The sequence below is a fragment of the Sinomonas susongensis genome, assembly GCF_005877005.1.
Classification (GTDB): Bacteria; Actinomycetota; Actinomycetes; order Actinomycetales; family Micrococcaceae; genus Sinomonas; species Sinomonas susongensis.
Map to the genome: position 1 here is coordinate 221,075 of NZ_SSNH01000004.1, position 54,119 is coordinate 275,193.

At 68.0% G+C, this 54,119-nt stretch carries 52 protein-coding genes and 1 pseudogene (1 of these 53 cut by a window edge); 25 read left to right on the forward strand and 28 right to left on the reverse strand.

Annotated elements, in window-relative coordinates; genetic code table 11:
• Window positions 1–269 carry the final stretch of a hypothetical protein gene (locus E6A21_RS07725; protein ID WP_138443561.1) on the forward strand. The gene continues 580 nt to the left of window position 1, outside the view, so 269 of the gene's 849 nt are visible here — the last part of the coding sequence; the start codon falls outside the window, past its left edge; the stop codon is at window positions 267–269.
• A gap of 1,151 nt (window positions 270–1,420) precedes the next feature.
• On the opposite strand, the gene E6A21_RS07735 is transcribed toward E6A21_RS07725, so the two are convergent.
• From E6A21_RS07735 to E6A21_RS18280, 3 genes are all read right to left on the reverse strand, one after another.
• Entirely contained in the window at window positions 1,421–1,711 is a 291-nt protein-coding gene (locus E6A21_RS07735; RefSeq protein ID WP_138443563.1) for a hypothetical protein, read from the reverse strand.
• Between the two features lie 248 nt (window positions 1,712–1,959).
• Window positions 1,960–3,168 (reverse strand): hypothetical protein, encoded by a 1,209-nt coding sequence (locus E6A21_RS07740; RefSeq protein ID WP_138443564.1) that lies wholly within the window; start codon window positions 3,166–3,168, stop codon window positions 1,960–1,962.
• Window positions 3,168–3,302, reverse strand: a complete 135-nt coding sequence (locus tag E6A21_RS18280; RefSeq protein ID WP_281281564.1) for a hypothetical protein — start codon at window positions 3,300–3,302, stop codon at window positions 3,168–3,170. Before E6A21_RS18280 ends, E6A21_RS07740 begins: the two co-directional genes overlap by 1 nt.
• On the opposite strand from E6A21_RS18280, the gene E6A21_RS07745 reads away from it, so the two are divergent.
• Entirely contained in the window at window positions 3,285–3,569 is a 285-nt protein-coding gene (locus E6A21_RS07745; RefSeq protein WP_425471532.1) for an ion channel, read from the forward strand. The genes E6A21_RS18280 and E6A21_RS07745 overlap by 18 nt on opposite strands.
• A 370-nt stretch (window positions 3,570–3,939) precedes the next feature.
• Here the strand turns inward: E6A21_RS07745 and E6A21_RS07750 are convergent, their stop codons facing one another.
• Both E6A21_RS07750 and E6A21_RS07755 read right to left on the reverse strand, forming a co-directional pair.
• Window positions 3,940–5,235 (reverse strand): hypothetical protein, encoded by a 1,296-nt coding sequence (locus tag E6A21_RS07750; RefSeq protein ID WP_138443566.1) that lies wholly within the window; start codon window positions 5,233–5,235, stop codon window positions 3,940–3,942.
• Between the two features lie 109 nt (window positions 5,236–5,344).
• The gene (locus E6A21_RS07755) at window positions 5,345–6,418 is read right to left on the reverse strand and encodes a DNA polymerase IV (RefSeq protein ID WP_484385946.1); all 1,074 of its coding nucleotides are present in this window, start codon (window positions 6,416–6,418) and stop codon (window positions 5,345–5,347) included.
• Between the two features lie 91 nt (window positions 6,419–6,509).
• On the opposite strand from E6A21_RS07755, the gene E6A21_RS07760 reads away from it, so the two are divergent.
• On the forward strand, window positions 6,510–7,100 hold the full coding sequence (locus E6A21_RS07760; protein WP_138443567.1) for a dihydrofolate reductase family protein: 591 nt from the start codon (window positions 6,510–6,512) through the stop codon (window positions 7,098–7,100).
• A gap of 30 nt (window positions 7,101–7,130) precedes the next feature.
• On the opposite strand, the gene E6A21_RS07765 is transcribed toward E6A21_RS07760, so the two are convergent.
• Window positions 7,131–7,538: a VOC family protein gene (locus E6A21_RS07765; protein ID WP_138443568.1), complete on the reverse strand. Its 408-nt coding sequence runs from the start codon at window positions 7,536–7,538 to the stop codon at window positions 7,131–7,133.
• Window positions 7,539–7,877: 339 nt separating this feature from the next.
• On the opposite strand from E6A21_RS07765, the gene E6A21_RS07770 reads away from it, so the two are divergent.
• Entirely contained in the window at window positions 7,878–8,651 is a 774-nt protein-coding gene (locus E6A21_RS07770) for a COG4705 family protein (protein WP_212745889.1), read from the forward strand.
• A 37-nt stretch (window positions 8,652–8,688) separates the two neighbouring features.
• On the opposite strand, the gene E6A21_RS07775 is transcribed toward E6A21_RS07770, so the two are convergent.
• Entirely contained in the window at window positions 8,689–9,759 is a 1,071-nt protein-coding gene (locus E6A21_RS07775) for a LysM peptidoglycan-binding domain-containing protein (protein WP_138443569.1), read from the reverse strand.
• 205 nt (window positions 9,760–9,964) lie between these two features.
• On the opposite strand from E6A21_RS07775, the gene E6A21_RS07780 reads away from it, so the two are divergent.
• Together E6A21_RS07780 and E6A21_RS07785 are read left to right on the forward strand one after the other, a co-directional pair.
• On the forward strand, window positions 9,965–10,195 hold the full coding sequence (locus tag E6A21_RS07780) for a PTS sugar transporter subunit IIB (RefSeq protein ID WP_138443570.1): 231 nt from the start codon (window positions 9,965–9,967) through the stop codon (window positions 10,193–10,195).
• The gene (locus E6A21_RS07785) at window positions 10,192–10,671 is read left to right on the forward strand and encodes a PTS sugar transporter subunit IIA (RefSeq protein ID WP_138443571.1); all 480 of its coding nucleotides are present in this window, start codon (window positions 10,192–10,194) and stop codon (window positions 10,669–10,671) included. The genes E6A21_RS07780 and E6A21_RS07785 overlap by 4 nt, the downstream gene beginning before the upstream one ends.
• On the opposite strand, the gene E6A21_RS07790 is transcribed toward E6A21_RS07785, so the two are convergent.
• From E6A21_RS07790 to E6A21_RS07800, 3 genes are all read right to left on the reverse strand, one after another.
• On the reverse strand, window positions 10,668–11,423 hold the full coding sequence (locus E6A21_RS07790) for a GntR family transcriptional regulator (RefSeq protein WP_246036253.1): 756 nt from the start codon (window positions 11,421–11,423) through the stop codon (window positions 10,668–10,670). The two genes, E6A21_RS07785 and E6A21_RS07790, sit on opposite strands and share 4 nt — an antisense overlap.
• 72 nt (window positions 11,424–11,495) lie before the next feature.
• Window positions 11,496–12,257 carry an IclR family transcriptional regulator gene (locus E6A21_RS07795; RefSeq protein WP_138443572.1) on the reverse strand — a complete coding sequence of 254 codons (762 nt, stop codon included), beginning with the start codon at window positions 12,255–12,257 and terminating at the stop codon, window positions 11,496–11,498.
• Window positions 12,254–13,276, reverse strand: a complete 1,023-nt coding sequence (locus tag E6A21_RS07800; protein ID WP_138443573.1) for a sugar kinase — start codon at window positions 13,274–13,276, stop codon at window positions 12,254–12,256. The genes E6A21_RS07795 and E6A21_RS07800 overlap by 4 nt, the downstream gene beginning before the upstream one ends.
• A gap of 164 nt (window positions 13,277–13,440) precedes the next feature.
• Here E6A21_RS07800 and E6A21_RS07805 point away from each other — a divergent pair, with 164 nt between their 5' ends.
• The 7 genes from E6A21_RS07805 to metE all read left to right on the forward strand — a co-directional run bounded on the left by E6A21_RS07805 (window position 13,441) and on the right by metE (window position 22,494).
• Complete coding sequence (locus E6A21_RS07805; protein ID WP_138443574.1) at window positions 13,441–14,109, forward strand: bifunctional 4-hydroxy-2-oxoglutarate aldolase/2-dehydro-3-deoxy-phosphogluconate aldolase; 669 nt, start codon at window positions 13,441–13,443, stop codon at window positions 14,107–14,109.
• 4 nt (window positions 14,110–14,113) lie between these two features.
• Window positions 14,114–14,779 carry an alpha/beta hydrolase family protein gene (locus tag E6A21_RS07810; protein ID WP_138443575.1) on the forward strand — a complete coding sequence of 222 codons (666 nt, stop codon included), beginning with the start codon at window positions 14,114–14,116 and terminating at the stop codon, window positions 14,777–14,779.
• 23 nt (window positions 14,780–14,802) lie between these two features.
• Window positions 14,803–16,230, forward strand: coding sequence for a phytoene desaturase family protein (locus E6A21_RS07815; RefSeq protein ID WP_138443576.1), 1,428 nt, complete (start codon window positions 14,803–14,805; stop codon window positions 16,228–16,230).
• A gap of 9 nt (window positions 16,231–16,239) precedes the next feature.
• On the forward strand, window positions 16,240–17,388 hold the full coding sequence (locus E6A21_RS07820) for a class I SAM-dependent methyltransferase (RefSeq protein WP_138443577.1): 1,149 nt from the start codon (window positions 16,240–16,242) through the stop codon (window positions 17,386–17,388).
• A 194-nt stretch (window positions 17,389–17,582) separates the two neighbouring features.
• Window positions 17,583–18,791 carry an ROK family transcriptional regulator gene (locus E6A21_RS07825; RefSeq protein ID WP_138443626.1) on the forward strand — a complete coding sequence of 403 codons (1,209 nt, stop codon included), beginning with the start codon at window positions 17,583–17,585 and terminating at the stop codon, window positions 18,789–18,791.
• Between the two features lie 352 nt (window positions 18,792–19,143).
• Window positions 19,144–20,094: a methylenetetrahydrofolate reductase gene (locus E6A21_RS07830; protein ID WP_138443578.1), complete on the forward strand. Its 951-nt coding sequence runs from the start codon at window positions 19,144–19,146 to the stop codon at window positions 20,092–20,094.
• 27 nt (window positions 20,095–20,121) lie between these two features.
• The gene (metE, locus tag E6A21_RS07835; protein WP_138443579.1) at window positions 20,122–22,494 is read left to right on the forward strand and encodes a 5-methyltetrahydropteroyltriglutamate--homocysteine S-methyltransferase; all 2,373 of its coding nucleotides are present in this window, start codon (window positions 20,122–20,124) and stop codon (window positions 22,492–22,494) included.
• Window positions 22,495–22,604: 110 nt separating this feature from the next.
• On the opposite strand, the gene E6A21_RS07840 is transcribed toward metE, so the two are convergent.
• Genes E6A21_RS07840 through E6A21_RS07850 form a run of 3 tightly spaced genes read right to left on the reverse strand, consistent with a single transcriptional unit; the run spans window position 22,605 to window position 24,928 of the window.
• Window positions 22,605–23,108, reverse strand: a complete 504-nt coding sequence (locus E6A21_RS07840; protein WP_138443580.1) for a DUF2004 domain-containing protein — start codon at window positions 23,106–23,108, stop codon at window positions 22,605–22,607.
• A gap of 18 nt (window positions 23,109–23,126) precedes the next feature.
• Window positions 23,127–23,942: a DUF72 domain-containing protein gene (locus E6A21_RS07845; protein ID WP_138443581.1), complete on the reverse strand. Its 816-nt coding sequence runs from the start codon at window positions 23,940–23,942 to the stop codon at window positions 23,127–23,129.
• Between the two features lie 53 nt (window positions 23,943–23,995).
• Window positions 23,996–24,928, reverse strand: a complete 933-nt coding sequence (locus E6A21_RS07850; protein WP_138443582.1) for a LysR family transcriptional regulator — start codon at window positions 24,926–24,928, stop codon at window positions 23,996–23,998.
• 395 nt (window positions 24,929–25,323) lie between these two features.
• Between E6A21_RS07850 and nrdH the strand changes: the two genes are divergently transcribed.
• The 4 genes from nrdH to nrdF all read left to right on the forward strand — a co-directional run bounded on the left by nrdH (window position 25,324) and on the right by nrdF (window position 29,275).
• A complete protein-coding gene (gene nrdH / locus E6A21_RS07855; RefSeq protein ID WP_138443583.1) occupies window positions 25,324–25,575 on the forward strand; it encodes a glutaredoxin-like protein NrdH in 252 nt (83 codons plus the stop codon).
• A 118-nt stretch (window positions 25,576–25,693) separates the two neighbouring features.
• On the forward strand, window positions 25,694–26,098 hold the full coding sequence (nrdI, locus tag E6A21_RS07860) for a class Ib ribonucleoside-diphosphate reductase assembly flavoprotein NrdI (protein ID WP_246036262.1): 405 nt from the start codon (window positions 25,694–25,696) through the stop codon (window positions 26,096–26,098).
• A gap of 35 nt (window positions 26,099–26,133) precedes the next feature.
• A complete protein-coding gene (nrdE, locus tag E6A21_RS07865) occupies window positions 26,134–28,260 on the forward strand; it encodes a class 1b ribonucleoside-diphosphate reductase subunit alpha (protein WP_138443627.1) in 2,127 nt (708 codons plus the stop codon).
• A 37-nt stretch (window positions 28,261–28,297) separates the two neighbouring features.
• Window positions 28,298–29,275 (forward strand): class 1b ribonucleoside-diphosphate reductase subunit beta, encoded by a 978-nt coding sequence (gene nrdF, locus E6A21_RS07870; protein WP_138443585.1) that lies wholly within the window; start codon window positions 28,298–28,300, stop codon window positions 29,273–29,275.
• Window positions 29,276–29,465: 190 nt separating this feature from the next.
• Here nrdF and E6A21_RS18285 read toward each other — a convergent pair whose 3' ends face one another.
• From E6A21_RS18285 to E6A21_RS07900, 7 genes are all read right to left on the reverse strand, one after another.
• Window positions 29,466–29,588: a hypothetical protein gene (locus tag E6A21_RS18285; protein ID WP_281281565.1), complete on the reverse strand. Its 123-nt coding sequence runs from the start codon at window positions 29,586–29,588 to the stop codon at window positions 29,466–29,468.
• A 104-nt stretch (window positions 29,589–29,692) separates the two neighbouring features.
• Window positions 29,693–30,565 carry a shikimate dehydrogenase gene (locus E6A21_RS07875; protein WP_138443586.1) on the reverse strand — a complete coding sequence of 291 codons (873 nt, stop codon included), beginning with the start codon at window positions 30,563–30,565 and terminating at the stop codon, window positions 29,693–29,695.
• A gap of 132 nt (window positions 30,566–30,697) precedes the next feature.
• Window positions 30,698–31,540, reverse strand: coding sequence for an ATP-binding cassette domain-containing protein (locus E6A21_RS07880; RefSeq protein ID WP_138443587.1), 843 nt, complete (start codon window positions 31,538–31,540; stop codon window positions 30,698–30,700).
• Window positions 31,537–33,396 (reverse strand): dipeptide/oligopeptide/nickel ABC transporter permease/ATP-binding protein, encoded by a 1,860-nt coding sequence (locus E6A21_RS07885; protein ID WP_138443588.1) that lies wholly within the window; start codon window positions 33,394–33,396, stop codon window positions 31,537–31,539. Before E6A21_RS07885 ends, E6A21_RS07880 begins: the two co-directional genes overlap by 4 nt.
• Window positions 33,393–34,334 (reverse strand): ABC transporter permease, encoded by a 942-nt coding sequence (locus E6A21_RS07890; protein WP_138443589.1) that lies wholly within the window; start codon window positions 34,332–34,334, stop codon window positions 33,393–33,395. Before E6A21_RS07890 ends, E6A21_RS07885 begins: the two co-directional genes overlap by 4 nt.
• A 22-nt stretch (window positions 34,335–34,356) precedes the next feature.
• Entirely contained in the window at window positions 34,357–35,931 is a 1,575-nt protein-coding gene (locus tag E6A21_RS07895) for an ABC transporter substrate-binding protein (protein ID WP_138443590.1), read from the reverse strand.
• Window positions 35,928–37,796, reverse strand: a complete 1,869-nt coding sequence (locus E6A21_RS07900) for an alpha/beta hydrolase fold domain-containing protein (RefSeq protein ID WP_171041317.1) — start codon at window positions 37,794–37,796, stop codon at window positions 35,928–35,930. Before E6A21_RS07900 ends, E6A21_RS07895 begins: the two co-directional genes overlap by 4 nt.
• 336 nt (window positions 37,797–38,132) lie before the next feature.
• Between E6A21_RS07900 and E6A21_RS07905 the strand changes: the two genes are divergently transcribed.
• Entirely contained in the window at window positions 38,133–38,936 is an 804-nt protein-coding gene (locus E6A21_RS07905; protein ID WP_138443592.1) for an alpha/beta fold hydrolase, read from the forward strand.
• Window positions 38,937–39,872: 936 nt separating this feature from the next.
• Here E6A21_RS07905 and E6A21_RS07910 read toward each other — a convergent pair.
• Both E6A21_RS07910 and E6A21_RS07915 read right to left on the reverse strand, forming a co-directional pair.
• Window positions 39,873–40,363 (reverse strand): annotated as a pseudogene (locus E6A21_RS07910) (type II 3-dehydroquinate dehydratase).
• Between the two features lie 140 nt (window positions 40,364–40,503).
• A complete protein-coding gene (locus E6A21_RS07915) occupies window positions 40,504–41,463 on the reverse strand; it encodes an alpha/beta hydrolase (protein WP_171041318.1) in 960 nt (319 codons plus the stop codon).
• Window positions 41,464–41,608: 145 nt separating this feature from the next.
• Between E6A21_RS07915 and E6A21_RS07920 the strand changes: the two genes are divergently transcribed.
• Window positions 41,609–42,508, forward strand: coding sequence for a LysR family transcriptional regulator (locus E6A21_RS07920; protein ID WP_138443594.1), 900 nt, complete (start codon window positions 41,609–41,611; stop codon window positions 42,506–42,508).
• 158 nt (window positions 42,509–42,666) lie between these two features.
• Entirely contained in the window at window positions 42,667–44,025 is a 1,359-nt protein-coding gene (locus tag E6A21_RS07925) for an MFS transporter (protein WP_138443595.1), read from the forward strand.
• A 214-nt stretch (window positions 44,026–44,239) separates the two neighbouring features.
• Here E6A21_RS07925 and E6A21_RS07930 read toward each other — a convergent pair whose 3' ends face one another.
• A complete protein-coding gene (locus E6A21_RS07930) occupies window positions 44,240–45,130 on the reverse strand; it encodes a LysR family transcriptional regulator (RefSeq protein ID WP_171041319.1) in 891 nt (296 codons plus the stop codon).
• A gap of 401 nt (window positions 45,131–45,531) precedes the next feature.
• On the opposite strand from E6A21_RS07930, the gene E6A21_RS17830 reads away from it, so the two are divergent.
• Window positions 45,532–45,816 carry a pyrroline-5-carboxylate reductase family protein gene (locus E6A21_RS17830; protein WP_171041320.1) on the forward strand — a complete coding sequence of 95 codons (285 nt, stop codon included), beginning with the start codon at window positions 45,532–45,534 and terminating at the stop codon, window positions 45,814–45,816.
• A gap of 181 nt (window positions 45,817–45,997) precedes the next feature.
• Here the strand turns inward: E6A21_RS17830 and E6A21_RS07940 are convergent, their stop codons facing one another.
• The 4 genes from E6A21_RS07940 to E6A21_RS07955 are packed head-to-tail and all read right to left on the reverse strand — an operon-like array spanning window position 45,998 to window position 48,331.
• A complete protein-coding gene (locus tag E6A21_RS07940) occupies window positions 45,998–46,504 on the reverse strand; it encodes a hypothetical protein (RefSeq protein WP_138443598.1) in 507 nt (168 codons plus the stop codon).
• Window positions 46,505–46,510: 6 nt separating this feature from the next.
• The gene (locus tag E6A21_RS07945) at window positions 46,511–47,107 is read right to left on the reverse strand and encodes a TetR/AcrR family transcriptional regulator (RefSeq protein ID WP_138443599.1); all 597 of its coding nucleotides are present in this window, start codon (window positions 47,105–47,107) and stop codon (window positions 46,511–46,513) included.
• A gap of 55 nt (window positions 47,108–47,162) precedes the next feature.
• Window positions 47,163–47,456 carry a hypothetical protein gene (locus tag E6A21_RS07950; RefSeq protein ID WP_138443600.1) on the reverse strand — a complete coding sequence of 98 codons (294 nt, stop codon included), beginning with the start codon at window positions 47,454–47,456 and terminating at the stop codon, window positions 47,163–47,165.
• Window positions 47,453–48,331, reverse strand: a complete 879-nt coding sequence (locus tag E6A21_RS07955; protein WP_138443601.1) for a pyridoxal phosphate-dependent aminotransferase — start codon at window positions 48,329–48,331, stop codon at window positions 47,453–47,455. Before E6A21_RS07955 ends, E6A21_RS07950 begins: the two co-directional genes overlap by 4 nt.
• 8 nt (window positions 48,332–48,339) lie before the next feature.
• Between E6A21_RS07955 and E6A21_RS17835 the strand changes: the two genes are divergently transcribed.
• The 3 genes from E6A21_RS17835 to E6A21_RS07965 all read left to right on the forward strand — a co-directional run bounded on the left by E6A21_RS17835 (window position 48,340) and on the right by E6A21_RS07965 (window position 52,393).
• Window positions 48,340–48,492 (forward strand): hypothetical protein, encoded by a 153-nt coding sequence (locus E6A21_RS17835; RefSeq protein ID WP_171041322.1) that lies wholly within the window; start codon window positions 48,340–48,342, stop codon window positions 48,490–48,492.
• 9 nt (window positions 48,493–48,501) lie between these two features.
• A complete protein-coding gene (locus E6A21_RS07960) occupies window positions 48,502–50,892 on the forward strand; it encodes a hypothetical protein (protein ID WP_138443602.1) in 2,391 nt (796 codons plus the stop codon).
• Window positions 50,893–52,102: 1,210 nt separating this feature from the next.
• Window positions 52,103–52,393: a hypothetical protein gene (locus tag E6A21_RS07965; protein WP_138443603.1), complete on the forward strand. Its 291-nt coding sequence runs from the start codon at window positions 52,103–52,105 to the stop codon at window positions 52,391–52,393.
• 91 nt (window positions 52,394–52,484) lie between these two features.
• On the opposite strand, the gene E6A21_RS07970 is transcribed toward E6A21_RS07965, so the two are convergent.
• Entirely contained in the window at window positions 52,485–52,790 is a 306-nt protein-coding gene (locus E6A21_RS07970) for a hypothetical protein (protein ID WP_138443604.1), read from the reverse strand.
• Window positions 52,791–52,998: 208 nt separating this feature from the next.
• Here E6A21_RS07970 and E6A21_RS17840 point away from each other — a divergent pair, with 208 nt between their 5' ends.
• A complete protein-coding gene (locus E6A21_RS17840) occupies window positions 52,999–53,148 on the forward strand; it encodes a hypothetical protein (RefSeq protein ID WP_171041323.1) in 150 nt (49 codons plus the stop codon).
• The last annotated feature ends 971 nt before the right edge of the window (window positions 53,149–54,119 follow it).

Here is a 54,119-nt window from a genome sequence, read left to right on the forward strand (position 1 = left end):
TCGCGAAGTCCATGCGCACGACCAAAGCTCGCATACTCGACCTGTTCCTGCCCAAGAGTCGGATGGACGAGGCTGCGGCCCGCGGGATAAGCGTGGAAGAGTACGTGGACTTCCTTTTCGCACAGGAACGCTTATTTGATGAGTTGGACGCGCGAAAATTGCGAGGGGAAGGTCCTGAAGTGCCATTGGACCCTCGGTTCGCAGCAGACCTCGAACTGTACAGAAATACTCCCGAGCCGCTGCCAAAGAAGCCTCGGAGCTCGAAATAGATGAGCCCCAGCGGGCATCAATTCAGGCTCTAGGTCTCCTCCCTAGGTCCTCGGTGTACCCACCTCGGGAGGGCGGGGCCATGGTTTTCGTCGGCCTCGGCTGGGGTCCCGCAGTGAGTGCTCCTATGGGCGTCCCGACGGCTTCCTGGGAGAGGATCTGGGAGTCCAAGCCTCGGGAGTAGTTGCTTGCTTCGTACCATCGGCCGTCGTGCTTCTGCCATGCAACCCCAGCGACCAGGATCACCGACAAATCGAGCAGTGCTTCCAGTTCGAGCTCCGTGCCTACATTCGTGGTCACTTGCGTCCCCCTTGCAGAGCCCTCTCGGAGAAGATAAGCATTGTCAGGGTAGGCCTCAGCCCGACCCACCTAGATTGCCTCGTAGGCGCGAGCTTTCGTACAGTGCACCTCGTGACTGGAACGGCAGAACGGCCCCCACCCTCGGATGAGGGTGGGGGCCGTAGCGTTCGCGACGCGCGCTCCCGTAGCCATGGCGTCCGGCCGCCGGGTTCGGGCACGCGAGACTGATGCTATCAGTTATGCCGGGGTGTTACGTGCGAGGACACGAAAGCGGCCCCCACCCTCGAGGCGTTGAGGGTGAGGGCCGTCTCGCCTCGTGCGTGGACTGAGTGGGGCAATCTCAGTGGTGGACGCTGGAAGCTACGCTCCGTTCATGAATCGCACTTTGGGGGAAGGTCTTGCGGGCCGCGACAACGCGCTCAACTTCGTCCGGCTCATGCTCGCAGTTCTCGTCATCGTCGCGCACTCGTGGCCGCTCGGCGGGTTTGGGGTCGAGCCGCAGGTCGGAGGCATCGGGCTCGGCGGCCTCGCGGTGGGTGGGTTCTTCGCTATCAGCGGGTACCTCATCACCGCCTCCCGGATCAGACAGCCGCTCGGAATGTTCCTTTGGGCGACGGATCACGCGGATCTATCCCGGCTACTGGGCCTCCCTGATCTTCGTCGCGTTCCTCCTATCCCCGATCATCGATTCCGCCGTTGGTCGACACTGGGATTCCTGGTCGGCATTCGGCTACGTGTGGAGGAATGCCCTACTGGTTATCGGCCAGTGGGACGTGGGCGGTGGACCGTCCGCCGTACCTTATCCCGGCGCCTGGAACGGCTCCTTGTGGAGCCTCTCGTACGAGTTCGGCGCCTACCTGTGCGCCGCGACCCTGTTCTCCCTGCCTATTGCGCGCCGGCACCCCGCCATCACATCGGTGCTCGCGCTCGCCGTGCTGACACTCGGCCAGATCATGGCACCGCTCCTAGGCGTCACCACGACCTCGTACCTCCACATCCTGTGGCTCGGGACGTTCTTTTCCGCCGGGGCGCTCCTGTGGGCGGTCGCTTCGAAGATCCGCCTGTCTCCAACGGCGGGGGCCCTTGCCGCCGCTGTGCTGGGTATCTCGATTGGGTTCGGGGCCGTGAAGACGCTGGGCGCCATTCCCCTGGCATTCCTCCTTCTAGCGCTCGGTGCGTGGTTGCCGGTCAGGCTCGGATCTAAGAACGACATCTCCTACGGCGTGTACATATACGCCTTTCCCCTTCAACAGGTCTTGGCCGTCACCGGAATCCATACCCTGGCCGGTTTTGCAGGGTTCGCGGTGCTGTCGTTGGCGCTGACGGTTCCGCTGGCGTGGCTGTCATGGCGGTTCGTCGAGCATCCTTCCATCGCCCTCACCCCGATCCGATTCACTGCCAGGGCGCGGACTGCCCCGGCCTCAAGAAGAAATCCGGGCTTGGTCTGCCCCAATCGACCGGCGCCCACTCCGTCAGGTGCCAGGGGAAGTCGCTGACGTCAATGCTCCGGTTCGTCGTCCCATACATCTGCACGAGGATCCCGTCGGACTTTCCGGTGGTGTCCGTTCCGTCTCGGTACCAAGGGTCCTTACCGTAGAGCTGCTTCCATGTCCGGCCGTTCTCCCCGTTGAAGGCATGGACCCAGAGGTTCTTATCGGAGGCGAACCCACCGTACCGCTGGACGGCGCGGATGATCACCTGCGTGAGCGGGTTGTAGGGCTTCCCTGTCGATGGATTCTTCGTTGGGTCCACGCTTGCCGGAAGCCGGAACCACTGACCCTCCTTTGGCGCGTTTGGATCGGTGGAGAGGCCGTCTGCACCGAGAGCGGGCCATGAGGGCCCGATGCCCATGTTGGAGCAGGTGAAGGCGACCGCGTGGTTCACTTGACCCGCGACGAGCTCCGCGATGCCGAGGAACCCGAGTGCGTTGTGCATACCGACGACGGCGTTCGAGCCCGTGCGGAGCTGGAGGCCCGGGTTGGTCTGCGCCAGGTCAACGAGGCCGGGCTTTGCGACAGAGTAGCCACCGGTTCGGGCCGTCCAATGGCCAGGCTTGCCAGCCACAGGTTGGAACATGAAGTATTCGCGCATCACCCCAGTCCCGAGATCGTAGAGCGCGAGACCCCTATCGCCCTGCGGCGGGGGCGTGACCCAGCCCGGGAGCGGGATCCTTCCCTTGCAGAAGAGGTCAACCTCCGCTTGGTTGTAGCCCGCGCCTGCGGAGACGGAGTCGACGTACTGCCAATCGACCCCCGGGGCGGTCGAGTCAACGACATAGACAGCAATGGGTTCTGTCCCATAGACAGACGTGTTCAGCGACGTCTTCGCACCCCACGCCCCGCCAGCCGTATACAGGGCATTGGTGTCCATCCATGACGCCATGTCTGCGCTATTGGCCGCGAGTGGCATTCGGGTTCCGCGGACGTCGCGAGTGAGCACGGTGCCCTCGGCTACGTACTTGGGCCAGAACAGTGATCCTCGGAACGCACTCGGGGAGGCAGGGAGCTCGCGGCTGGTCCAGAGGCCGGACTCGGCGTTGAACGTGTTCGGTTCCGTCCACCGCCATTTTCTGGTGGCGGGGTCTGGATGGAGGACGGGCATCAGACACCTCCGATGTCGTAGATCTTGAGGTTGTCGAGGGTGAACGGGTAGCTCGCAGCCGTGAGGGTGTTGCGAAGGGACAGGATGTTGCCGCGTTTGGCGGGCGGGATACCACCGTGGGCTACGGCGACCACTACCCGGTGACGGCCGTCGGACGGCTGGCAGCGGCTGGCCTGATGGTCGCGGGTGTCGCCGTGCTTGGCGTGGTGACCGCCACGATCGCCTCCTGGCTGGTGGAGAGCGTATCCACGGAGACGGGGGAGACGGCGGCCAAGATGGTTGAGAGTACCGCAGCCGTGCTGGAGGCGATCGACGAGCCCTTGGAGGATCAGATCCGGTCGCTCAGGGAGCAGGTCATTCGGCTCACGGCGGCCCTCGAGGCTCACCAGCCAGACTCGTGAGTGCAGACCCGGTCAAGGCCAGGCCGGGTCTCCGCTCGCCGTCGACGTAGATGCCGGCAATGCCATCGCACCGAAACGCGGCAATGGATGTCGACACATCGGCCCGAAGCTGAAACCTCGGACCGGACGGCGTCCGGTATCCGGCCAGAAACGGACCGAAACGCACCCAACTGCACCTGATGACTTCCGCGGAATTCCGCGGTTTTCGGCTTGTTTCCGGGGTTGGGCGAGGTGGTTCGAATCCCCTTACCTCCACCCTTGAGAGGCCCGGTTTTCCGGGCCTCTTTTCGTTGTGGGTGACGCGGGCCTGGATTTGGGTGACGCCTAACCCAGGAATGTCGCGTCCCGCGCAGCGTGGTTTCCGCCTTTTTCAGAGGTCCACGCGATAGATGTGGACCGAGTCGGTGTTCGCGAAGGTATCGGTGAACTGGCCGTTGACTACCGGAATCGTCCGGTTCTCGCCGAGGACGCTCACGCTCGTGCCGATACTGCCCGCCAAGGCGAAGGTCACGGAGGCGTTGGAGACAGAATCGGCGGCGTCATGCGCGAAAATGTAAGGGTGACCACTGTTCCACTTCGCCAGGTATTCCGGCCCTGCGGGGTCACCGTCGGGGGTCTTCCGGTCCGCTGACGAAGTGACGAGCCCGACCGCGTCCGGACCGTTCAAGACCGGTGCAAGAGACTGAGCTGTCGTGTAGAACGACTGTGCTGCCGCCTTTACGCCCGCGAACGCCGGATCTTCAAAGGAATCCGATGCCCCACCGGGGCGCACGAAGTTGTGCGTGAAGTAGTTGATGCCGCGAGCCCCCTCGATCACAGCTGACCAAAGGCCTGCTGTAAACGTAGCAGGATTGACTTCGTTGCCGTCCTGGCCGGTAAGTTCGTTGAACGAGTAGATCGGCTTGGTCCCACCCTGCATCTGCCGTTCATGGAAGACGAGCCGCCCGTAGTTGCGTGAGAGTCGGATGCGGGGGTCGAGGTTGGTGGGATCGGTGCATCGGAGGTCCTGGGAGTAAGACGAGTCACCGACGATGACGCGGTTGACACCCCACCATCCCTGGGCCAAGATGCATCCCTCCTGCTCGAAGTACACGTCCGAGGATGCGACGTCGGTGGACTGCGTGAATGAGAGCCAGTTGCGCGAGTCGCCCTGGGTCCCTGCGTACTTGCCGAAGTTCGCGTACTTGAACTTGCTGCCCGAGAGCTGTTGCGAGAGGGACTTCAGTGCTGTGTAGCCGCAGTCCAACGTCCCGTCGGTGCACATGTTCGCCGTGCCGAACCCGACCTGCCCGGACCAGCTGCCCCAGCCGTCGCCAGCCCATTGGTCGGCCTCGTCCGCGACGAGTTCTCCGCCGGCGCGGGTCGTGGTGTCACCAATCCCATAGAAGTGTGAATCGTCCTGCCAGCCGGGTGTCATGTACCCGTCTTCGAGATAGGTGTTGATGAGCGTGCTGTCGTCTGCTGCCCCTTTGGCGTCAGCTGCCCAGCGGGTGACCGGAAACATGGTCGTAGCGCCGGGGAAGCTGGAGGCCGGCCACTTGTCGTAATAGGTCTGGCCCCCGTCGATGGGTTTGAGGGTCACGCCTGCAGGCAGCGAGACGCCCGTGGTCGCTCTTGGCGTCGAGGCGACGTCCGATGAGAGGGCCCCGGCCATCAGCCCGACCACGCATGCGCCTCCTGCGAACACGGCCGCGGTACGCAATGGTCGACGGCAGTTGAGCATCCTCATCTGATCGAGTTCTCCCGCGAGTGCTGGTACAAGGGGAACAATGCCGTCACCAGCCGCTGCGCGTCGGTGTATGTCCCTTCCGGGCATCATCGGGCATCGGCATTTCGGCCCGCAGGCCGAGGAGGCGGATCGGACGGCCAGCTTCTATTCCGGCTGCGAGGTCCATGGCCCGGGCGAGGATTTCGCTCGCGTCGAATGTCTCGGGAATCTTCCTCGCGTGGGTCTTGGTCAAGAAGGGGGCGTACCGAACCTTGAGGGTCAGCCCGACCACGGGCCGTCCGTCGGCCACAACATCCTCGACGACATGCGCCGTCAGCTCCCTCACGGCGTCGTTCACCTGGTCCGGCTCGGTGAGGTCGCGCTGGAAGGTGGTCTCGCGGCTGTGCCCGCGGGGGACCCAAGGGGTGTCGTCGACAACACTGGCTCCCTCCCCGCGTCCGAGCTGCGCGTACCAGGGACCCATCTTGGGGCCGAACTCCGGGACGAGGTCCTGCGGGTCGCACGCAGCGAGCTCGGCGACGGTGTTGATTCCGAGTTTCGCGAGCCGGCCCGACACCTTGGCTCCGATGCCCCAGAGGTCCTTGGTGGGCCGACTGCCCATGACGTCCAGCCAGTTCGCCGCCGTGAGACGGAAGACGCCGGCTGGCTTTCCGAAGCCGGTGGCGACCTTGGCCCGGACGAGGGTGTCCCCGATGCCCACACTGCAGTGAAGTTGCGTGCGCTCCAGGACGGCGGCCTGCAGCTGCCGGGCGTAGGCTTCCGGATCCTCCGTCTGAATGCCGACGAAGGCCTCGTCCCAGCCCAGCACCTGCACGACGGCGCCGGGTTGCGTGCGCAGGGTACCCATCACCGCTTCGGACGCCTCGAGGTAGGCCTCGTGATCGACAGGCAGGATCACTGCGTCGGGCACTTTCCGGGCCGCGATGCGGAGCGGCATGCCGGAACCGACGCCGAACGCCCTGGCTTCGTAGGAAGCAGTCGAGACCACCGCTCGCTCCGTCGGGTCGCCCCGGCCGCCGACGATGATGGGTTTGCCCGCCAGCTCCGGGCGGCGGAGCACCTCGACCGCCGCGATGAACTGGTCGAGATCGACGTGCAGCACCCACCGGATTGCGCTCACGCCATCAGTCTGCCCGAAACATCTCTGGCGGGCATCGACCGTCGAAGCGAAGATGGGAGCGTCACGAGATTCCAGGGACAAGGACATGACGATGCCGGAACTCCTCATCGACTTCATCACCTCGCTCGACGGCTACGCGGCGGCTGAAGGCTGGCCGGGGTGGTGGGGCCTTCAGGGGCCGGAGTATCTGGCGTGGCTCGCCGACGCCCCAGAAGCCGACTACACCGTCCTCATGGGCGCAACAACGTATCGCGTGATGTCGGGATTCGCGGCTGCGGGTGAGCCGGGCACCGAGCCTCTGTCGGGCATACCGAAGATCGTCTTCTCGAAAACGTTGAGTGAGCCTCTGGCCTGGGCGAATACGCAACTTGTCAGCCGGGACGCTGTTGAGGCGGTGCGGGAGATGAAGGCAGGCGAGTCGAAGCCGATGCGCACCATTGGCAGCCTCAGCCTGTGCCGCTCACTCCTGAAGGCCGGCCTCGTGGACCGTTACCGCGTGGTCGTGTTCCCAGTGATCACGGGGAGTACCGGCCGGGAGCGGATCTACGACGGTTACCCCGACGTTGCGCTCGACATGATCAGCACGCGCACCTTCGACGGACGCATCCAGTTGCTCGAATACGTACCGGCCATCTTGCCCGAGCCGCCAGGTGCCGGGAGCGACCAGAGGGGATCTTCGTGAGCGGTCGTACCGATCGCTACGCCGCGACTCCTACGCCAGGCTCAGCTGCCAGGACACCCCGAACCGGTCGTTGACCCAACCGAATTTGGTGCTGAACCCGTAGTTCCCCAGGGGCATCAGCTCGCCGCCTCCCTCGGCCAGAGCCGTATAGAGCTGGTCGATCTCGGCCTCGCTCTCGCACTGCACGAAGAGCGACACGGCCGGTGTGAAGGTGAAGTCGTGGTGCCCGGGGCTGTCGATGCACATGAACGGCTGGCCGGCGAGCGTGAACGTCGCGTGCTGGATGGTTCCCTCCCTGCCGGGGCCGTCGGCCCCGTAGCGGCTCATGCTGATGACTTCGGCGCCGTCGAAGAGCGAGCGGTAGAAGTCCATCGCCTCCTCCGCGTTGCCCTCGAACATGAGAAACGTCGTGATCTTCTGGGGGGCGACGATGTCCATTCCGCTTTACCTTCGTCTCGAGGGCAGGCCAAGCCGGGCCGGTCGGCCCGCCGCGGGGAAGCCAGGATCGGGATTGCGACCCGCGGCTAAAATGGCGGGCAAGCCGGCGCGCCCGGGGCTCTGCCCGATTTTTCGGTCCGAGCGCGCCGACGCACGTCAACCCCCCACGGGCGGCGTGCGTGGACCACCTTAGCCTTGTATTCTCCCGACCCGCCAGCCTTCGGCGAGCGAGCTTTGACATGTACAAGAGGGGGTCTTCTGCAAGTTCCCTCCAAGCCAGCTCTCAAGATCGTCGTCTAAAGTCTGGCTGGACCAGTTTTCGTGCGAGAGGCAACAGGCGTGGTGGCGGAGCGAGTGATCTTCCGGAAAGTCCCCGAGGTGACGGCCCTCTTCTGGGTCATCAAACTGCTGACGACGGCGCTCGGGGAGGCGACCGCGGACTATCTCGTGAACGACTTCAACCCCTACCTCGCAGTCGTGGCCTGCACGCTGCTGTTCGTCGGAGCGCTCGCGCTGCAGTTCTGGTTCCGCCGCTACGTCCCGTGGGTCTATTGGCTTGCGATCGTCATGGTCGCCGTCTTCGGGACGATGGCGGCCGACGTCCTGCACGTCGTGATGGATGTGCCGTACTGGCTCTCCTCGGCGGCCTTCGCCGTCGCGTTGGTTGTGATCTTCTGGGCCTGGTACCGCGTCGAGGGGACCCTCTCGATCCACAGCATCACCACTACGCGGAGGGAGATCTTCTACTGGGCCGCGGTATCGGCGGCCTTCGCCCTCGGAACCGCTGCGGGGGATCTGCTCGCCTATACGGCTCATCTCGGCTTCCTTGCCGCGGGGCTCGTGTTCGCCGTCCTCTTTGTGGCCCCGGGCGTGGCCTGGCGCGCCGGGATGAACAGCATCGCGGCGTTCTGGGTCTCATACGTCCTGACGCGTCCGCTGGGCGCCTCGTTCGCCGACTGGACCGGGAAGGGACAGGACGCAGGCGGCCTCGGGTGGGGCGACGGGCCCGTGGCAGCAGTGCTCTTGGTGCTCATCGTCGCGCTCGTGGGCTACCTGCAGGTGCGGCAGAGGAAGGCCGGCGAGCTCGAGCCGGCGACCGAGGCCGCGCGGTAGCTCCGGGGGCCTTGGGCCGCGCGGGAAGTCCGGACGCCTAGGAGTACTTCGCCATCCGCGCCTTGACCTGCGCGACATAGGCCTTGGTGTCGGGGTACATCCCGTACGCCTGGACCCCGTAGAGGCCCTGGTAGTATCCGGCGATCGCGATGTCCTGGCTCGCGGCGTTCTTGAGGAGCCAGCGGAGCATCGCGACGCCCGCAGTGATGTTGTCGTTCGTGTTCCGCAGGTCGAGGGGGCGCCCGGCGAGACTCGAGAGCCAGCTCGCGTTGGCAGGCATGATCTGCATGACGCCGATCGCTCCGACGGAGGAGGTCACGTTCTGCCTGAAGCTGGACTCCTGCTCGGCGATGGCGAGCGCGAGTGCGGTCGGGACCCCCATGCTGCTGGCGGTCTGGCGCACCATGGCCTGGATCTGGGCGACCGTTTCGGTGCCCGACGCGGTGCTGCCACCGCCCTTCGACATGAGCGTCCCGAGCGGAATGCCGGTCTTCTCCTGCACGCCGTACATGGTCTTCTGGCGCGCCGTGGTGTCGTCCCACATCGACGAGGACCACCCTGGCGGGGCTGCAGTTGCCGCCTTGACGTTCGACGGCGCGGGAGCGGCGGACGACGTCGGCTGGCCGGCGGCCGCGGGGGCCGAGGCTGCGGGGGCGGTCGACGCCGCGCGGATCACGATCCGCTGGCCCGGGTAGATGGTCGACGTCGACCCGAGGCCGTTGAGGCTGCGGAGGTCGCTGAGCGGCACGCCGGTCTGCTGGGAGATGCCCCAGAGCGTGTCGCCGCTCTTGACGGTGTAGGTCTGCGGCGCGGTGACCGCGGGCGCGGGCGCAGCGGCGGGCGCGGCGCTCGGGGCTGCGGGGGTTGCCGGGGTGCTGCCGATCCGGATGTGCTGCCCGGGGTAGATGATCGAGCTCCAGCCGAGGCCGTTGAGCTGGAAGAGGGTGTTGAGCGGTACCCCGGTACGCGCCGCGATCCCGCTGAGTGTGTCGCCCGGGCGGACAACGTAGGTGTCCGCGGCGGCAGCTGCCGGGGCCGCGATCGCGGCGGTCAAAGCGGCGGCCGATGCGGTGACCGAGGCTGCCCTCAGGCGACGTCCCTTGTTCATGCGGCAGTTCTCCTCCCCATCCGACCCCTGTTGGACATATCCAATCACACGTCCAGGCCCAATCCCGGCATCATTGCAGTATCCTTGCCCAACTCTTGGATGGACCGGGGCTCTTGTCACCGGCTGGAGCAGCCCGGTAATATCTGGTAAGTACCAGTTGTCGTCGAGGATGGCTGGCCGCTAGGACCGCGAGGAGAGGATAGCCATGTCCAAGGCAGAGAAGATCATCGAAGGACTCGGCGGGGCCGACAACATCGTGGAGATCGAGGCGTGCATCACCCGCCTGCGGACCGAAGTCAAGGATGCCTCGCGCGTCAAGGAGGACGTCCTCAAGGGTGCCGGTGCCCACGGCGTCCTGAAGGCGGGCACCGCGGTCCAGGTCATCGTCGGACCCGAGGCGGACACGCTCGCCGAGGACATCGAGGACCTCCTGTGACAGCGGCCTCCCTCGACGTCGTCTCGCCGCTCACCGGGCGTGTTGTTCCACTGCAGGACGTCCCCGACCCGGTCTTTGCTGGGCAGATGGTCGGTGCGGGGGCCGGCGTCGAGCCAGCCGCTGAGCCGTTCGAAGTCGTCGCCCCCGTCGCGGGAAAGCTCGTGAAGCTCCTTCCCCACGCATTCGTCGTCGTCGACGCGGCTGGACGGGGAATCCTCACGCACGTCGGGATCGACACCGTGAAGCTCAAGGGGGAGGGGTTCACGCTCCTCGCCGAGAAAGGGGACGAGGTCGAGGCCGGCACCGTCGTCATGCGCGTGGACCCATCGGCCGCCCTTGCCGCGGGCTATTCGCTCGTGAGCCCCGTCGTCGTCCTCGATTCCAAGCCAGACACGGCGACCGGAGTCCCGGAGGGGCAGATCAAGGCGGGCGACCGGCTCTTCAGCTGGACGGCCCCTGCTCAGCCGTCGGCTTAGAGGTGGACTTCCATCGTGAGGGCGTAGCGGTCCGAGCGGTACCACGACCGGGCGTGCTCGATGGCGTGTTCGCCTGAGAAGGAGACCCGGTCGAAGTAGAGGACGGGGTCGCCCATCTCGGCGCCGAGGAGGACTGCGACGTCCGACGGCGCGCCCTCGGCCTTGACGCTCTGCCTGGCACGATCGACCTGATGGCCGAAGTCGGAGGCGAGGGCGCGGTAGATCGAGCCGGTGAGGTCGATGTCCAGCAGGCCCTGGGCGAGGGAGGCGTTGTACCAGGCATCGTCGACGCTCACGGGGCGGCCGTCCGCCAAGCGGACCCGGCGGATGTGGTACGCCTGCTCTGACCGGTCGAGTCCGAGCGCCTTCGCGGTGGCCGGCGGCGGATACGCCTGCGTTGCCTCGAGCACGATCGTGCTCGGCTTGTGCCCCTGTGCCTCCATCTCCTGCGTGAACGAGGCCAGGTGGAGAGTGGACTGGACCGTGCCTTCGGAGACGAAGGTGCCCTTGCCGGGCACTCGCACGAGGTGCCCCTCGCTCACGAGCCGCCCGATCGCCGCGCGGACGGTGATGCGGCTGAGCCCGAACTGTTCCATGAGCGTGCGCTCGCTGGGCACCCGGCCCCCGGGCTCGAGCTCGTCCTTTGCCATCCGGAGCAGGATTGCGTGGAGCTGTTCGTGCTTGGGGACTTGGCTGTTCGCGATGGAATCGAGTGCGGCACGCCCCGTCGCGGAGTTGCTGATGGCCATCATTGCCTTCCTGCCAGCATGCTCGGATAGTACCAGTCAATACCATGCGCTACCCGAGAGCCGAGGACGGCGGGCTCAGCCTGCCCGGCTCTCCCGGCTCACCCAGCCCAGATCGTCCGAGATGGCGTGCGTGCACGCCAGGAGGTCGGGCAGCAGCCCGAGCAGACCGGTCTGATCGAGGAGGACGACGGGCACCGAGCAGGACGCCGCCGCCACGACGCGTCCGGATGCGTCCCGGATGGGGGCAGCGATGCAGTGCACGAACTCCTCGTGCTCCGAGGCGTCGAGGGCCCATCCCTGGGCGTCCACGCGGTCGAGCTCGGCCAGCAGCGCAGACGGCTCCGTGATGGTCCGCTCCGTGAACCGGGCGTAGTCGAGCGCGGCCACGATGCTCGCGCGGCGTTCCCGTGGCAGGTCGGCGAGAAGCACCTTGGACACGGCTGCCGCGTGGAGGGCGGCGGTGAGCCCGACGCGCGAGTACATGCGAACGGGATGGCGGGACTCGAGCTTGTCGATGTACGTGACGTCGGGCCCCTCGAGGGCCGCGAGGTGGACAGTATGGCCGGTCGCCTCGTTGAGGCGGGCGAGGTGGGGATGGGCGACGGCGCGGAGCCCCCGCTGCTCGAGCGCGAGGGACGAGAGCTCGAACAGCTTCCGGCCCAGGCGGTAGCGCTGCTGCTCGTCGCGCACCACGAACCGCTTCGCCTCGAGGTCGTGCAGGAGCCGCATGACCGTCGTCTTGTGCACGGTCGCGCGCGATGCGAGCTCGTCGAGGCTCGCCGGACCCGCGGCGAGCTCGTCGAGAAGGTCGAGGGCCCGGAGGAGGCTCTGGCTCACGGGAGCCTGGCCTCCACCCGGAAGGCGTCGCCATCGAGCGAGAATCCATGGCGGGAAACAGACGCCCCGGCCCACGCCTCGTCCGAGCAGGCGAGGATCCGCCCGAGGGCAGCGGCGTCGGGCAACGGCCCGTGGTCGCCCGGGACGACGAGCGTGCACGCGGCGGCGACATGGCCGCGCCGCAGGCTCGACTTCTCGTCGAGCCCGAGGACGACGCCGCTCAGGTAGCCGGCGGCGAAGGCGTCGCCGGCGCCCACGGGCTCGACGACGTCGACCAGGAGTGAGGGGACCTCCTCGCGTTCGCCGCTGCGGCCGAGGGCGATCGCGCTCGTCGCCTCGTTCTTGACGACGACGGTCTGCGGGTCGGGGAGCAGCGCACGGATCTCCGCCTCGTCACCGGTCCCGAGCGCGTGCTCGGCCTCGTCCTTGCCGACGAGCACAATGTCGGCCTGGTTCGCGAGGCTGCGCAGCACGCTCCGATCGCGCCCTTCCCACAGCGACGGGCGCCAGTTGACGTCGAAGCTCACCTTGCACCCGCCCCGCGGGCGGCTCAGGACCGCCTCGAGGAGCGCGAGGGCGTCCTCCGAGAGCGCAGCGGTGATGCCGCTGACGTGCAGGAGCGCGGCCTTGGCGAGGAGCGGCGCAACCTGCGGCGAGTCGAGCAGGGCCGGGCTCATGGCCGAGGCTGCCGAGCCGCGCCGGTAGTAGAGGACGGATGCGGGGGCGGTCTCGGTCCGGGGGAGCTTGACATAGAGGCCGGTGGGGCGCGCGCCGTCGATCTCGACTCCTGCGACGTCCACGCCGTGGCCCTTGAGCTCCGAGAGGATCCGGTCGCCGAAGCCGTCCTGCCCGACGCGACTCACCCAGTGGGCGTCGAGACCCATGCTTGCGAGCCCCACGGCGACGTTCGACTCGGCGCCGCCGATCCCGACGTGCAGGGTCGCAGCGCCGTCGAGCGTCACTCCGGGTTCGGGTGTCAGCATTGCCATGGTCTCGCCCAGGCACACGGCTGTCGGCATGTGGATTTCAGAGCTCCTCGGGAAAGGGCATGACGCCCCGGATGGCCGCCCGGTTGACGGCAGTTTTTCCGCAATGCTAGACAGGGAGGCAGAAAGTATGCAACTGCGATTGCAGAATACGCAACGTACGTAGTGCAGCCCTGATGCTCGAGAGGAACTCTTCCATGACCGCCGAAGAACTCATCGCACTGCTCGCCGAGGATCGCACACTCGCCGTCGTCCGGGCCAAAGCGATCCCGGACGCCGCCGGGCTCGCGGCAGCCCTCGCCTCCGGTGGGGTACGGGCCCTCGAGCTCACGTTCACGACGCCCGACGTCGTCACCCACGTGCGCCGGGTAGCGGAGACGGCGAGCGAGCACGGTGCTGTGATCGGAGTCGGAACCGTGCTCACCGCGGACCAGGCTCGGGCGGCCATCGACGCAGGCGCCCAGTTCCTCGTCACTCCCGGCATCCGGCCTGCTGTCGCGCAGGTCGCAGTGGCCGCCGGCATTCCCGTATGCCTTGGCGCCATGACGCCCTCAGAGGTCGCCGAGGCGCTCGACCTCGGCTCCGACGTCGTCAAGATCTTCCCGGCCCGCCAGGTCGGGCCCGGGTTCCTCAAGGACCTCCAGGGCCCGTACCCAGGGGTCAAGCTCCTGCCGTCAGGAGGGATCGACGTGTCCAACGCGCGTTCCTACCTCGATGCAGGTGCGCTCGCTGTCTGCTGCGGAACCTCCGTGGTGCCGCCGTCGGCCGTGGAAGCCGGCGCCTGGGACGACATCGCGTCCCGCGCCGCCGCGTTCACGGCCGCCCTCGGCACGGCGGGCGAGGGGGCACGCACTGCCGCAGGATAGGGGCATGAGCGAACGCGGCGAGCACCTCACGATCCCGACTCCTTCAGGCCACGTCTCAGGCGTCTACCTCCGCCCCGACACGCCGGACGCGACGGTCGTCGTCGCCCACGGCGCCGGGGCCGGGATGGACCACCCGTTCATCGTCGGGTTCGCCGAAGCGCTTGCCGACCTCGGGCTCGCGACCCTGCGGTTCAACTTCGCCTACCGGGAGGCCGGCAAGCGGCTGCCTGACCGCGCCCCCAAGGCCATCCCCGTGTGGGCGGCTGCCTTCGAGGAGGCCCGGCGCCGTTCCGAGGGCGAGCCGCTGTGGGCCGCGGGCAAGTCGTTCGGCGGGCGCATGGCCTCGATGGCGCTCGCAGAGGGGGCAATGGACCCCGCCGGCCTGATCTTCCTCGGCTATCCGCTCCATCCGGCTGGCAAGCCCGAGAAGCTCCGGGACGAACACCTCTACGGGCTCGAGGTGCCCATGCTCTTCCTGCAGGGCACGCGTGACCCTCTCGCGATACAGGAGCTGCTCGACGCCGTCGCCGCGAAGCTTCCGACGTCGACCCTCGCGTGGCAGGAGGGCGGCGACCATTCGTTCGCCGTCAAGGGCGTCAGGCGGACTGCGGAGGAGGTGGGCGCCTCCCTCGCGCCGCAGGCCGCCGAGTTCGTCCGCGCCCCGCGCTGAGTCCCAGGTGCAAGGATGGGACCATGACTACCGCCGTCGTCGTGGGGAGCGGGCCCAACGGCCTCGCCGCCGCAGTGCGGCTCGCGGAGGCCGGCGTCTCCGTCCGGGTCCTCGAGGCGGAGCCCGCCATCGGCGGCGGAACACGCTCCACGACGACGCCGGCTCCGGGCGGCGGCGGGACCCTCATCTCAGACGACTGCTCGGCCTTCCACCCCATGGGCATCGTCTCGCCCTACTTGGCGAGCCTCGGCCTGGAGCGCTACGGACTGCGCTGGCGCTGGCCCGAAGTCCAGCTCGCGCACCCGCTCGGCGGCGGTCGCGCTGCGGCCGTGTGGCGGGACCCCACCCGCACCGCCCAAGCGCTGGGGCGGGACGGCACGGCCTGGGAGGCCACCGTCGGGGCAGTCGCCCATAGCCTCGACGGACTGGTGCAGGACATTCTGCGCCCGGTGCTGCACGTCCCGCGCCACCCGCTGCTCCTTGCGCGCTTCGGCGCCCTCGCTGCCCTGCCCGCCACCGTCCTCGCGAAGGTCTGGCGGGATGACCCCGCCCGCGCGCTCTTCGCGGGGGTCGCCGCGCACGCCTTCGCGGACCTTCGCCGCCCTTTCACGAGCTCGGTGGGCCTCGTCCTGACCGCCGCGGCACAGTCGGTCGGCTGGCCCGTCGCGGAGGGCGGAAGCCAGGCGATCGCGGATGCGCTCGCCGCCCGCCTGACGGAGCTCGGCGGCACGATCGAGACCGGGGTGCGCGTCCGCCGCGCCGACGACGCCGGCCGGCCCGACCTCCTGCTCCTGTGCGTCACCCCGTCCGCGGCGGCGACCATCCTCGCCGGGCGGCTCCCGGCCGCCGTCGCCCGCGGCTACGCCCGGTACCGCTACGGGCCCGCGGCTTTCAAGGTCGACTACGTGGTGGAGGGCGGCGTGCCGTGGACGGCCCAGGAAGCCCGGCAGGCCGGGACGGTCCACGTGGGCGGGACCATCCAGGAAATCGCCGCGGCTGAGGCGGCGACCGTCAAGGGTCGTATGCCGGCCCGTCCCTTCGTGCTCGTGGGGCAGCAGTACCTCGCCGACCCGACCCGCTCGGCCGGGAACCTGCACCCGGTCTGGGCGTACGCGCACGTCCCGAACGGCTATCCGGGAGACGCGACCGAGGCGGTCACGGCCCAGATCGAACGGTTCGCCCCGGGCTTCCGCGACTGCATCCGGGCAGTCTCAGTGCGCTCGGTGGCCGCCACCGAGGCTCACAACGCGAACTACGTGGGGGGCGACATCAGCGCGGGGGCCAACTCGGGGCTGCAGCTCGTGTTCCGTCCGAGCGTCGCGGCGGACCCCTATTCGACCGGGATCCCCGGCGTCTTCCTGTGCTCCGCGGCGACTCCGCCCGGCGGGGGAGTGCACGGGATGTCCGGCTTCCTCGCAGCCGAGCGGGCCCTCGCCTCGCTGCGCGCCTAGAGTAATCGGGTGCACGACGACGACCGCCCCACGGGCGCCTTTCCCTACGAACGGCTGCGCCGCTTCCCGGACGTCGAGGCCCCGAACCTGCAGGCCTGGGACGCGACCGACCTTCTCCTCGCCGACCGGGGCACCGCCGACGCCGTGCAACGGGGCCTCACGGGGAGGGAGATTGCCGTCATCGGAGACAACTACGGCGCGATCTCCCTGCGGCTCGCTGCGGCGGGCTTCGTGGGTGTCCGTGTCCACCAGGACCTCGCAACCGGGCGCGAGGCGTTCCGCCGCAACGCGGAGGAGCTGGGCCTCGAGGACCTGCAGATACCGTCCGAGCTCGAGCGCGGGCTGCTCGATGGCGCACGGCTCGTCCTGCTGCAGCTTCCGCGCGGCCTTGCGGAGCTCGAAGAGTACGCCGACGCCGTCGCGCGGTGGGCGGCCCCCGACGTCGTCCTCGTCGCGGGCGGCCGGGTCAAGCACATGACCCTCGCCATGAACGACGTCCTCGGAAAGGCCTTCGAGGTCGTCGAGGCGGAGCTCGCCGTGCGGAAGTCCCGCCTGCTCGTAGCCTCTGTCCCACGTCCGGTGCCGGAGCGGCCCCCGTTCCCGGTCCGCGCCGCGCACGCTGACGTGGGCCTCGTCCTCTACGCCCACGGCGGCGCGTTCGCCGGTCCCCGGCTCGACCTCGGCACGCGCTTCCTCCTGGGATTCCTCGACCGCATGCCGGCGGGGGAGGCCGTCGACCTCGGCTGCGGGACGGGAGCCCTCGCTGCGGGCTACGCGCTCGCCCACCCGGACGCCGTCGTCGTCGCGACGGACCGTTCGGCGGCCGCCGTCCGTTCGGCCCGGGAGACCGTGGCGGCCAACGGCCTCGAGGGGCGCGTCCGCGTCGAGCACGACGACGCCGGCGCCCTCCTCCCCGAGGCCTCTGCCGACGTGGTCCTGCTGAATCCGCCGTTCCACCTGGGTGCGAGCGTCCACGCGGGCGGAGCCCTCCGGCTCATCGAGGCCGCCGCGCGCATCCTGCGCCCGGGCGGCGAGCTCTGGACTGTGTACAACTCCCACCTCGACTACCGTCGCCAGCTCCGCACGGTGGTCGGCAGGACGAGTGTGGAGGGGCAGTCGGGCAAGTTCACCGTGACGCGATCGGTGCGCCGCCCCTAGGCCTGCCGGGATCTTCCCAGCTCAGCGCTGGAACGGCGCTCTGGGGACAGTCACTCCTGAGGGCTCGACAAGGTAATTTAAGTGCTCGGCAAGGTAACTTTAGTCACGGGGGCAATGACGCAGCACTTGGGAAGGATCCTGTGACGGAGAACTCACGTCAGCCTGCGCCCCGACGCGGGACGAACCTCCCACGGATGGGGGACTTCAACCTGACGGTGATCCTCGACGCCATCCGCCGTTCCGACGCCGGCCTGAGCCGCGTCGAACTCGCCCAGCTCGTCGGCCTCTCGCCCCAGACCATCTCGAACATCTCCCGCCGCCTGCTCGACCAGAAGCTCATCGTCGAGGCCGGCAAGGAGGGCACGGGACCGGGCAAGCCGCGCACCATCCTCCGGCTCAACCCGGGTGGCAGGTATGCCATGGGCGTCCACCTGGACCCCGCGCTCATCACCGTGGTCCTTCTCGACCTGGTCGGGTCCGTCGTCGTCAAGAACACTTTCGTGACCCCGCAGAGCCACGACCCACAGGAGATCGTGGACGCCATCGCCGAATGCGTCGAGAAGCTCCTGGAGGGCTCCGGGGTGGATCGGAAGCTGGTTGCCGGCCTCGGTGTCGCGGCGCCCGGTCCTGTCGATCTCGAGCGGGGCGCCGTCGTCGGCCCGCCGCTCCTGCGCGGATGGGTCGATGTGCCGCTGCGGGAGATGGTGCAGGACGCCACCGGCCTGCCGACGACCGTGGACAAGGACGTGACGGGAGCCGCGGTTGCCGAGATCTGGGCCGGCGGCCCCGGCGGCTCGGGCAGCTTCGTGTTCTTCTACCTCGGAACCGGGCTCGGCTGCGGCCTCGTCCTCAACGGCGAGGTGTACCGAGGCGCGTCGGGCAACGCAGGCGAGATCGGCCACATCATCGTCGATCCGGACGGGCCGCTCTGCAGCGACGGGTGCGGGATGCGGGGGACGATCGGCAGTTCGCTCGAGCCCACCGTGATCGTGAGCGAGGCCGTCGTCGCAGGCGTTCTCCCGGCGCTGCCGCCCAAGCCGACGGCCCGCGACTTCCAGGCCGCCTTCGCGCGGCTGTGCGGTCTCGTCGACGAAGGCGACGAGAGGGCGATCGCCATCATGCGCAGGGCCGCGCGCAGCATGGCCTGGGCTGCGGCCGTCGTAGGGAACATCGTGGACGTCGAGCGCATGATCTTCGGCGGTCCCTTCTGGGACGCTGTCGCAGACTTCGTGCTCGAGGTGCTTCCGGACATGATCAACGAGCTCCTCGCGACCCGAGGGATCCGCAGGGTAGGACTCTCGGGGACGCGGCTCGGCGAGGACGTGGGGGCCGTCGGCGCGGCGTGCCTGGTCCTCGAACGCGCTCTCGCCCCGCGCGCGGAGCGGCTGCTCCTCGAAGGCTGATCCCCTCCGCCCGGATCTCGGGGCGAGGACGACGGCGGCAACGCCAGCCCGCGCGTCACGGAGCGTCATGCGAGGTCTTCTTCGTAGCAATCGGGCGATTTGCCATTCGTTCCGGCCGAGCGCTTGAAGCACGTCAGGCGGCTCCGTAGGCTTTTTCCCAAGTTGCTCCTGCAACGTGTCAGCGATCCCCGCGATGGGGATGTGGGTGCCCCCGTGAGGGCCTGACATTTGCCGCAGGAGGCTGGTCCCTGTGGGACGACCGCTCGGCGGCGTCCTGGGACCGGTCGTCCCGCGTTCCTGAATACCCTTCATCGCCGGCGCCGTCGGCAGCATCGGAATCCAAGGTCTGCAAATGCCACCACCCACACTTGTCGAGGCACCCTCCTCGAGCGCTCTCGCGCCACCCGTCGCCCTCTCCTACGAGCTCTTCCCGCCGCGCAGCGACGCTGCCTCGGTCACGCTCTGGAAGACCATCCGCGAACTCGAACGCACCGACCCGGACTACGTGTCGGTGACGTACGGCGCCAGTGGCTCCAACCACGCCAAGGCCCTGGACCTCGTGGACCGACTCCAGGTCGAGACGACGCTCCGCCCGCTCGCGCATCTCACCTGCGTCGGCGGGACTCCGGCCGAGCTGAGCGCGATCGTGAACGAACTCCTCGACCGCGGGGTGCGGGGCATCCTCGCGCTCCGCGGAGACCGTCCGCAGGACGGTGTCCTGCCCGACGGCGGACTCCAGTACGCCCAAGACCTCATCGAGCTCATCCGCAGGATCGAGCTGCGCCGGTCCGCGCAGCTTGCGGCAGGCAAGATCGCGATCGGCGTCGCGGCCTACCCGACGAAGCACCCCGAATCGCCGAGCGAGGCCCACGACGTCGAGGTGCTCCTTGCGAAGCAGCGTTCGGGCGCGGACTTCGCCATCACGCAGGTCTTCTTCCACCCGAGCCAGTACTCCTCCCTCGTGCACCGGGCGCGGCGGGCAGGAGTGACCATCCCGATCATCCCGGGGATCATGCCGCTCACGAGCGTTCGGCGCATCCTGAAGCTCTCCGAGCTCAGCGGCGTCGAGCCGGACAGCGGACTCGTGGACCGGATCCGCTCGGTCGGGGACGACGCTGCCCTCGCGCGGAAGATCGGCGTCGAGGCGTCTGTGGCGCTCGCCGAGGCGGCCCTCGGCGCCGGCGCCCCGGGCCTCCACCTGTACACGTTCAACGAGCACGAGAGCGCACTCGATGTCCTCGCGCGCCTCAACCTGCCACGGCCGTCCAGGCCCTCCCTCCTCGCCCGCCACCGGGCCCACTGAGACCGACCTCGAACAGAAGGACTGACGATGACCGCCCAGACCCCTGCTTCTCCCACCGCCCACCCCGCGTTTCCAGCGGCAACCATCCTCGGCTACCCCCGCATCGGCCGCCGCCGCGAGCTCAAGAAGGCCGTCGAGGCCTACTGGGCCGGCAAGAGCAGCCTCGCCGAGCTTGAGGAAGCTGCCGAGGGCATCCAGCTCGCGACGCTCCGTCGCCTCGCCGAGCTGGGCCTCACCGAGGCCTCTGCGATCCCCGGCACGTTCTCGTTCTACGACCAGGTCCTCGACACCGCCGTCGCTCTGGGTGCAGTCCCCGCGCGCTTCGGTGCCCTGCACGACGGCGAAGGCCGGCTCGGGCTCGATGCCTACTTCACGCTCGCCCGCGGCAACGCCGAGCAGCAGCCGCTCGAGATGACCAAATGGTTCGACACGAACTACCACTACCTCGTCCCGGAGATCGGGCCCGACACCGAGTTCTCGCTCTCCTCCGAGCGGGTCGTCGAGGAGTTCCTCTTCGCGAAGTCGCACGGGTTCCTCACCCGCCCGTACCTCGTGGGACCGGTGACCTTCCTACTGCTGAGCAAGCCGGCCGACGGCACCCCCGAGGAATTCGATCCGCTCTCCCGCCTCGAGGACGTCCTGCCGGTCTACGCGGAGCTCCTCGCCCGGCTCCGGGCCGCTGGCGCCGAGTGGGTCCAGCTCGACGAGCCGGCCCTTGTCGCCGATCTGGACACCCCCGCGCTCGAAGTGAGTGACGCCGTCGAGCGCGCCTACGGCGTCCTCGCGGGCCTCCCCGCCGCCGACGGCGGGCGCCCCAGCATCCTCCTCTCCGCGCCCTACGGCGGGCTCGGCGCGCAGGCAGCGGTTGTCGCGGCGACCGCCGTCGAGGCCGTGGCCCTGGACCTGTTCAAGGGCGCGCTGCCCTCGGACGAGGACCTCGCAGAATTCGCCGGCAAGACGGTTGTCGCCGGCCTCGTGGATGGGCACAACATCTGGCGGAACGACCTTGCCGCCTCGGCAGCCAAGCTCGATGCGCTCACGGCGGCAGGCGCGGAGCACGGGTTCGAGGTCGCCGTCGCCACGTCGACGTCGGCCTTCCACGTCCCGCACGACGTCGAGGAGGAGACCCAGCTCGACGCCGGTCTCCGCAGCTGGCTCGCGTTCGCGGACCAGAAGGTCGGCGAGGTCGCGACGCTCGCGACGTACCTCCGCGAGCCCGAGGCCGCCCGCACCGCAATCGAAGAGGCCTCAAGGATCATCGCCTCCCGCGCCCAGGCCCCGGGCGTCAGGCGTCCCGAGGTGCGCGAGCGCACCGCCGCCCTCACGGCGGCCGACTTCTCCCGTTCCGACTACGCCGACCGCGTCGTGGCGCAGGACGCCGAGCTGCACCTGCCGCCGCTGCCGACGACGACAATCGGCTCCTTCCCGCAGACCGCCGAGGTCCGAGGTGCTCGCGCCCGTCTCAACAAGGGCGCGATCGATGCGGCGGAATACGAGCAGCTGATGAAGGACGAGATCAAGCGCGTTGTCGACCTCCAGGAGGAGCTCGGCTTCGATGTGCTCGTCCACGGCGAGCCGGAGCGCAATGACATGGTCCAGTACTTCGCCGAGAACCTCGACGGCTTCGACGTCACGGTCCACGGCTGGGTCCAGTCCTACGGCTCGCGCTGCACGCGTCCCTCGATCCTGTGGGGCGACGTCTCCCGCCCGGCGCCCATCACCGTGCCGTGGGCCGAGTACGCGCAGTCCCTCACGGAGAAGCCGCTCAAGGGCATGCTCACCGGCCCCGTCACGATCCTTGCGTGGTCCTTCGTCCGCGATGACCAGCCCCTCGCCGAGACCGCCAACCAGGTCGCGCTCGCCCTCCGCGACGAGATCGCAGACCTCGAGACGGCCGGCATCAAGGTCATCCAGGTCGACGAGCCCGCGCTGCGCGAGCTGCTCCCGCTCCGCCGGGCGGACCAGGCGGCGTATCTCGACTGGTCGGTCAAGTCGTTCCGCCTTGCCACCGCGGGTGCGGCCGACGCCACGCAGATCCACACGCACCTGTGCTACTCCGAGTTCGGCGTGATCATCGACGCGATCGACGGCCTCGATGCCGATGTCACCTCGATCGAGGCCGCCCGCTCCCGCATGGAGGTCGTCAACGACCTCGACACGCACGGCTTCGGCCGTGGCGTGGGACCGGGCGTGTACGACATCCACTCGCCGCGAGTCCCCTCGCAGGAGGAGATCGAGGATCTGCTCAAGACGGCCGTCGCACATGTGCCGTCGCGCCAGCTCTGGGTGAACCCGGACTGCGGCCTCAAGACCCGCGGCTACGCCGAGACCGAGGCCTCGCTGCGGAACCTCGTCGAGGCCGCCAAGGCCGCTCGAGGCGTCCTCGCCGCCAACGCCTGACGGACGGCGGCCCCTCGTGTTGAGGGGCCCATGAATGAGGGGTCAATGTCCTAGGACATTGACCCCTCATTCATGGGCGGGACCCTGCGGTCGGTCTGGGCCAGTCGAGATCAGTCCCACTCGACTTCGTCGTCGACCACACCGTTCTCGTCAGCGGCCGCGAGGAGCACCTCGTCCGTGAACCCCTCGCCGAGGGTGAAGCCGAGCACGAAGTACCTTTCAGGCTGCCCGGGGAAGATGCCGACTTTGATGAGCCGCAGCGCCTGGACGAAGCACTCGCCGTCGACCTCGTCCTTCGTGGCAACCCCGAACAGCTCGTGGACTCGGCCGTCGTTCAGGTTCTGGCAGTGGAAGTGGCGGTACTCGACGGCCGCGGAATTGTCGTCGTCGAGGTCCTGGATGATCCGTTCGCGCGCCGCGTCGATGAGCTCGGGGAGGAAGCGAAGCCGGTAGTCGACCTTGTGGAGGCACGCTTCGTCGATCCGGTCGTGTTCCCCAATGCTGAGGTCCAGCGGGATCGGCACGCCGTCGTGCTCATAGCGGCCCGAGATGATCCGTTGCCCCGCCGGCGTGAGGGCGATCTCCCCGAAATGCCGGCTGACTGCCGTCTCCATGGGAAAAACATAGTCCTCTCACGCAAGCCGCGCGAGCAGGCCCACGGCGTCGTGCGGAGCCCGCCCGTCGGCGTCGTTGTCGAAGTAGACGTAGGTGTCGAAGCCGTCCGCGAGCCACCCGCGCACCCGTTCGGCCCACTCGTCGAGCGAGGCATCGGCGTAGCCGCCGCCGTAAAGCCTGGTCTCGCCGTGCAGGCGTACGTAGCGGAAGTCCGCCGTCTCATCGTGGAGCACCGGCCAGCGCCCCGCACTGTCCGCAATGACCGTGCAGATTCCCCGCTCCGCGAGGAAAGCCCGCGCCTCCGGGGTGTCGAAGCTGCTGTGCCGCGGCTCGAGCGCGTGGCGCAGCGGCATTTCCGCGAGGACCTCCAGGAAGGCGCGCTGCTCCGGCACCTTGTCGTCGTGCTGCTTCGCGAGCGCCGCGGCCGACGACGCCGAGCGGGGGAGCAGGTCGAAGAACCGCGTGAGCGTCTCCTCGTCGAAGGCCATCCGTTCCGGGAGCTGCCACAGGATCGGGCCGAGCTTGTCCCCGAGCGCGAGCACGCCCGAGGCGAAGAAGTTGGCAAGGGCTGTCTCGACGTCGCGCAGCTGTTTCATGTGGGTGATGAATCGGCCGCCCTTGACGGCGAACACGAAGCCCTCGGGGGTGGCGTCGCGCCATGTCTCATAGGATGACGGGCGCTGGAGCGAGTAGAAGGAGCCGTTGAGCTCGGCCGAGGACATTCGCTCCGCGGCGTAGGCGAGCTCGTCCTTCTGTCGGAGGCCGCGCGGGTAGAAGTCGCCTCGCCAGCTCGAGTAGCGCCAGCCGGAGACGCCGATATACGCAGTGGCCACGGTCCCCAGCGTAGGGCCAGGCTCCCGACCCTTCCGGCAGCGGCTCCGACCGCTCAGCGCCGCGCCGCTCCGGGTCCACGGGCCGGGAGCGACTTGAGCGTCTCCGCGACAAGGTCCAGGAAGAGCCCGGTCTGCGGATCCGTGCTGCCGCCCGGCCGCAGCGCGAAGATATTGCGTGCGAGCCGGATTTCAGGGACGTCGACGACGACGACGCCCTCCGGCCGCGACTGGAGGGCCAGCTCCGGGACGAGGGCTGCTCCGAGGCCGGCGGAGGCGAGGCCGAGGCTCGCGTTGAAGTCGTCGCTGTAGGCGACCACGCGGGGCTCGAGTCCACAGCTCGCGAAGAGCCGGTCGATCACGGCCGCATCGCTCGTGCCGGGATGATGGACGATCCACGGCATGCCGCCCAGCTGGGTGGCGGTGACCTGGGCTCCGTTCGCGATGCCCCACGAGGCGGGAAGGACAACGCAAAAGGGGTCGTCGCCGATCCACTGGCGATCCATCGTGTGCGGCCATGCGAGTCCGCTCTGGCCCACCTGATAGACGAGGACGACGTCGAGCTCGCCTCCCGCGAGAAGGCCGCGGATCGTCTCGCCCGGCTCGGCGACGGCGACATGGAGGTCCAGCCCGAGGTGCCGCCATCGCTCGTTCTTCAGGACGCCTGGGAGCACGTACGTCGCAAGGCTCGGGAAGATGCCGAGCCGGAGCTGGCGTGCGGCCGCCTCGGCTGCACGCGCGGTCGCGGCCTTGAGCGCGTCGATGTCCGTGAGCACCTTGGTCGCGTGGCGCGTCATGACGACGGCGGCCTCCGTGGGCACGACGCTCTTGGCCGAGCGGATGAACAGCGAGACTCCGGTCTCCCGCTCAAGGGCTGCCATCTGCTGGGAGACTGCGGAAGCTGTGTACCCGAGGCGATGGGCCGCGGCGGCGAAGGAACCCTGCCGCACCACCTCGAGGAGGGTCTGAAGGTGGATGGGGTTCACCATGCCGGCCTCCTCTCTCGATCACGGGGTCCGCATTCAGCCTAAGGCACACAGGCGGTGGGGGAGCCGGACGCGGGATCGCCGCCGCGACACGCCGAGGATCTGCGACACGGAACTTTTCCGGAGTGTGCATCCACCGATCCACACCCTGTGGACAAGGTCACTCGAGTGGCGGAATTTCGCGGCTCGGGCGGTGCGTTAAGTGTGTAGTGACTGTGGACTGCCCGCGTGATGAATGACATACTTGTAAGACATCATCTTGGGGTTCACAGCAGCGCCGACCACTACATGTAGTATCGAGTCACGTCAGGCAGTCCAATCCGTTGGGGAGGCCGCCGGCCGTATGGGGGGCCCGGACACGGGCCGAAGCCAGCAAGTCTTCCAGGAGGGAAGGAACCATGAACGTCACGGTCTACACGAAGCCTGCGTGCGTGCAGTGCAATGCCACCTACCGTGCGCTGGACAAGAAGGGCATTGCCTACCAGAGCGTTGACGTCACCCAGGACCCCGAGGCGCTCGAGCGCCTCAAGGCCATGGGCTACATGCAGGCTCCCGTTGTCGTGACCGATGGTGGCCACTGGTCGGGCTTCCGCCCCGACAAGATCGAAGAACTCGCCCAGGCTGCGGCGTCGTCCGTGTCGGTGGCCTGACCCGCCGTCGTCCGTCTCTCTCGCAGGGGGTGCTGAGGTGACCTCTCTGGTCACGGCCGCAGCTGGCGCTGATGCGCCGGGCGCGCAGCCCGAGCCCCGCCTCGTCTCGAGCCGACTCATCTACTTCTCCTCTGCCTCCGGCAACACCCACCGCTTTGTGGGCAAGCTCGGCCTCGACGCCGAGCGGATCCCGCTCCACCCGAACGACCGGGCGCTCCGCGCCACGGAGCCGTTCGTGCTGATCCTGCCGACCTATGGCGGGACCGGGGGAGCGGGGTCCGTGCCGAAGCAGGTCATCAGGTTTCTCAACGATCCGCAGAACCGATCCCTCATCCGGGGGGTCATCAGCGCGGGCAACACGAATTTCGGGGACAACTACTGCGCGGCCGGCGACGTCGTCGCCGTGAAGTGCAAGGTGCCCCACCTCTACCGATTCGAACTCATGGGAACGGCGGACGACGTCGCCCGGGTCACCGAAGGATTGGACGCATTTTGGACACGACTGTCGCAGAACCCGCGGTAGCGGCTGTGGATTCTCAGGAGAAGGACCCCAAGGAACTGCCCGCCAAGTTCAAGGGCCTGGGCTACCACGAGCTCAACGCGATGCTGAACCTGTACGGCGAGGACGGCAAGATCCAGTTCGAAGCCGACCGGTACGCCGCGCGGCAGTACTTCCTCGACCACGTCAACACCAACACGGTGTTCTTCCATGACCTGGACGAGAAGCTCGAGTACCTCGTCAAGCACGACTACTACGAGCGCGAGACCCTCGACCAGTACACGATGAACTTCATCCGCGAGCTCTTCAGCCGTGCGTACAAGAAGAAGTTCCGGTTCGAGACGTTCCTCGGCGCCTTCAAGTTCTACACGTCGTACACGCTCAAGACCTTCGACGGGAAGCGTTACCTCGAGCGCTACGAGGACCGCGTCTGCATGGTTGCCCTCCACCTTGCGCGCGGCGACGAGAAGCTCGCGGTCCAGCTCGTGGACGAGATCATCGCGGGCCGCTTCCAGCCCGCGACCCCGACGTTCCTCAACGCGGGCAAGAAGCAGCGCGGCGAGCTCGTCTCGTGCTTCCTGCTGCGCATCGAAGACAACATGGAGTCGATCGCCCGGGGCATCAACTCGGCCCTCCAGCTCTCGAAGCGAGGCGGCGGCGTCGCCCTCTCGCTCACCAACATCCGCGAGCACGGCGCACCGATCAAGCAGATCGAGAACCAGTCCTCCGGCGTCATCCCCGTCATGAAGCTGCTCGAGGACTCTTTCTCCTACGCGAACCAGCTCGGCGCGCGCCAGGGCGCCGGCGCCGTTTACCTGCACGCGCACCATCCGGACATCTACCGGTTCCTCGACACGAAGCGCGAGAACGCGGACGAGAAGATCCGCATCAAGACGCTCTCCCTCGGCGTCGTGATCCCGGACATCACGTTCGAGCTCGCGAAGCGGAACGAGGACATGTACCTGTTCTCGCCGTACGACGTCGAGCGGGTCTACGGGGTGCCCTTCTCGGACGTCTCCGTCACCGAGAAGTACTACGACATGGTCGACGACTCGCGGATCAAGAAGACGAAGATCAACGCCCGCGAGTTCTTCCAGACCCTCGCCGAGATCCAGTTCGAGTCGGGCTACCCGTACATCATGTTCGAGGACACCGTGAACCGGGCCAACCCGATTGCCGGCAAGGTGACCATGAGCAACCTCTGCTCCGAGATCCTGCAGGTCTCATCGCCATCGCTATACAACGAGGACCTCACGTACGCCCAGGTGGGCAAGGACATCTCCTGCAACCTCGGGTCCATGAACATCGCCAAGACGATGGACTCGGGTGACTTCGGGCTCTCGATCGAGACTGCGATCCGCGCCCTTTCCGCTGTGTCCGACATGAGCAACATCCAGTCGGTGCCGTCCGTGGCCGAGGGCAACGGAAAGTCCCACGCGATCGGCCTCGGCCAGATGAACCTGCACGGCTACCTTGCGCGGGAGCGGGTGCACTACGGGTCTGAAGAGGGCCTCGACTTCACCAACATCTACTTCTACACGGTGCTGTTCCACGCGCTGCGGGCCTCGAACCTGCTTGCGCAGGAGCACGGCCAGGCGTTCGGCGGCTTCGAGAACTCGAAGTACGCGTCGGGGGAGTTCTTCGACAAGTACACCGAGCAGGAGTGGGCGCCCCAGACCGACAAGGTCCGCCAGCTCTTCGCGGACGCCAACGTGCACGTCCCGACCCAGGACGACTGGCGCGCGCTCAAGGCTTCGGTCATGGAGCACGGCATCTACAATCAGAACCTCCAGGCCGTCCCGCCCACAGGCTCGATCAGCTACATCAACAACTCGACGTCCTCCATCCACCCGGTGGCTTCGAAGATCGAAATCCGCAAGGAAGGCAAGATCGGGCGCGTGTACTACCCGGCGCCTTACCTGACGAACGAGAACCTCGAGTACTACCAGGACGCGTACGAGATCGGCTACGAGAAGATCATCGACACGTACGCCGCGGCCACGCAGCACGTGGACCAGGGCCTTTCGCTCACCCTGTTCTTCAAGGACACGGCGACGACGCGCGACGTGAACAAGGCGCAGATCTACGCGTGGCGCAAGGGCATCAAGACGCTCTACTACATCCGGATCCGCCAGCTCGCCCTCGAAGGGACCGAGGTGGAGGGTTGCGTCAGCTGCATGCTCTAGCGGTTGCTCACTCTTACTTCGTTCGGAAGGACCTCCCATGACCCCCGAGAAGCTCAAGCTCCTCGACCACGTCCAGGCGATCAACTGGAACCGCATCCAGGACGACAAGGACGTCGAGGTGTGGAACCGCCTCGTGAACAACTTCTGGCTGCCTGAGAAGGTGCCGCTCTCGAACGACGTCCAGTCGTGGGCGACTCTGACGCCGCAGGAGCAGGAGCTCACGATGCGGGTCTTCACCGGTCTCACGCTGCTCGACACGATCCAGGGCACCGTGGGCGCGGTCAGCCTCATCCCGGACGCGGTCACCCCTCATGAGGAAGCCGTCTACACGAATATCGCGTTCATGGAGTCGGTCCATGCCAAGAGCTACTCTTCGATCTTCTCCACGCTCTGCTCGACCAAGGAGATCGACGACGCGTTCCGTTGGAGCCTCGAGAACGAGAACCTCCAGCGCAAGGCGCACATCGTCATGGACTACTACCGTGGCGACGAGCCCCTCAAGCGCAAGGTCGCCTCGACCCTGCTCGAGAGCTTCCTCTTCTACTCGGGCTTCTACCTGCCCATGTACTGGTCATCGCGGGCGAAGCTCACGAACACCGCCGACCTCATTCGCCTCATCATCCGCGACGAGGCCGTGCACGGCTACTACATCGGCTACAAGTTCCAGAAGGGCCTCGAGAAGGTCTCCGAGGAGAAGCGCCAGGAAATCAAGGACTACACGTTCGAGCTGCTCTTCGAGCTCTACGAGAACGAGGTCCAGTACACGCACGACCTCTACGATCCCGTTGGGCTTGCCGAGGACGTCAAGAAGTTCCTGCACTACAACGCCAACAAGGCGCTCATGAACCTTGGCTACGAGGCGATGTTCCCCTCGTCGGTCACGGACGTGAACCCTGCGATCCTTTCGGCTCTCTCGCCGAACGCTGACGAGAACCATGACTTCTTCTCAGGGTCCGGTTCGAGCTACGTGATCGGCAAGGCCGTGAACACGGAGGACGACGACTGGGATTTCTAGTCTTCTGTGAGAAAAATGTCTAGGTTGAAGAACCGGACCCAATCTGCAAGAGATCGGCGGCCTTCCTAGAAGTCATACAATTAGGTCGCCGATCTCGATGGTTGGCGGTGTGGCCCGAAGGACCTGCATTCGACATCTTCTCTGTTTCATCGATTATCCATTCGGCTGCCTAACTGCCAATGAAATGGGTCTACACCTCGTCCGGGAAGCGCAGTGAAAGGACCTCGGAGGAGCCTATTCGCCCCGGCGTTCCGCCGAAGGTGAGCAGCCACGCCGAGATGAGCGGCCGCGCCGAGATGAGCGGCCGCGCCATGGACTCGGGCGGCCTGCGGGAGGGAGTGCTGAACCTGCCCCACGGGGCCGACCAGATTCTACGTATGTGGCTCGCTCCTGGGGGTTCTCGACGGAATGGTTGAGCTACGGCCTGGATCGTGTGAGCTGGAGGAAGTGGGAGCGCATCCTGGTTCGGTCGGGTTCTATGCCGGTGATGAGCCGGAAGGCGTCGACGGCTTGGCCGACGGCCATGTGGCCGCCGTCGAGCACGCGGCAGCCCTTCGATCGGGCGGCGGCGACCAGCGTGGTGTCGAGCGGAAGGTAGATCACTTCGGCGACCCATTGCTCGGGACGGATTAGGTCGGGGTCGAAGGGCGTTCCGGGGTGGTTGTGCATGCCGATGGGGGTTGCGTTGACGATCCCGTCGGCGGCGCGGATCAGGTGCGGGAGGTCCGCGGCGTCGACGGTCTCGATCGTCTGGTGCGGGTACAGCGACTTCAGCGCGCTGACGCGCTCCTCTGCCCGGGAGGGGTCGATGTCGTGTATGTGGAGTCGGCGGATTCCGGATGACAGGAGTGCTGCGGCGACGGCTGAGCCGGCGCCGCCGGATCCGATCTGGACGGCGTGGTCTTTGGGGGCATCGGCGAGGTTGGCGGCGAACGCTGCGGCGAATCCCGATTGGTCGGTGTTGTGCCCGATGAGCTTCCCGTCCCGGACCAGGACGGTGTTGACCGCTTCGAGGGATGCGGCGTCCTGGGCCAGTTCGTCGAGGTAGGGGAGCACGAGCTGCTTGCAGGGGTGGGTGATGTTGAAGGCGTTGAAGCCGAGTTCCGCGCCTCGGCGGATGAGCTCTCCGACCTCCTCGGGCTCGCGTCGGATGGAGCTGAGGTCGATGGGGCGGTAGAGGTAGCGGAGGCCGTGGTGGGCTGCCTCTTGCTCGTGCATGGTGGGGGAGAGGCTGTTGGCGATGCCTTCGCCGATCAGCCCGACGAGGTAGGAATCGGCGATGGTGCTCATGGGGCTCCTTGTGGCTTTTCGGTGGGTCGGGGCGGAGCGGCGAGGGGCGGCCGGAGCGGGCTTGTCCGGGGTCTCCATTGCGCGCTCGTCATGCGGGGGGTCAGGCCGCTTTGGGTCTTCTCGGTCCGGGGTTCAGGCTGTGGCGCTGGCTAGGCGCCGGGCGCGCCGCTTTTCGCGTTTGGCGCGCTGCAGTGCCGGGTCTGGGACGGGCGCGGCGTCGACGAGTGCCTGCGTGTAGGGGTGCTGGGGGTGGTCGTTGACCTCCTGGGCGTCGCCCTCTTCGACGATCTGTCCCCGGTAGAGGACGACGGTGCGGTGGGAGACGTGGCGTACGACGGTGAGGTCGTGGGAGATGAACAGCATTGCGAGCCCCATGTCCTGCTGGAGTTCGTTGAGCAGGTTCAGCACTTGGGCCTGGACGGAGAGGTCGAGCGCGGAGACGGGCTCGTCGCACACTACGAGGCGCGGGCGCCCGATGACGGCTCGGGCGATGGCGATGCGCTGCCGCTGCCCGCCGGAGAACTGGCCTGGGTATCGTTCGGCCGTGTCCTCGGGCATGCCGACCCGGCGCAGGATCTCCGCGATCCGTCCGCGGATGGCGTCGCGGGAGAGGGAGGGGTCGGTGGAGAGGGGTTCGGCGAGGGTCTGCCCGATGGTCCTCGCCGGGTTGAGCGAGGAGTAAGGGTCCTGGAAGACCACCTGCAGTTGGCGTCCGAGCTCCTTACGTCGGCGGCGCGGGGCGTGGGTGATGTCCTCGCCGTCGAAGGCGATGCTTCCGTCCGAGATGGGGGTCTGTCCGAGGACGGCCCGGCCGATCGTGGTCTTCCCGGAGCCGGACTCCCCGACCAGGCCCAGGGTCTCTCCGGGCGAGATCGCGAGGCTGACGCCCTTGAGCGCCTGGAACTCGCGCCGGCGGGACTGGCCGTAGGTGACGTGGAGGTCCTTGACCTCCAGCAGTGCTGGGGCTGGGATCATGCGACGGTCTCCTTGTCGTGGTCGTCGAGCAGCTCGCGCAGGGAGTCCTGGATGGTGGGCAGCGGCTGGCCGACGGCGGCGTTGTGCGGGTTGGCCCGGAGCAGGGCCTTGGTGTATGGGTGCTGGGGGGCGCTGAAGATCTGCTCGACGGTCGCTGACTCGAGGGTCTCCCCGTGGTAGAGGACGAGGGCGCGGTCGCAGCTGTCGGCGACGACTCCCCAGTCGTGCGTGACGAGGATGACCGCCATGCTCTCCGCTTCGCTCAGGTCCCGCAGGAGGTCCAGTATTTCGGCCTGGACCGTGACGTCGAGCGCCGTGGTGGGCTCGTCTGCCAGGAGAACGCGCGGGTTGGCCGCGAGTGACCGCGCGATGCCGACGCGTTGGGCCATGCCGCCGGAGATCTGGTGCGGGTACCGGCGGGCCACGTCCTTCGGATCTGGGATCCGCACGAGCTCGAGGAGCTCGATGGCGCGGGCCTTAGCCTGGGAGCGGGGGGCCTTCCCGTGGTGCCGGAGCACCTCGAGGAGGTGGTGCTCGATTGTGAAGCAGGGGTCCAGGGCGGCCATCGGTTCCTGGAAGATCATTCCGAGGGTGCTGCCCCGGAGCCTGCGGAGGGTCTCGGGGCGGGCGAGGTTGTAGCGGGCGCCCTCCAGGACCATGGTTCCTGCGGTGGCTCGGGTCCCCGGGGGCAGCAGGCCCATGATCGCAAGGCTGGTGAGCGTCTTGCCGGAGCCGGACTCCCCGACGATCCCGAGCGTCTGTCCCTGCTCCAGGTCGAGGTCCATGCCGTCCACGAGCACTCTCTCGCCGGTGTCGCCGTCAGCGACGATCGTCAGTCCTCTGACGCTGAGGACGGCGGTTGGGGAGGCGGCAGCCGTCGCTGGCGTCGGCCCCGGGGTGGGGCGGGGGGACGGGGTGGGGCGGGGGGACGGGGCCGGGCGGCGCCCGCGGCGTGTGCCCCTCGTCCATCCTTCCGCGGCCGCGTCCCGCGCGGAGTCCCCGAGGAGGCCGAAGGCCAGGACGGTGAGGGCGATGGCGCCCCCGGAGGGTGCGAGCAGCCAGGGGTCGTCGGTGATGGTCTGGGAGGCCTCGTAGACCATGCCGCCCCAGGTCGGCGCGGGGGGCTGGACTCCTAGGCCGAGGAAGCTGATGCCGGTCTGGGCGAGCACGGCGGTCGCTGCGAAGAGCGAGAGCTGGACGATGAGGGGGCCGATGATGCGGGGGACCACGTGGCGGACGATGATCGCAGCGTCCCCGAGGCCGGAGATGCGTGCCGCGTCGATGTAGAGCTCGTTGCGGACGTTCAGCGTCGCCGAGCGGGCCACCCGGGCGATCCCGGCGCTGCCCATGATGCCGAGCGTGACCATCGCGACCGTCATATCCCGGTTGAAGACCGCCAGGATCGACAGGAGGATCACGAGTCCAGGCAGCGCCAGCAGCAGGTCGACGAGCTGGGTGATGGCCCTGTCGAGCCATCGCCCGAAGTAGCCGGCGGCGAGGCCGAGGACGAAGCCGAGGGCGCAGGCGATGAGCACTGCCTCGGCGATGCCAAGGATTGTCGGCCACGCCCCGTAGACCAGGCGGGAGAGTACGTCGCGGCCGAAGGCGTCAGTGCCGAGCAGATGGGCCTGCGAGGGGGTCTGCTTGACGGCGAGGAGGTCCTGCGCGAGCGGATCGGCCGGTGCCAGCCACGGCGCCAGGACCGCTGCCGCGGAGACGGCCACGAGCCATGCCGTGGCCGCGATGGCCAGGGGCTTGCGGGCCAGCCGGCGGAAGAACCGGGTGGGCTTGTCCTGGGACGCGGGCCCTTTGGCGGTGAAGACGTCCGCTGGGGTTTCGGCGGCGCTTTCGCTCATGACACACGCACCTTGGGGTTGAGCCAGCCGTAGCTGAGGTCGACAATCAGGTTGATCAGGATGGTCAGGACGGTGAAGAACAGGGTCACGCCCTGGAGGACGTAGATGTCGAACTTCTGGGTCGCGTCCACGGCGAGGCTTCCGAGCCCGGGGAGGACGAAGACCTTCTCCACGAAGACGGTCCCGGTGATGGCCGCGACCATGACCAGGCCGAGCACGGTGACCAGGGGCAGCGAGGCGTTCCGGAGGGCGTGCTTGACCACGATGGTCGAGGTTGGAAGCCCGGTGGCCCGCAGGGCCCGGATGAAGTCCCGTCCCATGACATCGGACATGGAGTCGCGGGTCTGCTTGGCGACGCTCGTGATCGAGTGCAGTCCGGCGGCCAGGACCGGCAGGACGAGCCCTGCTAGCCACATCCCCGGGTCGTCGGCGAAGGGCGTGTACCCGGTGGCGGGGAACCACTGGAGGGTGACCGCGAAGAACGAGATGAAGACGAGGGCGACCCAGAAGGAGGGGAAGACCAGACCGCCCAGGGAGAGCACGTCGATCACGCGGCCGATTGCTCCACCTTTCAGGGCGCTGAGGATGCCGAGGCTGACCCCGGCGAGCAGGCACACGATCAACACCCCGACCATGATGGACAGGGTCACGCCCATCCGGCCCACCACCAGGTCCCAGACCTGCTCGCCTGTGTAGGCGGAGCTCCCGAGGTCGCCGTGGAGTGCGTGGCCGGCCCAGGCGGCGTACTGCACGATGAGGGGCTGGTCGAGGCCTATCTGGTGCCGCAGTGCCGCGACCTGGGCTGGGGTGCCCTGGCCCTGGAGGATGGTCTGGGCGAGGTCCCCGGGGGAGAGGGCGTTGAGGAGGAAGGTCAGGAACGTGACCACGAACAGCAGCGGCACCGATAGAGCCAGCCGGTGGAGGATCAGCTTCAGCATGGGGAACTCCTTGCGGCCCGCGTCAGGAAGCGGGCTTGACGTCCACGAGGTCGATCACGAGGTTCTGCCCCGGGTGCGGGGCGTCCACGCCCTTGGCGATGAAGTAGGTCACGTTCAGTGCCGAGATGATCCCGAACCAGGCGTTGTCGTCGACCCACTTGTAGACGGCCTTCCACGCAGCCTCGGACTGCGCCGCGGGGGCGGTTGCCGCGGCGGCGAGCAGTCTGGTCAGCTCCGGGTCCTGGGAGTGGTAGGTGTTGTAGGAACCGTTCGGCTGGAGGGTCTGGAACTGCGCCATGAAGGGGGTGCCGGAGTTGCTCTGGGCGATGATGGCCCCGAACTGCTTCTCGCCCAGGCGGGTGTTCAGGTCCCCGAAGTTCTGCGCCTCGGTGAAGGCGAGCTTGATCCCGGCCTTCACCAGCTGGCCGGCAATGGCCTGGGCCTGGGTCGCGTTGAGCGTGTTGCTGACGTATCCGACCCTGATCGTGACCCCGTTCGGGTACCCGGCCTCGGCGAGGAGCGCTTTGGCCTTGTCGATGCTGTAGGGGTAGTCCTCGTCGTTCGCGGGGTCGTAGCCGACGAAGCCCTTGACCTGGAGCTGGCTCGTGGGCGTGCCGAAGTCGCCGAACAGTGCCTTGGTCAGCAGCGATCGGTCCAGGGCGTAGTTGATGGCCTGGCGGACTCGGACGTCGCCGAGGGGCTTGTCGGTCTCGCCCTTGCGGTCCAGCAGGAGCAGGCCGGTCCACTGGACCGGGTCGGAGAGGATGCGGGCGCCGGAGGGGAGGTTGTTCTTGTTGGCGTTGCCGGTGATGGGGTCGGAGACCATGACCTTGAGCTGGCCGGTCTTGAAGGCCTGGATTGCCGAGTTCTGGTCCTCGTAGACGCTGATGACGACCTTGTCCCAGTAGACCTTGGACTTGTCGTAGTAGTACTGGTTGGGGACGTAGGTGTAGGACTTGCCGCTGACGGTGGCGGCTGGGTCCAGCACGTACGGGCCGGCCCCGAAGGTCTTGGTGCCAAGCTGTTTGGGGTCGGCGAGGGCCTTGGGGCTGATGAGGTTGCCGGCGAGCCAGTACGCGTTGAAGACGCTCACGAGGTCCGGGTTGGGGCTCTTGAGCCACACGGTGAAGACGTACGCGCTGTCCACGGTGATCCTGTCCAGGTTGCCCAGGTTCACCGAGAACGGCCCTTTGGCCTTCACCCAGTATTCGATCGACTTCTGTGCGGCGTCCGCGTTGACGGGTTCGCCGTCGCTGAACTTGGCGTCCTTGCGCAGCGTGAACGTCACCGACCGGTTGTCCGGGGCCAGCTTCCACGATTCGGCGAGGGCCGCCACCAGCGTTCCATCGGCCTGGGTGCGCACGAGCGGCTCGTAGGCCGGTGTCAGCATGGTCCCGGCACGGCCGTTGCCGCTCAGGGCGGGGTCCATGCTCACCGGCGCGAACGTGTTCGAGACGGTCAGGGTTCCCTTGCCGCTGCCCCCGGAGCCGGTCGAGCCGGAGCCTCCGGAGCAGGCGGCCAGGGCAAGGACTGAGGCGAGGCCGACGGAGGATGCGAGGACGGTGCGGCGGGAAACGGGACGGGAGAAGCTGCTCATCGGTTTCTCTCTTCGTTGAGGACGGCGGAGGGGGCGGAGGGGAGTGAGGCGTGCAGGACCTCGCGCAGGGCGACGGTGAGCTCTTCGGAGGCTGCAAGGGCGGCGGCGCTGACCGCCCCGTAGCTGAAGAAGCCGTGGTTGAGCGTGGGGTATTCGCGGAAGACGACCGGCACCCCTGCCCCGGCCAGCGTCCGGGCGTAGGCGGCTGCTTCGTCGTAGAGGAAGTCGTGGCGGCCGACCCCGATCACGGCAGGGGCGACTCCCGTGTGGTCGGCCGCCAGCACCGGGGATGCCTGCGGGTCCGTAGCCACCGTCGCGGAGTCGCGGCCGAGGTACTGGGCGCCGACGGGGCTGGAGGCGGCGGCGCGCAGGTCGGTGGCCGGATAGACCAGGAACTGCGCGGCCAGGGGGATGCCCCGGTCCCGGCAGTGCAGGGCTGCTACGGCGGCGAGGTTGCCCCCGGCGCTGTCGCCGCCCACGGCGAGCCTGCGCGGATTGCCGCCGAAGCGGTCGATGTTGGCTGCGGCCCATTCGACGGCGGCCAGGGCATCCTGCACCGCGGCCGGGAAGGGGTGCTCCGGGGCGAGCCGGTACTCCACCTGGATGACCCACGTGTCGGCCAGGGCGGCAATCCGGCTCGAGTTCGCCTGGTGCGAATCGAGGTCCCCGATGATCCATCCGCCGCCGTGGAAGTAGACCAGCGTCGCATCGCTGGGCCCGAGGGGCTTCTGGACCCTGATCCGCAGCGGTCCTGCCGGGCCGGGGATGGCCTCCTCGGCGACCGATTCGACCGGATAGAACTGGCCCGGGTAGTGGGCCTCGCGGAGCCGGACCCCCCGTGCCCGCGCGGTCCCGGGATCCACTGCAGCGCCTTCCGCGTCGGTGAAGATGGGGAAGTCGCCCGAGGCAGCCATGGCCTCCTCGAGGCGCACGGTCGCGGGATCGACCCCACCGTCGCCCAGGTGGCGGCCGAGGAAGTCAAGGGACCGGCGGGTCACCTCGGGCAGGGTCTCGGCATCGGTGAAGACGTGGCCGCCGTCGGTCTCGAAGTACTCGACTTGGGCGCCGACCTGCCGGAGCGCGGCGGCGAGGGTCCGGCTCTGTTCGACCGGGACCTGGCGGTCCTGGCGGCCGTGGGCGATGAAGACCGGGGGGACGTCAGCGCGGACGTGGCTCAGGGGAGAGAGGGACTGCGCATCCCACGTGCTCCCCTCCAGCAGCGCCGTGACAGGATTCTGCGTGTAGAACCCGACCTCTTCCGACTCCGGGTCGGGCAGACTCGCCGCCGTGCCTGAGATCTCGGCCGGCCCGTACCAGTCCACGATCGCCTGGAAGTCCTCCGGCTGGTCCGGATGCTCGCGCGCCGCGGTCTCGCCGATCTCGGCGCAGAACCCCGCGAGGGTGACCAGGTGGGCGCCCGCCGATTCCCCCCACGCTGCCATCCGGGTCCCGTCCAGCCCGTACTCCCCGGCGTGGGCCCGCAGCCAGCGGGCGGCCGTCCGGAGGTCGCGGACCTGGGCGGGAAAGGGCGCCTCCTTGGCGAGCCGGTAGTCCAGGAGGGCGACCGCGTAGCCGGCCGAGACGATCGAGTCGATCACCCGGTAGGCATGCAGGTTCGGGGCTTGGCGGCGCCGCGACCCGTACACCCAGCCCCCGCCGTGGACCCACACGACCACCGGCGCGGGATGGGCGGCCGTGGCCCCCGCAGGCACCCGGAGGTCGAGGAACAGCGGGCGGTAGCCCTCCTCGACCGAGTAGGGGATGTTCTCGTACAGGGCCTCGCCCCGGCTCGTGTCCGTGGGCAGGGGCCGCGGGAACGCCGCCGTGCCTTGGCTGAGCGGTCCCGGCTCTGTCATGGCCGTCATGGTCAATCGCCTCCTCATTGTGGCGCAGGTCATAGGACAAAGTGCTCCTACGAGCATGGGGGTCAAGACTCATAGAAGTCCAAGAGTGGTTTTCGACCACTGTGAGAAGAAAACCCAATCACTCGCTGATAGGGCTTTCCCTATCGGATTTATCGTCCTTTGCTCTTGGACACCTATCGATGACCCCTGCGAGAGTTCTGGGAAGGCGTCAATGGGCAATCGGCCCGACCTGTGGCGCCGACCCTGGTCAGGTACGCCCGCCGCATGCCGACGGCACGCTGTCACCCGCGCCTGACCTGAAACGCACCGCACCCCAACGCAACGAAAAGGAGCCCCATGCCCTGGATCGATCTTCTCGGCAACGACATCCACTACACCGACACCGGCTCGGGAGACCCGCTGGTCCTCATCCACGGGCACGGCTCGGCGGCCGCCTGCTGGGAACCGTTCGTCGACATCCTCTCGGAGCGCTTCCGGGTGCTGGCCTACGACAGCTACGACCACGGCTTCTCCAGCAACTCCCAGCGGGAGGGCCAGGGCCCGGACCGGGTGGACGAGCTCGAGGCCTTCCTGCACAGGCTCGGCATCGTCCGACCCATCCTCATGGGCCAGTCCATGGGAGCGATGACCACCCTGCGCTGGGCGGTCAGGCACCCGGACCAGGCGCGGGCCCTCGTCGCCTGCGGCATGGGCTGGCCCATCTCTGCGCCTCCGAGCGGAGTCGCCAGCGCGCTCGACCCGGAAGAGAGGATCTGGCTGGGCGTCGGGAACTCATTCACCCCGGAGTGGATCGAGGCCAACCCCATCGAGTACCAGCGCTACATCCGGATCCGCTCCACCGCGACCGCCATCGAGGCCGCCCGGCACAGGCGCTCCTTCGGTGCGATCAATCCGGGCTGGGGCCCCGAGGACCGCGAGACCGAGGAGGGACTCCGGGGCATCACGAGCCCGCTCCTGCTCTTCGTCGGACAACTCGAGGCGCCTGAGATCTTCCCCGCGGTGCAGAACGTCCACAGGCTCGTCCCGCACAGCAGGCTCGTCGTGGCACAGGGAGCCGCCCACAACGCCTACTACCAACAGCGCGGCCTGCTCCTTGAAGCCTTCGACCAGCTCCTCGCCAGCGCAGGCGTCGCCAGCTAGACGTCCGATCGTCCTGCCCGCTCGGTGTCCGGAGTTCGGCTACCCGGAACGGCATTTCCATGAACCCCGGACCGGGAAGGACACTGTGGAGGGGCAGGGCCTTCATCCCGCCCTCTACACCATGCCCACCTCGGGGGTTCCGCCTGCGCGACGGCACACCAGTGCCGCCGGCCTCGGCAGGCCGGCGACGGGACCCGGCACACTCGCGCAGCGAGAGTCCATGACTAATTCGACGTTCGGGCACCCCTTCGTCGAATGCTTCGACCACTTCAGACCAAGTCGTCTCCGGCAGGATCCGCCGTGAAGCCGATCCGGGCCCTGTGGCACTCCCGGTCCCGGCATTGCATGCGCTGAGGGCCTCAACGCCGATAGCCCACAGGGCCTTCGGCTGTCGGCGCGACCCGACGACGGCGTGCCTGCCTGGCATCAGTGGGCCGCACCCGCCTCCTGCCAGGTCGAGGAGGCAGTCGCCCCTGCTCCTCCTCGGGGTTGTGGATCTGCAAGCTGACCGCCGGCTGCGCCCTGTGCAGCCGCTGGCGGCCGAACGGCAGCCCTTCCTACGCCGCAGGGAATGCGCGCATCCGGCTGACGTGCTGGAGCGGCCTCCTCACCCGATCCGAGCTGCCGCGGGCCCACCCCCGCCTGCCATGTGCCCGTGGACGGCATCCCAACCGCGCAGCAGGATGCTGCACGCCGATGAGCCCCCTGCATCCCTGGCCCGGTGGAGGCCAGGCAGCCGAGAGCGCGCAGGAGTCCGCGTCGGGGCTCGCCTGCGCGCCGACCTCGGCTTCGGGTGGCACGACCAGGCGGTCCTGCCCCTAGGGGTCATGTCGTCGGACGCGTCAGCGCCCCTGGATGCGCGAGCGTCCGGACGCGCGGGGAAGGCGAAGACCGCCGGACTCGGCCCCTTTGCCAGTCGCGGGGCCGGTCGATCAATCATGTGCCGGCTCGGGCATGGGCGCGGCTCGGGGCGGACGCGCCAGAGCTCAGATGGCGCACGAGGATGTCCACCGCGAAGCCGTAGCCGGCGATTCGTGCTCCGGCGATGACAGCGACGGCGACCGGGGCAATGAACGAGCGCCTCCGGAAATCCTCCCTGGCATGGATGTTGGTGACGTGTACCTCCACGACGGGGCGCTCTGGACGCCGGTGATCTCGTCACGGAGGGCCACCGACGTGTGGGTGAGCCCGCCTGGATTGATGATGACCCCGTGGTTCCGGAAGCGTCCTTCGTGGAGCCTGTCGATCAATTCGCCCTCGTGGTTGCTCTGAAGGAAGCCCACGCCGAACTCGGCGGCCCGGACGGCGACGAGTGCCTCGGCGTCGGTCAGGGTCTCCCTTCCGTACGGGTGAGGCTCGCGAGTTCCGAGCAGTCCGAGGTTGGGTCCGTTGAGGACGAGGAGGCGCGATGGGGTAGTGGAAGCCATGGATGAGCCTTCTGGTCGGGGTGGGCGTGCTCCTGCCCGCCAGCGGGATCGCGCGGCTGCACCGTCAGACTCGCGGGACCGGCCCGCCAGGGGGGCACTGGGCGCCGGGGCAAGGACAGTTCAGTTCCCTATGGTCGCCGCTACGGGACGGCCTGGAGTCCTTCTCCTGCTGCCGAGGCTCCTGGCCGGTTGAGATGCCGATTGAGGAAGTCCAGCGAACGCTGCGTGACGTGGGGCAGGATGGGCTCGCCATGGGTGACGAAGACGTGGTCGCCGATGGTCTCGAGGTACTCCGCATCGGCTCCGGCTGCCAGGAGTGCCCCGTAGAGCATCCGGCTCTGCTCGACGGGGACCTGCTGGTCCTCGGTGCCGTGGGCGATGAACACCGGCGGGATGCCCACGCGGGCGTAGCTGATCGGCGAGAGCTGCGCGGCAGTCCAGCCGGAGCCGGCCATGAGGGTCATGATGGGATGTTCGTCGATTGGCCCCCTCTCCTCCGATTCTGCCGTCGCGGCTCCCGTCCCGAAGAGGGCGAGGTCGGCAGGGCCGTACCACTCCACGACGGCCTGGACGTCCTCGGACTGCTCCGGGTGCTCGCCCGAGCGGGGCTCGGGGTCGAGCCGGTCGCAGAGGGCGGCCATCGTGACCAGGTGGGCGCCGGCGGACTCGCCCCACAGGGCGATCCTGTTCGGATCGAGGCAGAACTCGACGGCGTTACCGCGCAACCACCGTACCGATGCCCTGACGTCCATCAGGGGAGCCGGGAAGGCTGCCTCCTTCGCGAGGCGGTAATCGAGCACGGCCACCGCGAACCCGTCCCGCACGATCCGGTCCAGGACCCGGTGCGTGTGCAGGTTCGGCGACTGCCTGCGGCGCGAACCGTGGACCCAGCCGCCCCCGTGGACCCAGACGACCACCGGGGCCGGAGATGCCTCGGAGGCCGAGTCGGGCACCCGCAGGTCCAAGAACAGCGGACGGTATCCGGCCTCGCAGGAGTAGGCGATGCTGTGCCACCGTCGCTCGCCGAGATCACCCACCAGTGGTGGGTCGAAGGGGAACGCCCTCGTGCCGTCGGACAGGGGACCCGGTACTGTGCTCACGCCTTGCTCCAATCTCTCGCCGTGCCTGTGCGGCCATGCCGGAATCAATCCTTCGCCTGGCAGGCGATCTCTGTCCAACATCAAAAACAACTGTCAGAGATAGTCGATCCTTATCAATCGCCAAGCCGCCCGCTAGCATTGCGGGATGGAGATTCGATGGCTGAAGGCGTTCGAAGCCGTCGCGCAGGAGCTGAACTACGGCCGGGCCGCCCGCGCCCTGCACGTCGCCCAGCCGGCCGTGAGCCAGCAGATCGTCCAGCTGGAAAGGTCCCTTGGCGTAGTCCTGTTCGAGCGTACGACCCGCTCGGTCAGGCTCACCCCTGCAGGCCACGCGTTCCAGCAGCCCTGCCGAGCGGCCCTGGAGGCGCTCGGCGCGGCGGCCCGCGCGGCGCAGAACGCCGGCTCTGGCGAGTCGGGGAATGTCCGCATCGGCTTCTCCGGCGCGTTCGCGCACGAGGGCCTCTCGCAGCTGGCCCGGGAATCACGTCGGCACCATCCGCTGATCGAGCTCGTCATCGCCGCGTCCGGGAACAACGATTCGGTCCTGGAGCAGCTGCTCTCGGACCGGCTGGACATCGGAATCATGTCCGAAACCCACGGCCACCCCAAGGTCGCCTCCCGGCTCATCTCGGCCAGCCGTCTGGGCGCCCTCGTGCCGGCAGACCATCGGCTCGCCACGGCAGAGTCGGCCCGGCTTTCGGACCTGCGCGGTGAGCCCTTCGTGCTCACCGACAGCGCGAGCCGGTTCGCCCTGCGGGACGTGACGATCGAGGCGTGCCTCGATGCGGGCTTCCAGCCGCACATCGCGCAGGAGGCGGCCGACTCCTTCACGGTCTTCGCCCTGGTATCAGCCGGAATGGGGCTGACGCTGGTCCCGGAGACGGCCCGGGACATCTGGCCCCACGGCGCCTCCTACCTGGCCCTGACCGACGTCCCACAGCGCCTGCGGAGCGTCATCGCATGGCCCGCGGACCGCAGCTTCCCCGCCCTGGAGACCGTGCTGGGCGTGGCCGGGCGGGTCTTCCCCACGCCGGCCGGGCCCTGACCCGCGGATCCCGGAAAGGGTCCGCATTTATAAGCGATCTCTATCTCAGAGATCAGATATTGATGTTGGACCATTTTCAAGTCTGGTGTGATCCTTCTTACAACCGATCGTCTTCCGGAGCCGCTCAGGGCCGCCCCGGGCACAAGCAAGGGACAACGATGTCGATCAGCATTTCTGCAGCAGGGGTATCCCGGCGCGCGGCGCTGGGGAGCTTCCTCGGCAGCGTCGTGGAGTACTACGACTTCTTCATCTACGGGACCGCGGCGGCGCTCGTGTTCAACCACGTGTTCTTCCCGTCCGTTGGCGGGGCATCCGGCACGCTGGCAGCGGTGGCGACCTTCGGCGTGGGCTACATCGCGCGCCCCGTCGGCTCGGTCATCCTCGGGCACTTCGGGGACCGCCTCGGGCGCCGGCGCCTGCTGCTGTTCACCGTGGTGCTCATGGGCGGGTCCACCTTCCTCATCGGGCTCCTGCCCGGCTACAGCACGCTCGGAACCGGGGCCCCGATCCTGCTGGTGCTCCTGCGGCTGTGCCAGGGGCTCTCCGCCGCAGGCGAGCAGGCCGGGGCCAACTCCCTGACCCTCGAGCACGCGCCGGGGAAGAAGCGTGCGCTGTACACGAGCTGGACCATGTCCGGGACGCAGTTCGGCATCCTCCTGGGCACCCTGGTCTTCATCCCGATCAGCGCCCTGCCCAACGAAGCGCTCCTGGGCTGGGGATGGCGCGTGCCGTTCCTCCTCAGCGCCCTGTTCGTCGCCGTCGTCTACTTCGTGCGCCGCAGCGTGCCGGAGCCGGAGATCTTTGTCGAGACCAAGGCGGCAGAAGGGGTCGAGAAGTACCCCATCGTGCCCCTGCTGAAGAACCACTGGCGCAACATGGTCCGGGTCGTCCTGTGCAGCATCCTCGCGGTAGTGGGAAGCGTGACCGGCATCTTCGGGCTCGCGTACGCGACCGGCACCGCCGGCGTTCCCGCGGCCGCTATGCTCTGGGCCGGTGTCGTGTCGAACCTTGTCGGCATCATCGTCATGCCCCTGTGGGCCATCCTGTCGGACCGCGTCGGGCGCAAGCCGATCTTCGTCGGGGGCATGGCAGCCGCAGCCGTGCTGATCTTCCCCTACTTCTACTTCATCGGCACGGGAAACGTCGCCCTCGTCTTCCTCGGAGGCATCCTGCTCTCGGTCTGCGGCGGCGCCGCCGGCGCCCTGCAGCCCGCCTTCTACACGGAGATGTTCGACACCAAGGTCAGATTCTCCGGCGTCGCCATCTCTACCCAGCTCGGCGTGCTCCTGGGCGGCTTCGCCCCCACCATCGGATACGCACTCCTCCAGCCAGGACGCACCGGCTGGATCCCCGTGGCCGTCTTCACCGCAGTGTGCTGCCTCGTCTCGGCCGGATCGGCCCTCAGCGCCCGCGAAACCCGAGGCCTCACGCTGCGCGAGCTCGGAAAGCCGGCCTCTTCTGCGACGACGACCTTGGCTGCTGCCGCAGAGGAACTGGACAGTCTGGAAGCTTCCTGACGGAATCCCCCTGACGTGGGGACCGGGGGCGGGCTGGGGGCCGCGTGAGCGATCCTGGTCTGCCCCCGAATGCCCGTCAATGGCGACACCCGTCTGTCGCCTCCAAGCCAAGCGTCGCGATTCGAACGCCGCCGGCACCCCTTTTTCTGGCACAGCCGGACCCGACCCCCCAGTTGTACCCTCGAATCCTGCCGCGTGGCCGGCATTTCCGCGCCTACGGTCGGGGTGGGAGCACCCTCCGGGCCAGTTCCAGCACGTTGGAGAGCGCAGGGGTGACGTCCTCAGCCCTCCAGACGATGCTGATCTCAGTCGGGGCACTGTCCGTTATAGGCAAGAGCCTCAAATGCCCTGGCACGGTTGTCAGGGCCGAGTTGACACCGAAGCCGATCCCGATCCCGGAGGCAACGAGAGGCAGGACGCTGAGCCCGTCCCTGACCTCGACGACTCCCCGTGGCTGGTACCCGGCCCGTTCGCACTCCTCCTCCACGAGACGGCGGAGCGTGCGCCCGGGCGCCGGCCGGAGCAGGATGAAAGACTCCTCCCGAAGCTGCCCCATGGAGACGCCGGGCCCGTCTGCCAGCGGGTGGTCACGGGGGAGGAGGACGCCGAGGTGCACGGTCGAGAGAGTGTGCCAGGCCAGGCCCTTCCCCGTCACCGGACCGCCCAGGAGCCCGAAGTCCAGCTCACCGTCCTCGAGGAGGCGAAGGATCTCCGCGTTCGTCCTGGACTCGTCGACCTCGAGTTCGAGATGCGGATGCTCCTGGCTAACGAGCCTGATCAGGTCCACGAGGGCGTCGGGGGCGAAGCCGGCGTTGTACCCGACGCGGAGGTGGCCGAACTCACCGGTGCCGGCATTGCGGGCCTTCTGGACGGCAGTGCCGAGCCCGGCCAGGACCTCTCTGCACGGCCCCAGGAAGGCGGCCCCGGCGTCGGTCAGCCGAACCGAGCGCCTGTCGCGGTTGAACAGCTTGGTCCCGACCGCCTTCTCCAGGCTCTGGATCTGCTGGCTCACCGCCGGCTGTGCGAGGTGCAGCCTCCGCGCCGCCCGCCCGAAGTGAAGGTCTTGAGCGACCGCGACGAAAGTCTGCAGCCAGCTGATCTGCACACCCGCCTCCTGTGATCCCGGGCAATGATTGCAAATATGTTATCAGATTCTAGGTTTTTTCATGCGGTCTCGTGTGCGCAGGCTGTTTTGCGTGAGGGAGAGCACGGAGATCCGGCCGAGGTGCCGGAACCGGCACCTCGCGGCAAGGAGAAATAATGCCGCTCAACCGGGTTGTCCAGAAGATCATCCAACTGTGCAACCACTGCTCTCGGTCGAGGACATCTTCCTTGGGTCGGGTGGCGCTGTCCGTCAACGGGGCCGATGCCTTAGGATGGCCGGCCGTCTGTGGTCTTCTGTGGTCTCCGGGCCCCTACCGCGGCACCGGGGCGGCAGGGGGCCCGGGGTGGGAGATCCTCGGATCGGGCCGGTGTTTCCCCTCGTCCCGCCGGGGCGGGCTGGTCTTGGGTGCAGGCCCAGCCTACGTCTGCTTCCTCATCGAGGAGTTCGCGGCCGCCTCGCGAGGCTTGGGCTTCGACGAGGCGACTACGTCGGAACTCCTGCTCGAGACGTTCTACGGGTCGCTTTCCCTGCTCGAGGCCTCCGTACGCGCACCGTCGGCCCCGCTGACCGAGATCTCAAGTCCGGGCAGCGCCACGGAACGCGCAATTGCTGCCCTTGAGCAGGCCGCGGTTTCCGGCACGCGGAGCACGCTATGCGGGCGGCCGTCGGCCGGGCAGAGGAGCTGAGGGCACGATGACGGGCACACCCGAATCCTGGTCCTTACGCGGCGCTAGCTCTTCCCACGCGCGACGACAACCCTAAGGTGAAGCGGTAGGGGTTTGGAGAAGGCAGCGAGGGATCTGGGCGGTTCGAGGTCCCCACTGTAAGGAGAGCGATCAAGAGACAGCACTAGACTTTCAATTCTGTTCAGATCGGGGGATTCCGGCGAAGCCCCCGGACATTCTGACGAACGCATTCCGGTGGAACCCCGGCCAAGCCGGCCAAGTGCGCTTCGTTCGTGAATCCCATGCGGTAGGCGTGGCCGATAAGCACGCCGAGTTGGCCTTCGATGCCGAACTTCGCTCCCACGGCTTCTTGGAGGTCCAGGGCAAGCGTCTGCAGCGTGTGGAGATGCTCGTCGGGGGTGGCATCGCTCTGCGGGAGGTCCTCGAAGGATAGGGCAACGCTTCGGATGCGGGGCACGCTCTCGCCAACGGCGGCTGCAACGGTGGAGATGCGCAGGCCATCCTCGATTGCCTGCGCGATAGCCTCGTTCTTTGCGCCGGTGAGGGTACGGATCCTGACGCGAAGCTGCATGAGCTTCTGCCGGTGGCGAGCCAGCGCGTCGAGCAGTCTCTCCCGGGATTCCCCGTCCTGCGCGAGCAGCTTCTCCTTCGCGCGGTGCCGATAGCCTCGGGCTGGCGTTTCAGGCATGGGGCCTTAGCTCCGAGAAATCTGCCCGCTCTTGCACCAGCCTTCGAGGGCGCCGAGCAGGGTGTCGGTCAGTCGATCCGCTGCGTCCTTCTCCGACAGGCCCACGGTGTTGATCACGTCGAGGATTTCTCGGGGGTCGAAGAGGATGTTCCAGAGGAACAGGGCTTCGTCTCCGATGGGCGGGAGCCCTAGCTCGTCAAGCGCCTCGCGCAGGGGCCGTTCCAGGGCGTCGGCCTGAACGGTGAGGTATTGGGCCCCGCCGCGCAGTCGTGCGAGGTAGCCCTCTGGGGAGCGGGTGTGCACCATCGATCCGCCGTGCTCGCCCACGAGCTCGACCCAGCGGCGGTCGACGTCGCGGAGGAGCTTGACGCCGGAGCTCTTCTGCTCGTCGCTGAACTCCTTGAGGCGCTCGCCGATCCCGTAGCGGTAGGCGGTGAGCACCTCCTCCACGGAGGCGAAGTGCCGGTACGCGGTGGCGGGGGAGATCTCGGCCTCGCGCGCGATGTCGGACATGCTGACGGACTCCAGGCCGGTGCTCGAGGCGAAAAGGCGTCCGGCTGCCTGGATCAGCTGGCGGCGATTGCGCTTGGTGTCGCTTCGCAAGCGGCGCGTCCTCTCTGGGGATGTCGGCGCGGGCCTCGCGCCCGCGCCTCCCAGCCTAACCATCCGCGCGCCCCGTCGCAGGGTAGGCTCCGCCGCCGGCGATCACCGAATAGATCGTGCCGACAGCCTTGCGGATCTGCCGCGCCTCCTCGGTGCCGGCCTCGCAGTCGATGAGGACGCCGTCGAGCGTTTCGCGGACGCCGAGAACTCCCGGAACACCGGCTACGAGCTTCCCGAGACGGTGCGCCTGACGGCGAAGGAGGTGGATCGGGCCGCCCAGCATCCTGCACCGAAGCTGCGAGCTGCTTTCGTCGAGCAGCACCATCGTGGGGAAGACAGACGTGATCATCGGCGTGCCAATTCGCTCAGGCCAGCCGCGAGGCGCTCGACTCCGGCGGTGATGTGCTCGGGGCTCGCGGCGTAGGAGAGGCGCAGATGCTGCTCGCCCGCCGCGCCGAACTCCCCGCCGGGCCGCACGGCGACGCCGAAGGAGCGCAGCTCGGCGGTGAGCTGGGCGGAGGGGATCTCGAGCTCGTACTTGGGGAAGAGGTAGAAGGCTCCCTCGGGCGGGCGGACGGTGAGCCCGGGGATCTGCGCAAGCGCCGAGTACATCAGCTCGCAGCGCTCCTGGTACGAGCGGCGCATCTCCTCGACGTCGTCCCGGCACTGCTCGAGCGCGACGACGGCGGCATGCTGGACGGCGGTGTTGAGCGAGCCGTTGAAGGTCCCGTGCACCCGGGCGGCGGCGTTCATGATTTCGGGCGGTCCCCAGAGGTAGCCCACGCGCCAGCCGGTCATCGCGTAGCTCTTGGAGAAGGTCTGGCAGTAGATGGTCCGGTCGCGGAGCCCGGGAAGCTCGAGTGCGGAGGTGAACGGCTCGGTCGTGTAGACGAGCTCGCTGTAGGCCTCGTCGGACAGGATGAAGGTGTCGCTGCCGGAGACGAACGAGGCAAGCGCCTCGAGTTCTGGCCGGCTGTGCACGATCCCGGTCGGGTTCGAGGGGTTGCAGAAGACGAACAGCTTCGCTCCGACGAGCGCCTCGGAGAGCGCCGAGACGTCCCAGTGGAGGTCCTCGGCCAGGGGGACCGGGACAACCGCGCCGCCGGCCATGTTCACCAGGTCCGCGTAGAGCGAGTAGGTGGGATCGGGGATGACCACGCGGTCGCCGGGGTTGACGACGGCGAGGATCGCCGCGGCGAGCCCGGCGGTCCCGCCTGGCAGCAAATGCGAATGTGGCCGCGCCCATCAACGCAGGCGTGGCAGCGAACATCGGGACAGTGGACAGCACCTCCGTCGCGGATGCCCAGCAGGAGGCGATCATCAACCAGCACGTCGACGGGGCTGCCACAGCAACCACCCACCAGCAGTCGAACCTCCAGCAGTAGCGGCCCCCGATGACGGTGCGTCCCGGACGTCCGCCCGAGCCTGTCGAACGAGCCTCGGCGACGGGCGTCCAAGAGCATTTCCCCACACGGGCGGACGGCGTCGAACTGATCGGCGAGCTGCAGGGCTCGGGCTACCGGGACGCGCCCGCGCTCGTGCGGCGCGGCGACGGCCAGACCCTGCAGCTGACGCCGCTGCTCTACAGGGTCCTCTCCGCGGTCGACGGGCAGAGCAGCGTCTCGCAGATCGCCGAGCGGGTCAGCCATGCGTTCGGCCGGGTCACGGCGGAGAACATCCGCACCCTGATCGATGCCCGGCTGCTTCCGCTGGGGCTGCTCACTCGTGCTGACGGTTCGCAGCCGGAAGTCCGACGGTCGAACCCCCTGCTGAGCCTGCGTTTCCGCTACACGGTCACCGATGCGGAGAAGACTCGGCGTCTGACAGCGCCTTTCGCGGCCCTGTTCCGTCCATGGGTCGTGGCCCCGCTGGTGGCCGCCTTCCTCTTCGTGAGCTGGTGGGTACTGGCTGAGAAGGGGCTGGCGTCGGCGACCTACCAGGCGTTCGAGAGTCCCGGCCTGCTGCTGCTGGTCGTCGCCGTGACGGTCTTCTCCGCCGGGTTCCACGAATTCGGCCGTGCTGCTGCGGCACGCTACGGCGGTGCCACCCCTGGGGCGATGGGGGCGGGCCTGTACCTGTTCTGGCCTGCCTTCTACACCGACGTGACCGACTCGTACCGCCTCGGACGCGGCGGGCGCGTCCGCACCGATCTGGGCGGCCTCTACTTCAACGCGATCGTTACAGTCGTGATAGCCGGGATCTGGTGGGGGACCCGGTACGACGCTCTGCTCCTTGTCGTCGTGACCCAGATCCTGCAGATGATCCGCCAGCTGACGCCTCTCGTGCGGTTCGACGGATACCACGTGCTCGCGGATGTGACAGGGGTCCCCGAACTGTTCCACCGCATCCGTCCCACGCTGCTCGGCCTCCTGCCGTGGCGTTGGGGTCATCCGGAGACCAAGGTCCTCAAGCCCTGGGCGCGCGTCGTGGTCACCCTCTGGGTCCTGATCGTGGTCCCCCTCCTGCTCGGGAGTCTCGCACTGATGGTCTTGACCCTCCCACGGGTCCTCGCCACCGCTTGGGCGAGCGTCGTGGTCCGGGAGGCTGCCCTGGCCGCGGCATTGAGCCGTGGCGACCTCGTGGGCGCAGGCGCCCAGGTCGTCATGATCCTCGCGGCCGCCCTGCCCATCCTCGGCATGGCCCTCATCCTCGTCAGGATGGCCAGCCGCGGCGCGGGCAGCATGTGGCGAAGGACGAAGGGACGGCCGGCCCGGCGGGCCGCATCCGTGGTCGCCGGCGTCGCAGCCGTTGCCCTGCTCGCAGCCATGTGGTGGCCCAACGGCTCCTCCTATCGCCCTATCCAGCCGTCCGAGCGCGGCACCATCGCAGATGCCTTTGCGATGACGGCTCCTCGGACGGACCGTCTGGTGCAGGGACAGGAGGGACAGATAGCCGCGATCTGGCCGCAGGGGGCCGCTCGGCCCACGGCTGACAGACCACAGCTGGCCATGGTTCTCGTGCCCAGGGCGGGACAGACCGCGACAGCACCGGCGTCCGCGCATGCCCAAAGCCCCGCCCGGGCTCCCGCGCCGGCCTGGGTCTTCCCGTTCAGCAAGCCGGCTCCCCTTGGCGAGGGCGGGAATCAGGCCCTGGCCGTCAACACCAAGGACGGCTCGGTGGTCTATGACGTTGCATTCGCGCTCGTCTGGGTGAAGGACGGGAACGCGGTCAACACGAACGAAGCGGATGCCTTCGCCAGCTGCCGGGACTGCGCGGCCGTCGCGGTCGCCTTCCAGGTGGTGCTCGTCGTGGGCCAGGTCCACGCCGTCGTCCCGGAGAACCTGGCAACTGCCGCCAACTACAACTGCACCCGGTGCCTCGCCTACGCCTTGGCGAACCAGCTCGTCCTGACGTTGGACGGGCCCCTGAGCGCCGCGGGAATGGATCAGCTGGCCCAGCTGTGGGACGAGATCGGGAAGTTCCAGGCCGGTATCCAGGGCGTGCCCCTGTCGCAAATCCAGGACCGCCTGAACCAGTACATCTCGCGCATCCAGCAGATCATCGAGCAGGACCCCTCTGCGACCCGCCAGACTGCTGGCAGCAGCCCCGCAACCACGCAGGCTGCCACTCCGAGCGTTCCCGCAGGCGCGCCAGCCGGCGACGATGCAACCCCCGCGCAAAGTGCGCCCGGCACGATCCCGTCGCCGACGGCTCCTGGGCCTGACGTATCCTCGGCCCCTAGCGAAGCCCCTGCCCAGACACTCGCCCCCGCACCCGCCCAAGGACCCCAGACTCCAGCCACCACCAACAGCCCCCTCCGCGCACCCACGGTGTACCCCAGCTGAACCGCTCCGCCGGGCCGCACGAGCCTCCGGCTCGGGACCGGGAGATGTTGCCGTCCCGTGCATCTCGACGGCCTTGGAGACGGCCCCCCGTAGTAGACGTCCCTGCTGGTGCCCTCCCAGACAGCATTCGCGGCGTGGGGCCCTCAGGTGCGGCGCGGTCTCGGGGCGGCGAACACGCCGGGCAAGCTTCGGAGAGACTCAGAGAGTCGCCTAAGTGGGACGGACCGCCTGCGGGCCCGTGGCCAAGACCGCGCCTGTGGCCCCAGGGTCCTTCTTGGGGAGAGCTTGACGACGAGGTCCTTCCTCGGTCCGAGGAAGGGAGGGGGCCCGTCCTGGAATCAGCGGGAACGCCGTCTGGGGGACGTCAGCGGTCAAGGTCAGGCGGAGGGTCGTAGCCGCTCTGCTAGCCCCCACCTTGGACCAGCGCGTCCAACCGGGACCCGGCGGGTGCCGGCCTGAGCGGGGTGGGCGGCTGCCGCCCTCCGAGCCGTGCGAGATGATGCACAGGGAGCGAGGCTAGCCCGTGCCCTCCGAGACGGAGGGGGTCAAGGAACCGTAAGACCCCGGACCGCGGGCCGCCGAAGTCTTCCCTAAAGGGCATCGGGGGTGCTTGGTATGGGCGATCCGGAATGGACGATCCCGCTCGGGCCAGGAGGGTGAGACGGCGAACGGGGGCCAACGAGAAACAAACTCTCAGCACTGATGCCCCTGCTCAAGGCCAGGGGCGGGCACGCCTGCCAAAGGTCAAGGGACGGGCGGGCAGGAGATGTCTTTCACCGTCCCGAAGATCCCCGCGATGTCGGAGCTGATGGAGCCGAAACGGCTAATGGGGTTCCGTGGCCTGGGTGCCGCGGGCGTCATCAGCCCTGGAGGGGCTGGTCGTGGCCGCGGCGGGCATCGGCATCCATGTCGCAGAGAAGTTCGCCGAGTCCAACCGCCGCCAGCCAGGCCGTCAGGGCCAGCAGGCGCGGGCGAAGGGGGCCGTTCTTCTCCGCCCCTGTTGGAGGCCATGGAGGCGGCACCGGCCCTGACCCTCGCTGCCGCAGCGGCTTCCGGACAGGACGAGAGGGAGGACGCGACGTTTCACCGTCCCGTTCGCGGTCCTCGGCATGCTCAGGAGCGGCAAGTTCAATTCGAGTACTGGCTACTTGGGCATCGCACCGGACGGCGGTGCAGACTGGCACCCCGGACATAGAAACAGGGAGGTCTCATGTACGCTCACCGCGCCATCGTCCTTGACGCCATCAACGTCCTGAAAGCTCAAGGGTTCCTCGCCGGGCACTCCCACATGCACAACGGCTTCGCCTCTACCAGCGAACACGCCCAGGCCGATGCGGTGGGGGAGGCGATCAGTGCCCTGAGCGGCCAGACCTGGAACGAGCTCAGCTACCAGCAGCGGCAGATTCTCCTGGTCGCCCAGGCCACGGTCAGGCACTACCCACAAGCCGAGGAACTGCCCCCAGCCGGCCGCCAGCGGGGAACGGCGCGCAGCCGCAACTGAACTGGAGTAAAGAACGGCGCATTCATTCCTGGGAGGCTGTCCGGGGGGCACGTCGCGGAATACGAATCTGGACTCGGCGCGTTCCTCAATCTCACGCGGACCGCCCCAGCCACTGGGGCTCGATCACCCGCCGCCTCACCTGTCCCGCCTCAACCCAGTACTCCCGAGCCCCCCGGTAATAGCTGATCTGCCACAGTACCTGCACGAGCACGAAGCGGCCTGTCCACGCCCTGACGAAGCCTTTCTCCGTGCGGGAGGGCCTCCCATCGTCGAACGTCAGCTGCACCCAGACCGGAACAGCCTTGTGGGCGCGAGTGATCCGGGCCGGGTCGATTGCGTCGTTCGGCGTGACGACCGGGTCCGGCTCCGGCTCGCCGCCTTCGTTCAGTGCAGACACGGTTGGATGTTCGCACCGAGGCCCGACAGTGGGGAACGCCAACTTGATCTGCCGTCGAGAGGGTTAGGATCACGCCATGGAAGCTCCTAGGACGAAGACTCCAGCGCAGATCGTCGGGGATTGAATCGCAAGGCGTGGCTTAACACCTCAGGACTACGACCTCGTTCAGATTGTGGATGCGGTGGGCGTATAGGACCTTTATCCGACCTTGGGCGAGAGGGTGTGGCGTATCGACGTCGACAACAAGGCCTTCTGGGCCGAGGTCGACCAGGCCAGATGGACCGGCGGGTACAAGGCGCAGATGGCGAAGGCTTTCCCCGAGGACGCCGGTAAGATTCCGGGCCACAACATCCGCTGACCGACGAACCTGCACGAAATGGAGCCCTTGAGCAGGACGCTTGCTCTATTTGATCTGCTACTCTCGATTCCACGCCTGCCCCGGGCATCGGGTTGGAGTTCCCCCAATCCTCCTTCCGCGCCGGGGGCAGGCCCATTAACCCTCCGTGCGAAAAGTGCCCTAGGGCGGATGCGTCCGTGCAGGGTGGGACGGGACGCCCTCCATGTCCCACCGCATCCGCCCCGGGGTTCCGACGTTACTACTGCGAGTGGCATGGAGGAAGCACCGGACGGGGCTGATGGGTTTGCTAGGGTCTCGCGGGGGCCTGCTCCTGCCGAGCTTGAGCCTTCCCAGGAGCGGGCCCCTTCTTCTTAAGTTGAGCGTGACGTTTGTGATTCGTGATCGATCAGCGCTCAACCGACGTTGTATTCCTGGTCCGTGACGCGGTCGAGCCGAGGCGAGGACCTGGCCGCTCTGGTCGGCTTCCTGGATGGCGACGGAGGCCATGAGCCGTTCAGGCGCGGCATCGAGCCAGTGTCCCTTGCCTGGCTCGATGAAGACGACGTTGCCCCGACGGATCTCCTGCACGCTGCCGTCGCGGGTGGCGACGAGCCCGATGCCCTGGGTCGCGTGGAGCCGTCGAGAACTACTCGAGCAATTCGGGCTGGTAGGCGCGCGGCGCTGGCTTGCCCCGCATGCGACGTTGCGGCAGAACGTGCCTGAGGGGTCCAGTTCGACGTCGTGGGGGACGCCGACCCGGCCGACGATGGCGCCCCGTGCGGCAACCTCGAAGGCGGCCATCGCACGACCGCGGCAGCTCCGGAGTCGTGCGGGGCGGCGCGCGGGTCAGGCTGCCTTGATGGGGGCCTTCCCGTCTGCGGATGATGCGGCGGCCTGCTTCTCGCGGGTGAGGAAGGCGGAGAGCTCCCCGATGGTGCTCATCAGCGGGGCCGGGAAGACGACCGTGGTGTTCTTGTCCACGCCGATCTCCA

Coding starts and splice junctions, on each gene's coding strand:
- E6A21_RS07735 (WP_138443563.1), bottom strand. CDS start 1,711: ATGGCGCCCAGCGTCTTCACGGCCCCGAACCCAATCGAGATACCCAGC.
- E6A21_RS07740 (WP_138443564.1), bottom strand. CDS start 3,168: ATGCCCGTCCTCCATCCAGACCCCGCCACCAGAAAATGGCGGTGGACG.
- E6A21_RS07760 (WP_138443567.1), top strand. CDS start 6,510: ATGCCGGAACTCCTCATCGACTTCATCACCTCGCTCGACGGCTACGCG.
- E6A21_RS07765 (WP_138443568.1), bottom strand. CDS start 7,538: ATGGACATCGTCGCCCCCCAGAAGATCACGACGTTTCTCATGTTCGAG.
- E6A21_RS07775 (WP_138443569.1), bottom strand. CDS start 9,759: ATGAACAAGGGACGTCGCCTGAGGGCAGCCTCGGTCACCGCATCGGCC.
- E6A21_RS07780 (WP_138443570.1), top strand. CDS start 9,965: ATGTCCAAGGCAGAGAAGATCATCGAAGGACTCGGCGGGGCCGACAAC.
- E6A21_RS07790 (WP_246036253.1), bottom strand. CDS start 11,423: ATGATGGCCATCAGCAACTCCGCGACGGGGCGTGCCGCACTCGATTCC.
- E6A21_RS07800 (WP_138443573.1), bottom strand. CDS start 13,276: ATGCCGACAGCCGTGTGCCTGGGCGAGACCATGGCAATGCTGACACCC.
- E6A21_RS07805 (WP_138443574.1), top strand. CDS start 13,441: ATGACCGCCGAAGAACTCATCGCACTGCTCGCCGAGGATCGCACACTC.
- E6A21_RS07810 (WP_138443575.1), top strand. CDS start 14,114: ATGAGCGAACGCGGCGAGCACCTCACGATCCCGACTCCTTCAGGCCAC.
- E6A21_RS07815 (WP_138443576.1), top strand. CDS start 14,803: ATGACTACCGCCGTCGTCGTGGGGAGCGGGCCCAACGGCCTCGCCGCC.
- E6A21_RS07825 (WP_138443626.1), top strand. CDS start 17,583: ATGGGGGACTTCAACCTGACGGTGATCCTCGACGCCATCCGCCGTTCC.
- E6A21_RS07830 (WP_138443578.1), top strand. CDS start 19,144: ATGCCACCACCCACACTTGTCGAGGCACCCTCCTCGAGCGCTCTCGCG.
- metE (WP_138443579.1), top strand. CDS start 20,122: ATGACCGCCCAGACCCCTGCTTCTCCCACCGCCCACCCCGCGTTTCCA.
- E6A21_RS07840 (WP_138443580.1), bottom strand. CDS start 23,108: ATGGAGACGGCAGTCAGCCGGCATTTCGGGGAGATCGCCCTCACGCCG.
- E6A21_RS07850 (WP_138443582.1), bottom strand. CDS start 24,928: ATGGTGAACCCCATCCACCTTCAGACCCTCCTCGAGGTGGTGCGGCAG.
- nrdH (WP_138443583.1), top strand. CDS start 25,324: ATGAACGTCACGGTCTACACGAAGCCTGCGTGCGTGCAGTGCAATGCC.
- nrdF (WP_138443585.1), top strand. CDS start 28,298: ATGACCCCCGAGAAGCTCAAGCTCCTCGACCACGTCCAGGCGATCAAC.
- E6A21_RS18285 (WP_281281565.1), bottom strand. CDS start 29,588: ATGGCGCGGCCGCTCATCTCGGCGCGGCCGCTCATCTCGGCGTGGCTG.
- E6A21_RS07875 (WP_138443586.1), bottom strand. CDS start 30,565: ATGAGCACCATCGCCGATTCCTACCTCGTCGGGCTGATCGGCGAAGGC.
- E6A21_RS07880 (WP_138443587.1), bottom strand. CDS start 31,540: ATGATCCCAGCCCCAGCACTGCTGGAGGTCAAGGACCTCCACGTCACC.
- E6A21_RS07885 (WP_138443588.1), bottom strand. CDS start 33,396: ATGAGCGAAAGCGCCGCCGAAACCCCAGCGGACGTCTTCACCGCCAAA.
- E6A21_RS07890 (WP_138443589.1), bottom strand. CDS start 34,334: ATGCTGAAGCTGATCCTCCACCGGCTGGCTCTATCGGTGCCGCTGCTG.
- E6A21_RS07895 (WP_138443590.1), bottom strand. CDS start 35,931: ATGAGCAGCTTCTCCCGTCCCGTTTCCCGCCGCACCGTCCTCGCATCC.
- E6A21_RS07900 (WP_171041317.1), bottom strand. CDS start 37,796: ATGACGGCCATGACAGAGCCGGGACCGCTCAGCCAAGGCACGGCGGCG.
- E6A21_RS07905 (WP_138443592.1), top strand. CDS start 38,133: ATGCCCTGGATCGATCTTCTCGGCAACGACATCCACTACACCGACACC.
- E6A21_RS07920 (WP_138443594.1), top strand. CDS start 41,609: ATGGAGATTCGATGGCTGAAGGCGTTCGAAGCCGTCGCGCAGGAGCTG.
- E6A21_RS07925 (WP_138443595.1), top strand. CDS start 42,667: ATGTCGATCAGCATTTCTGCAGCAGGGGTATCCCGGCGCGCGGCGCTG.
- E6A21_RS07940 (WP_138443598.1), bottom strand. CDS start 46,504: ATGCCTGAAACGCCAGCCCGAGGCTATCGGCACCGCGCGAAGGAGAAG.
- E6A21_RS07950 (WP_138443600.1), bottom strand. CDS start 47,456: ATGATCACGTCTGTCTTCCCCACGATGGTGCTGCTCGACGAAAGCAGC.
- E6A21_RS07960 (WP_138443602.1), top strand. CDS start 48,502: ATGACGGTGCGTCCCGGACGTCCGCCCGAGCCTGTCGAACGAGCCTCG.
- E6A21_RS07965 (WP_138443603.1), top strand. CDS start 52,103: ATGTACGCTCACCGCGCCATCGTCCTTGACGCCATCAACGTCCTGAAA.